Annotated in this window: 51 protein-coding genes, 3 tRNA genes and 1 other RNA gene (1 of these 55 running past the window's edge); 31 read left to right on the top strand and 24 right to left on the bottom strand. The window is 62.8% G+C overall.

Going from position 1 to position 57,671, the window contains the following annotated elements; translation table 11 throughout:
- Positions 1 to 509: 509 nt before the first annotated feature.
- From IWX88_RS13860 to IWX88_RS07755, 7 genes are all read left to right on the top strand, one after another.
- On the top strand, positions 510 to 1,049 hold the full coding sequence (locus tag IWX88_RS13860; RefSeq protein ID WP_370568250.1) for an NAD(P)-dependent oxidoreductase: 540 nt from the start codon (positions 510 to 512) through the stop codon (positions 1,047 to 1,049).
- Positions 1,050 to 1,184: 135 nt separating this feature from the next.
- Positions 1,185 to 1,257 (top strand) — tRNA-Asn (locus IWX88_RS07730).
- A 46-nt stretch (positions 1,258 to 1,303) separates the two neighbouring features.
- A complete protein-coding gene (locus IWX88_RS14230; protein ID WP_196829012.1) occupies positions 1,304 to 2,722 on the top strand; it encodes a sensor histidine kinase in 1,419 nt (472 codons plus the stop codon).
- Positions 2,719 to 3,384 (top strand): response regulator transcription factor, encoded by a 666-nt coding sequence (locus tag IWX88_RS07740; protein ID WP_196829014.1) that lies wholly within the window; start codon positions 2,719 to 2,721, stop codon positions 3,382 to 3,384. Before IWX88_RS14230 ends, IWX88_RS07740 begins: the two co-directional genes overlap by 4 nt.
- An 85-nt stretch (positions 3,385 to 3,469) precedes the next feature.
- The gene (locus IWX88_RS07745) at positions 3,470 to 4,390 is read left to right on the top strand and encodes an ATP-binding protein (RefSeq protein ID WP_196829016.1); all 921 of its coding nucleotides are present in this window, start codon (positions 3,470 to 3,472) and stop codon (positions 4,388 to 4,390) included.
- A 59-nt stretch (positions 4,391 to 4,449) separates the two neighbouring features.
- A complete protein-coding gene (locus IWX88_RS07750; protein WP_196829018.1) occupies positions 4,450 to 5,175 on the top strand; it encodes an AzlC family ABC transporter permease in 726 nt (241 codons plus the stop codon).
- A gap of 67 nt (positions 5,176 to 5,242) precedes the next feature.
- Entirely contained in the window at positions 5,243 to 5,548 is a 306-nt protein-coding gene (locus IWX88_RS07755) for an AzlD domain-containing protein (RefSeq protein WP_196829020.1), read from the top strand.
- A gap of 80 nt (positions 5,549 to 5,628) precedes the next feature.
- On the opposite strand, the gene def is transcribed toward IWX88_RS07755, so the two are convergent.
- Complete coding sequence (gene def, locus IWX88_RS07760) at positions 5,629 to 6,195, bottom strand: peptide deformylase (RefSeq protein ID WP_196829022.1); 567 nt, start codon at positions 6,193 to 6,195, stop codon at positions 5,629 to 5,631.
- A 40-nt stretch (positions 6,196 to 6,235) separates the two neighbouring features.
- On the opposite strand from def, the gene IWX88_RS07765 reads away from it, so the two are divergent.
- The 9 genes from IWX88_RS07765 (at position 6,236) to IWX88_RS07805 (ending at position 15,743) form a co-directional block, all read left to right on the top strand.
- Positions 6,236 to 7,177 carry a DMT family transporter gene (locus tag IWX88_RS07765; RefSeq protein WP_196829024.1) on the top strand — a complete coding sequence of 314 codons (942 nt, stop codon included), beginning with the start codon at positions 6,236 to 6,238 and terminating at the stop codon, positions 7,175 to 7,177.
- A gap of 56 nt (positions 7,178 to 7,233) precedes the next feature.
- Positions 7,234 to 8,472: a glycosyltransferase gene (locus IWX88_RS07770; protein WP_231369060.1), complete on the top strand. Its 1,239-nt coding sequence runs from the start codon at positions 7,234 to 7,236 to the stop codon at positions 8,470 to 8,472.
- A gap of 71 nt (positions 8,473 to 8,543) precedes the next feature.
- Positions 8,544 to 8,620: transfer RNA gene (locus IWX88_RS07775), tRNA-Ile, on the top strand.
- Between the two features lie 349 nt (positions 8,621 to 8,969).
- The gene (locus IWX88_RS07780; RefSeq protein ID WP_147784641.1) at positions 8,970 to 9,173 is read left to right on the top strand and encodes a cold-shock protein; all 204 of its coding nucleotides are present in this window, start codon (positions 8,970 to 8,972) and stop codon (positions 9,171 to 9,173) included.
- Between the two features lie 346 nt (positions 9,174 to 9,519).
- On the top strand, positions 9,520 to 10,365 hold the full coding sequence (locus IWX88_RS07785; protein WP_196829026.1) for a DUF1684 domain-containing protein: 846 nt from the start codon (positions 9,520 to 9,522) through the stop codon (positions 10,363 to 10,365).
- 234 nt (positions 10,366 to 10,599) lie between these two features.
- Positions 10,600 to 11,868: a GAF domain-containing protein gene (locus tag IWX88_RS07790; protein WP_370568251.1), complete on the top strand. Its 1,269-nt coding sequence runs from the start codon at positions 10,600 to 10,602 to the stop codon at positions 11,866 to 11,868.
- Positions 11,869 to 11,916: 48 nt separating this feature from the next.
- Entirely contained in the window at positions 11,917 to 13,440 is a 1,524-nt protein-coding gene (locus tag IWX88_RS07795) for an aldehyde dehydrogenase family protein (RefSeq protein WP_196829030.1), read from the top strand.
- A 92-nt stretch (positions 13,441 to 13,532) separates the two neighbouring features.
- The gene (locus tag IWX88_RS07800; protein ID WP_196829032.1) at positions 13,533 to 13,964 is read left to right on the top strand and encodes a DUF779 domain-containing protein; all 432 of its coding nucleotides are present in this window, start codon (positions 13,533 to 13,535) and stop codon (positions 13,962 to 13,964) included.
- A gap of 69 nt (positions 13,965 to 14,033) precedes the next feature.
- A complete protein-coding gene (locus tag IWX88_RS07805) occupies positions 14,034 to 15,743 on the top strand; it encodes a bifunctional 3'-5' exonuclease/DNA polymerase (RefSeq protein ID WP_370568252.1) in 1,710 nt (569 codons plus the stop codon).
- Position 15,744: 1 nt separating this feature from the next.
- Here IWX88_RS07805 and IWX88_RS07810 read toward each other — a convergent pair whose 3' ends face one another.
- A complete protein-coding gene (locus IWX88_RS07810) occupies positions 15,745 to 16,302 on the bottom strand; it encodes a PadR family transcriptional regulator (protein ID WP_196829034.1) in 558 nt (185 codons plus the stop codon).
- Between the two features lie 221 nt (positions 16,303 to 16,523).
- On the opposite strand from IWX88_RS07810, the gene IWX88_RS07815 reads away from it, so the two are divergent.
- The 3 genes from IWX88_RS07815 (at position 16,524) to IWX88_RS07825 (ending at position 18,183) form a co-directional block, all read left to right on the top strand.
- The gene (locus IWX88_RS07815; protein ID WP_196829559.1) at positions 16,524 to 17,015 is read left to right on the top strand and encodes a DUF3145 domain-containing protein; all 492 of its coding nucleotides are present in this window, start codon (positions 16,524 to 16,526) and stop codon (positions 17,013 to 17,015) included.
- 148 nt (positions 17,016 to 17,163) lie between these two features.
- Positions 17,164 to 17,733, top strand: coding sequence for a cation transporter (locus IWX88_RS07820; protein ID WP_196829641.1), 570 nt, complete (start codon positions 17,164 to 17,166; stop codon positions 17,731 to 17,733).
- Positions 17,734 to 17,763: 30 nt separating this feature from the next.
- Positions 17,764 to 18,183 carry a DUF1232 domain-containing protein gene (locus IWX88_RS07825; protein ID WP_196829036.1) on the top strand — a complete coding sequence of 140 codons (420 nt, stop codon included), beginning with the start codon at positions 17,764 to 17,766 and terminating at the stop codon, positions 18,181 to 18,183.
- Between the two features lie 43 nt (positions 18,184 to 18,226).
- On the opposite strand, the gene IWX88_RS07830 is transcribed toward IWX88_RS07825, so the two are convergent.
- From IWX88_RS07830 to aceE, 7 genes are all read right to left on the bottom strand, one after another.
- Positions 18,227 to 19,435 (bottom strand): glycosyltransferase family 4 protein, encoded by a 1,209-nt coding sequence (locus tag IWX88_RS07830; protein ID WP_196829038.1) that lies wholly within the window; start codon positions 19,433 to 19,435, stop codon positions 18,227 to 18,229.
- Entirely contained in the window at positions 19,432 to 20,667 is a 1,236-nt protein-coding gene (locus IWX88_RS07835; RefSeq protein WP_196829040.1) for a beta-ketoacyl synthase, read from the bottom strand. The genes IWX88_RS07830 and IWX88_RS07835 overlap by 4 nt, the downstream gene beginning before the upstream one ends.
- 127 nt (positions 20,668 to 20,794) lie before the next feature.
- A complete protein-coding gene (locus IWX88_RS07840; protein ID WP_196829042.1) occupies positions 20,795 to 21,043 on the bottom strand; it encodes an acyl carrier protein in 249 nt (82 codons plus the stop codon).
- A gap of 41 nt (positions 21,044 to 21,084) precedes the next feature.
- Positions 21,085 to 22,089, bottom strand: a complete 1,005-nt coding sequence (locus IWX88_RS07845; RefSeq protein ID WP_196829044.1) for a beta-ketoacyl-ACP synthase III — start codon at positions 22,087 to 22,089, stop codon at positions 21,085 to 21,087.
- Positions 22,086 to 23,003: an ACP S-malonyltransferase gene (locus IWX88_RS07850; protein WP_196829046.1), complete on the bottom strand. Its 918-nt coding sequence runs from the start codon at positions 23,001 to 23,003 to the stop codon at positions 22,086 to 22,088. Before IWX88_RS07850 ends, IWX88_RS07845 begins: the two co-directional genes overlap by 4 nt.
- Before the next feature lie 93 nt (positions 23,004 to 23,096).
- A complete protein-coding gene (locus tag IWX88_RS07855; RefSeq protein WP_196829048.1) occupies positions 23,097 to 24,296 on the bottom strand; it encodes a CdaR family transcriptional regulator in 1,200 nt (399 codons plus the stop codon).
- 18 nt (positions 24,297 to 24,314) lie between these two features.
- Positions 24,315 to 27,041 carry a pyruvate dehydrogenase (acetyl-transferring), homodimeric type gene (gene aceE, locus IWX88_RS07860; RefSeq protein ID WP_196829050.1) on the bottom strand — a complete coding sequence of 909 codons (2,727 nt, stop codon included), beginning with the start codon at positions 27,039 to 27,041 and terminating at the stop codon, positions 24,315 to 24,317.
- Positions 27,042 to 27,354: 313 nt separating this feature from the next.
- Here aceE and IWX88_RS07865 point away from each other — a divergent pair, with 313 nt between their 5' ends.
- Positions 27,355 to 27,828: a peroxiredoxin gene (locus IWX88_RS07865; RefSeq protein WP_196829052.1), complete on the top strand. Its 474-nt coding sequence runs from the start codon at positions 27,355 to 27,357 to the stop codon at positions 27,826 to 27,828.
- A gap of 152 nt (positions 27,829 to 27,980) precedes the next feature.
- A tRNA-Val gene (locus tag IWX88_RS07870) sits at positions 27,981 to 28,056 on the top strand.
- Between the two features lie 250 nt (positions 28,057 to 28,306).
- Here the strand turns inward: IWX88_RS07870 and IWX88_RS07875 are convergent.
- A complete protein-coding gene (locus tag IWX88_RS07875) occupies positions 28,307 to 30,430 on the bottom strand; it encodes a DUF262 domain-containing protein (RefSeq protein WP_196829055.1) in 2,124 nt (707 codons plus the stop codon).
- Between the two features lie 123 nt (positions 30,431 to 30,553).
- On the opposite strand from IWX88_RS07875, the gene IWX88_RS07880 reads away from it, so the two are divergent.
- A complete protein-coding gene (locus IWX88_RS07880) occupies positions 30,554 to 31,327 on the top strand; it encodes a hypothetical protein (RefSeq protein WP_196829057.1) in 774 nt (257 codons plus the stop codon).
- 39 nt (positions 31,328 to 31,366) lie between these two features.
- Here IWX88_RS07880 and IWX88_RS07885 read toward each other — a convergent pair whose 3' ends face one another.
- Positions 31,367 to 31,972, bottom strand: coding sequence for a hypothetical protein (locus IWX88_RS07885; protein ID WP_196829059.1), 606 nt, complete (start codon positions 31,970 to 31,972; stop codon positions 31,367 to 31,369).
- Positions 31,973 to 32,290: 318 nt separating this feature from the next.
- Here IWX88_RS07885 and IWX88_RS07890 point away from each other — a divergent pair, with 318 nt between their 5' ends.
- The 4 genes from IWX88_RS07890 (at position 32,291) to rnpB (ending at position 36,858) form a co-directional block, all read left to right on the top strand.
- On the top strand, positions 32,291 to 34,726 hold the full coding sequence (locus tag IWX88_RS07890) for a cytosine permease (protein WP_196829061.1): 2,436 nt from the start codon (positions 32,291 to 32,293) through the stop codon (positions 34,724 to 34,726).
- A gap of 75 nt (positions 34,727 to 34,801) precedes the next feature.
- Positions 34,802 to 35,650 carry a Nif3-like dinuclear metal center hexameric protein gene (locus IWX88_RS07895; protein WP_196829063.1) on the top strand — a complete coding sequence of 283 codons (849 nt, stop codon included), beginning with the start codon at positions 34,802 to 34,804 and terminating at the stop codon, positions 35,648 to 35,650.
- 19 nt (positions 35,651 to 35,669) lie between these two features.
- Positions 35,670 to 36,410, top strand: coding sequence for a zinc ribbon domain-containing protein (locus IWX88_RS07900; protein WP_231369041.1), 741 nt, complete (start codon positions 35,670 to 35,672; stop codon positions 36,408 to 36,410).
- Positions 36,411 to 36,469: 59 nt separating this feature from the next.
- An RNA gene (gene rnpB / locus IWX88_RS07905) (RNase P RNA component class A) lies at positions 36,470 to 36,858 on the top strand.
- Positions 36,859 to 37,018: 160 nt separating this feature from the next.
- Here rnpB and IWX88_RS07910 read toward each other — a convergent pair.
- From IWX88_RS07910 to map, 5 genes are all read right to left on the bottom strand, one after another.
- Positions 37,019 to 37,654, bottom strand: a complete 636-nt coding sequence (locus tag IWX88_RS07910; protein ID WP_196829065.1) for a nucleoside/nucleotide kinase family protein — start codon at positions 37,652 to 37,654, stop codon at positions 37,019 to 37,021.
- A 170-nt stretch (positions 37,655 to 37,824) separates the two neighbouring features.
- Complete coding sequence (locus IWX88_RS07915; RefSeq protein WP_305038634.1) at positions 37,825 to 38,505, bottom strand: response regulator; 681 nt, start codon at positions 38,503 to 38,505, stop codon at positions 37,825 to 37,827.
- Positions 38,505 to 41,027 carry a DUF4118 domain-containing protein gene (locus IWX88_RS07920; protein ID WP_196829067.1) on the bottom strand — a complete coding sequence of 841 codons (2,523 nt, stop codon included), beginning with the start codon at positions 41,025 to 41,027 and terminating at the stop codon, positions 38,505 to 38,507. Before IWX88_RS07920 ends, IWX88_RS07915 begins: the two co-directional genes overlap by 1 nt.
- 60 nt (positions 41,028 to 41,087) lie before the next feature.
- Complete coding sequence (gene ppgK / locus IWX88_RS07925; RefSeq protein ID WP_196829070.1) at positions 41,088 to 41,837, bottom strand: polyphosphate--glucose phosphotransferase; 750 nt, start codon at positions 41,835 to 41,837, stop codon at positions 41,088 to 41,090.
- 95 nt (positions 41,838 to 41,932) lie between these two features.
- Positions 41,933 to 42,799, bottom strand: coding sequence for a type I methionyl aminopeptidase (gene map / locus IWX88_RS07930; RefSeq protein ID WP_196829072.1), 867 nt, complete (start codon positions 42,797 to 42,799; stop codon positions 41,933 to 41,935).
- A 34-nt stretch (positions 42,800 to 42,833) separates the two neighbouring features.
- On the opposite strand from map, the gene IWX88_RS07935 reads away from it, so the two are divergent.
- Complete coding sequence (locus IWX88_RS07935; RefSeq protein WP_196829074.1) at positions 42,834 to 43,004, top strand: methionine aminopeptidase; 171 nt, start codon at positions 42,834 to 42,836, stop codon at positions 43,002 to 43,004.
- A 78-nt stretch (positions 43,005 to 43,082) separates the two neighbouring features.
- On the opposite strand, the gene panB is transcribed toward IWX88_RS07935, so the two are convergent.
- Both panB and IWX88_RS07945 read right to left on the bottom strand, forming a co-directional pair.
- Positions 43,083 to 43,919: a 3-methyl-2-oxobutanoate hydroxymethyltransferase gene (gene panB / locus IWX88_RS07940; protein WP_196829076.1), complete on the bottom strand. Its 837-nt coding sequence runs from the start codon at positions 43,917 to 43,919 to the stop codon at positions 43,083 to 43,085.
- A 369-nt stretch (positions 43,920 to 44,288) separates the two neighbouring features.
- Positions 44,289 to 46,055 (bottom strand): NAD+ synthase, encoded by a 1,767-nt coding sequence (locus IWX88_RS07945; protein WP_196829078.1) that lies wholly within the window; start codon positions 46,053 to 46,055, stop codon positions 44,289 to 44,291.
- A 58-nt stretch (positions 46,056 to 46,113) separates the two neighbouring features.
- On the opposite strand from IWX88_RS07945, the gene IWX88_RS07950 reads away from it, so the two are divergent.
- On the top strand, positions 46,114 to 47,469 hold the full coding sequence (locus IWX88_RS07950) for a glutamine synthetase family protein (RefSeq protein WP_196829080.1): 1,356 nt from the start codon (positions 46,114 to 46,116) through the stop codon (positions 47,467 to 47,469).
- Between the two features lie 37 nt (positions 47,470 to 47,506).
- Positions 47,507 to 50,527, top strand: a complete 3,021-nt coding sequence (locus IWX88_RS07955) for a bifunctional [glutamine synthetase] adenylyltransferase/[glutamine synthetase]-adenylyl-L-tyrosine phosphorylase (protein ID WP_196829082.1) — start codon at positions 47,507 to 47,509, stop codon at positions 50,525 to 50,527.
- Between the two features lie 36 nt (positions 50,528 to 50,563).
- On the opposite strand, the gene IWX88_RS07960 is transcribed toward IWX88_RS07955, so the two are convergent.
- The 5 genes from IWX88_RS07960 to glnA form a co-directional block, all read right to left on the bottom strand.
- Positions 50,564 to 51,562, bottom strand: a complete 999-nt coding sequence (locus tag IWX88_RS07960) for an acetamidase/formamidase family protein (RefSeq protein ID WP_196829085.1) — start codon at positions 51,560 to 51,562, stop codon at positions 50,564 to 50,566.
- A 13-nt stretch (positions 51,563 to 51,575) separates the two neighbouring features.
- Complete coding sequence (locus tag IWX88_RS07965) at positions 51,576 to 52,337, bottom strand: SDR family NAD(P)-dependent oxidoreductase (protein ID WP_196829087.1); 762 nt, start codon at positions 52,335 to 52,337, stop codon at positions 51,576 to 51,578.
- Positions 52,338 to 52,440: 103 nt separating this feature from the next.
- Positions 52,441 to 52,581: a MetS family NSS transporter small subunit gene (locus IWX88_RS07970; RefSeq protein WP_196829089.1), complete on the bottom strand. Its 141-nt coding sequence runs from the start codon at positions 52,579 to 52,581 to the stop codon at positions 52,441 to 52,443.
- Positions 52,578 to 54,170, bottom strand: a complete 1,593-nt coding sequence (locus tag IWX88_RS07975) for a sodium-dependent transporter (RefSeq protein WP_370568280.1) — start codon at positions 54,168 to 54,170, stop codon at positions 52,578 to 52,580. Before IWX88_RS07975 ends, IWX88_RS07970 begins: the two co-directional genes overlap by 4 nt.
- 217 nt (positions 54,171 to 54,387) lie before the next feature.
- Positions 54,388 to 55,812, bottom strand: a complete 1,425-nt coding sequence (gene glnA / locus IWX88_RS07980; RefSeq protein WP_196829091.1) for a type I glutamate--ammonia ligase — start codon at positions 55,810 to 55,812, stop codon at positions 54,388 to 54,390.
- Positions 55,813 to 55,951: 139 nt separating this feature from the next.
- Here glnA and IWX88_RS07985 point away from each other — a divergent pair, with 139 nt between their 5' ends.
- Positions 55,952 to 56,362: an RDD family protein gene (locus IWX88_RS07985; protein ID WP_196829093.1), complete on the top strand. Its 411-nt coding sequence runs from the start codon at positions 55,952 to 55,954 to the stop codon at positions 56,360 to 56,362.
- 74 nt (positions 56,363 to 56,436) lie between these two features.
- Here the strand turns inward: IWX88_RS07985 and IWX88_RS07990 are convergent, their stop codons facing one another.
- Positions 56,437 to 57,153, bottom strand: a complete 717-nt coding sequence (locus tag IWX88_RS07990) for a DUF4191 domain-containing protein (protein WP_196829095.1) — start codon at positions 57,151 to 57,153, stop codon at positions 56,437 to 56,439.
- A gap of 122 nt (positions 57,154 to 57,275) precedes the next feature.
- On the opposite strand from IWX88_RS07990, the gene IWX88_RS07995 reads away from it, so the two are divergent.
- Positions 57,276 to 57,671, top strand: the start of a protein-coding gene (locus tag IWX88_RS07995) for a protein kinase (protein WP_196829097.1). The gene runs 1,164 nt beyond the window's last position; only the first 396 of its 1,560 coding nucleotides appear in the window; it begins with the start codon at positions 57,276 to 57,278; its stop codon lies off the right edge, out of view.

A 57,671-nucleotide genomic window follows, 5' to 3' on the forward strand; every position in this document is an offset into this window, starting at 1 on the left:
TTTGATCGAATGAGTGTCGTAACCCATATCGATACCGGAGGTCCTCACCTTTTCAACTCACGCCACGCACACAACCTCCGTGGGAAGAACACCTAGGCAAGAAATTGATCAGGGGGTGTCACTTCGCGTGACCGCGCGAACCGGCGTGGTCATTCCCCGCCCACATTCGGGTCCCATCACCATAGTGTCGGCCGAGCACGGCATCGCGGGAACACATGGCGGTGCCAATGTCGACCAGCGCTTCATCGATGCGGTTCGCTCCGCCGGAGGTGAGCTGGTCCCGCTCGGCCCGCAGACTCGGGGGCTCATCTGGTTGCCCTACGGCGGCTCCGATTTGCTCAGGGCCACGCTTGAGCATCATCCATTGATCGAGTGGGTGCAGCTGCCATTCGCGGGAGTCGATGTGTTTGAGCAACTCCTCGTGTCGTACTCCGAGCGCCCGTTGCCGCTCTGGACCAGCGCGAAGGGCGCCCTATGCGCAACCCGTCGCGGAGCACGCTCTCACTCTGGTGCTCGCGCTGCTGATCGTTGGCGCCGGTGGCGTCGCGATCGAGCTGCTCCGCCTCCTCGAGCCCTTTGGAGTTCGGATCACGATTGTGCGCCGCAGCCCACGGGGTGTGGCTGGAGCCGAACGGAGCGTCACCGCTGATCGCCTGCGGGAAGTGCTACCGGATGCTGATGTGGTGGTCATTGCCGCGGCAGCGACGGTTGCGACTCATCAGCTTTTCGGGCCGGCCGAATTCGCGGCGATGAAGAACAGCGCTGTGCTTGTCAACATCGCGCGTGGTGCTCTCGTCGACACGGGTGCCCTGGTCAATGCCTTGCACACGGGTGAGATCGCGGGTGCAGGCCTCGATGTCACGGACCCGGAGCCGCTTCCCGACGGTCATGCGCTCTGGACAGCCCCGAACATCCTGATCACTCCACACAGCGCGGACACTCCCGCGATGACCGGGCCGTTGCTTGCCGAACGCATCAGGCAAAATGTCGCGGCCTTTGTCGGCGATGGTCATTTCGTCGGTGTGGTTGATCCCGGACCAGGGTACTGACTGTCTCGTCGGCGTTCCCGCTGCCGCTACTGTAGGAAGGCTGATTCAGCACCACGCAGGAGCTGACCGAAGAAGTGCACCGCACGATTTGGTGCAGCGCGTTCCTTTGGTAAAGTGATGACGCAAATGTACCAATCCTCGATAGCTCAATTGGCAGAGCATCGCACTGTTAATGCGGCGGTTCTTGGTTCGAGTCCAAGTCGGGGAGCTCGATAGCCGCACGGGGCTCCACCCCCTGCGGCTTTCGTCGTCTGATGGCTACTCCCTCGGGAGTAGTCGTCAACCTTCGGCGAGTGCATGCCCAGGGTGAGCGCCGCAAGTACGATCGAATTATGCCCCTTCCCGGTCGCCTCACCAGCGTGCGCTGGGCCGAACGGCACAGCCAACACTGGCACGAGCCGTGGCAGGCATTCGAAGCTGGGTACGCCCAGCGTGAAAACTCTGCCGCCGCGCGACGAATGCGGGTGATCCTGCCGGTTGTGCTCTCGCTGCTCGTGCAGGTTCCAGCTGTGTTTTTTCGTTTTCGACCGGGCACCGGCGGCGTGAAAACCGTGGTCTGGAGCGACCCGCGGGCGCTCACGATAAGCATCGCCCTCGCGTTGCTCGGTCCGCTCGTTTTGCTGGCCGCCCGACGGTTCCCGGGCCCAGTGGTCGCGATAACCGCCGCTGCCGGCGGTGCCGACCTGCTGCTCTTCAACAACTCCGACCATCCGCCGTATCTAGCTCTCGCCTTCGCCATCGTTTCTGCCGTGATGCGGGGTGTCCGGATCTGGGCCTGGATCTCGGTGGGAGCCGCGTGGGTTTTGACACTCGTGATCTCGATGGTGGTGGGAATCGACGTATCACCGCCGCGAATTGCGGCAGTGACGCTCGGCATCCTCATCGTGCTCGGCGTTGGGGAGGGGATGCGTACCCGACGGGAGCAGTATGCCGAAATCTCGCGCCGCTTCGCCGAACGCAAGCAATCCGAGGTGCAGGCGGAGCGCGTACGAATCGCCCGCGAACTGCATGACGTGCTCGCCCACTCACTCAGCCAGATCAATGTGCAGGCCGGTGTGGGTCTGCACCTCATGGACAGGCAGCCGGAGAAGGCGAAGGCGGCCCTGGCGAGCATTAAGGAATCGAGCAAAACTGCACTGGACGAGGTGCGTTCTGTGCTGGGAATTCTGCGTGCCGAGGGGGGTGCAGACCCGAGTGCCCCGCTCGTGCCGGAACCTGACCTCTCCCGACTCGCCGGGCTGGCGGCGTCGATTGCCGCTGAGGGGCTTGCGGTCGATGTGCGCAATTCGATCACGAATGCACCGAGTGCTGCAGTACAACTCGCGCTCTATCGAATCGCACAGGAGTCGCTGACGAATGTGCTGCGACACGCGACGGCCACCGCGGTTACGGTCATCGCCCGCGAGGACCGGGGCAGCTACCTGCTCGAGATCACCGACAATGGCACCGGTAGCGCGCAGCGCCAGGACACCGGAGGTCGTGGCCTTCTCGGCATGCACGAGCGGGCCGAATTGCTCGGAGGCAGCCTCAGTGCGGGGCCGCTCGAAAAGGATGGGTTTCGCGTGACCGCCCGCATTCCGCAGGCTACTGCCGCATCTCATTTGGAAGCTCAGTTTTCCGCATCTCATTCTTCTGTCTCTGAAGTTGCCACGCTGCCGAAGGGCACCCTGTGATCCGCGTCGCCATTGCGGACGACCAGCAGCTGATCCGTGGCGGCTTCCGGTCGCTCCTTGAAGCGGAGCCGGATCTCGAGGTCGTGGGCGAGGCAGGCACCGGCACTGCGGCTGTCGCGCTCGTCACGCGGGAGAAACCCGATGTCGTGCTCATGGACATCCGCATGCCCGATGGAGACGGCCTCTGGGCCACCGAGCAAATCGTGGCTAATCCTGCTCTCGCGAACGCTCACATTGTAATCGTGACGACCTTCGAGCTCGACGAGTATGTCGCCCAGGCGATCCGCGCGGGAGCGAGCGGGTTTTTGGTCAAGGACACTGAGCCCGAGGAACTGATCCGTGCCGTGCGGGTGGTGGCGGGCGGTGATGCCCTCCTCTCACCCACCATCACCAAGAGGCTGCTCGAGCGGGTCGCCGGAACACTCAAAGAGGCACCGGATGCCTCTCAACTCGCTGTGCTGACCGAACGCGAACGGGAGGTGCTCGGCCTGGTCGGGCATGGCCTCACGAATGACGAGATCGGTCGGCGGCTCTTTCTCAGCCCGCTTACGGCCAAGACACACGTGTCGCGCATCATGTCCAAACTGCTGGCGCGGGATCGGGTGCAACTCGTTGTCGTTGCCTACGAGACCGGGCTCGTGCGGGCGGGCTACCAGGGCTAATTCGCCCTACCCGGCAGCGCATCGATCCCCGTTCGCGCTAACCTCAAACAGACAGCACGCCGTTGTCAGCCCGAGGGAGAACCAAGTGAACGCCTGGCTGCAACAGCACTCGATGCTGGTGGTGATTGTGTTGACTGCGGTATCCGCGGTCTTTCTCGTGCTCATGCTGCTGTTCCTCGTGCTCTGGATCCGGGCCGCCCGTGAGCGCCGCCTCCAATACTTCGCGCGGGTGGATGCTGAACGGGACAACCTCGACCTCGAGGCCTCCCTGCAGGAACAACTCGGCAAGCTGCGCATCGTGCGCGAGCTCCACGAGGTCGCGGTGTACTCCGTTTCCACGATCGTGAGCCAGGCAGATGGCGCCCAGTACGCTGCGACAGCGGATGCCGGGGCCGCCGTGCGCGCGTCCGCCACTATCGCTGAGGCGGCACGGTCCACCCTCGCTGACCTCCGCCGAGTGATGACAGTGGTGGGCTCACGCGCGGATGACGCTATTCTCGAGCCGCGGTCAGATATAGCTCGCGAGCTTCTGCAGGTGATGCGGGATGCTGGGCTGGAGATCACCCTCGTGGAAAACGGGGAGCCATTCGTCCTCGCCGAGGGTCCTCAGTTGGCGGTTTTCCGCATTGTGCAAGAATCTCTTGGTAACGCGTTGAAATACGGCGGTGTCGGCACTCAGGTGCGCATCAGCTCCACGTGGACCGAGGAGGGCCTGCAGGTGGTGATCGACGACGACGGCGTTCGAGCAGCAGCCCGCCGTGAGGGCCTCGATCCGGACAAGCTCGCGCAAAGCCGCACCTATACGTTCCAAGATGATCTGGATGCGCTAACGGAGGTCGTCGTCGGTCCCGGAATGAGCGAGATGCGGGAACGAGCTGCACTGTACCGAGGCATCCTCAATGCAAGTATGCTGCCCGGTGTTGGATTCACTGTGTCGGCGGTATTTCCGGCTATTCGTTACGACAATGGTGTGCACGGAGTGAACCTGCGCGATGGCCGGGACTGAGCTAAGTCGCTCACACGACGTTCCACGCACGATGAGCGGTGCACGATGAGTGGTGCACGATGAGGCGCACTCCCTGGTCCGTCGACGACCGTGCCGTCGCCCGCCAGGGGATCGCGGTCGGTCTCGCCGCGGCTGCCTACGGTATTTCTTACGGTGCTCTTGCGGTGGCAGCCGGGCTCGATATCTGGCAAACCTGCGTGATGAGCTTGCTCATGTTCACCGGTGGCTCACAGTTCGCCCTCGTGGGAGTCATCGCAACCGGGGGAGTAGCGGCGGGCCCCGCCGCTATCGCGAGTGCCGCAATTCTTGGCATCCGCAATGGCGTCTACGGAATTCGCGTCGCTCCGATTGTCGGCGCAGGTCGTTGGCGCCGATTCGCGGCGGCCTGGATAACGATTGACGAGTCCTCGGCCGTTGCCACGACGCAGCTCACTCTTCGTACTCAGCGCGTCGGCTTCTGGGTCACCGGTCTCTCGGTGTTCGTCGGGTGGAACCTCACCTCGCTCATCGGTGGGCTCATAGGAAATGCTCTCGGGGATGTGCGCGTCTACGGACTGGATGCTGCCGCTGCCGCTGCATTTCTCGGCCTGCTCTGGCCGCGGCTGCGCCAACTGCAGACCGTGGCCGTTGCCACCGCAGCCGCTGTTATTGCCGCGGTGACCACGCCGCTGCTGATCCCCGGATTGCCCGTGCTCGTCGCGGGCGTCGTCGCGGTAGTCGTCGGTGCATTCAACTGGTTCGGTGGCCGGGGTCCGCAGCCCGAGCCCCCTGGTATCCCCACATGACCGGCACCCGCGCGCTGACTGACACCGGCGGCCTGACCGGCACCCGCTCCCTGATGGGGGTGCGGTTATGACGCTCTGGTTAATCGTGATTATTGCGTCACTCGCATGCCTCTCCCTGAAAATTGCAGGCTATCTGGTGCCGGCTTCCTTCCTGGAGAAGCCTGCTCCGGCGAGAATCGCCAACCTGCTCACCGTTGCACTGCTCGCCGCCCTGATCGCGGTACAGACCCTCGGATCTGGCGCACGCATCGTCGTTGACGCGCGCCTCCCCGCGCTTGCCGTGGCGGCCGTCCTCCTTGCTGTGCGGGCGCCATTCATCGTCGTCGTGATCGCCGCTGCAGCATCGGCCGCCCTCATCCGGGCGCTGCTTTAGAGGGGCGCTGCTTCAGAAGAGCGCTGCTTCAGAAGAGCGCTGCTTTAGAGCAGCGAACCCGTCTTCAGGAGGTCACTCAGCTAGCCTTCCAGGTCGTCAACCCCGGGCATCCAGCTCAACCCGGGCTCGCCCCAGCCATTTTTCTTCAGTGTTTTGGCTGCCGACTTGCCCACCGCGTGTTCCAGACGGTCCACGTAGAGCACGCCGTCGAGGTGATCGTATTCGTGCTGGAAGATGCGGGCGAGCCATCCCTCTGCCCTAATCTCGAATGACTTCTGGTCGAGATCGACCGCTGATAACATAACGCTCTCAGACCGCCGGAGGGCGAAGCGTTCTCCCGGCACGGAGAGACAGCCTTCGGACTCCGCTTCGTCGTCAGCCGGTCCAATCGGCATCGGGCTCACCCACACGGTGGGGTTAATTGCGACGCCGCGCCAGAGCGTGTCGTCGTCATCCGTCCAATTGAAAACAAAGAGGCGGAGGGGCACATTCACCTGCGGGGCTGCGAGTCCGACACCCGGTGCTGCTTCCATCGTCTCGAACATATTGGCAACCAGCGTGGTGAGGTCCTCCCCAAAATCAGTGACATCGGATGCGCGGGCGTGGAGCACGGGATTGCCCATGATTTGAATCGGGAGAACGGCCATTCGCCAAGAATATCGGAGCGCTAGCGAGTAGGGTCATGCCGTGACGCCAGACCTCAGTGCCATTACGGACCAGATCTCCCTCACCCCTAATCAGGCCTTGGGTATCCCGATCGCTCTCATTGGCGCGGTTTTTCTCGCGCTGGGCGCTCAATTTCAACATCGCGGTGTCAACAAAGTCGATCACCTCACCGAGGAACCCTCAATCGGCGGACTTAATTTTGGCCAGTTGCTTTTGCTTCTTCGCCGACCGTCGTGGGTGATCGGCACGCTCATGCTCGGTCTCGCGATCGTATTCCAGCTGACCGCGTTGATTTTTGCCCCCCTGATCGTGGTTCAGCCGCTCGGTGCGATCGCCCTGATCATCACCGCCATCGTGAACTCCCGGGTGTCCGGTGTCAGGCTGAGGCAGGATGCCATCCGGCCCATCATCTTCTGCGTCGGAGGGGTGGCGCTATTCGTTACCTTTGCCACGATTTTCGCCCAATCAAAGGGAATCTCCCCGGGTGAACTGGTGACTGTGCTGATTATCCTCGGGGTCGTGACGATCGCGTTCGCAGTGCTGTTCGCCTTCCTGCGTAAAAAAATCGGCGCGCTCATTTACATCGTCGCCGCCGGTGTGCTCTACGGCTTTGTCGCCACTCTCGCCAAAGTCGTCATCGACCGTGTGCACACGATCATCATCGATGGCGCCCAAGGATTCGAATGGCTGACCATTGCGTGTGTGGTCGCGCTCCTCGCCGCGACGATCCTCGGTGGATACTTTGTGCAGACCGCCTACTCGTCTGGGCCACCCGATCTGGTGATCGCTGGCCTCACGGTGATCGACCCGCTCGTCGCGGTCTCGATCGGAATCATCGTGCTCCAAGAAGCATCTGGAGCCCCGTGGTACGCCATCCTCGCCTTCGTCGTGGCCGGAGCCCTCTCGGTGTACGGCGTCGTGCAGCTGTCTAAGCGGGAGCCCGGCGCCGTCGCCAGGCTGTGACTGTCCGACGCTAGGCTGTGTCCGATGGTTTCAACTGCAAGGGATGCGTGAAGACTTTGTCCGACACCCCGCACAACTCCCGACAGGATACGAGGGCACCCCTTCGTATCCTGATCGGCGCCGACACCTTTCCTCCCAACGTCAACGGCGCCGCAAACTTCGGCTCTCGGCTCGCCGCTGGGCTGACCGAGCGCGGTCATGCCGTGCAGGTGGAGGCTCCGGCCTTTAGCTCCAAACACGGCGCCTTCGTCGAGAAACACGACGGTGCGCAATTCATCGTGCACCGCGTCTACTCCTGGCGCTGGTATCCGCACGACTGGCTTCGGTTCGTGCTGCCTTGGCGCAGCCAGGCGCATGCCGCACGCATCCTCGATGAGGTCAAGCCGGATGTCGTGCACATCCAGTCGCACATCGTCGTGGGGCGCGGTCTCGCCAGGCAGGCCGCGAAGCGGGGTATCCGCGTGATCGGCACCAACCATTTCATGCCCGAAAACATCATCGAACACACGCGCCTACCGCATTTTGCGCGCAAGTGGGCCATCCGCGCCGCGTGGAAGGATGCCGCCTCCACTTTCGCCTTTTGCGAGGCGGTGACGTCGCCCAGCCGCAAGGCGGCCGACTTTCTCGAGACCGAGACGCACCTCGAGCACGTACACGCGATTTCCTGTGGAATCGATGCGGCTCTGTACACGCCCAATTTCGAGCCGCGGAGCCACAACCGCGTAATCTTCGTCGGTCGCGTCTCCGGTGAGAAGCACCTCGAGGTGCTCATGAAGGCGATCGCGTTGATCGATCCAGCCCTCGACGTCCAGCTCGAGATCGTGGGCGGTGGTGACCAGATGAACCAGCTCAAGCAGCTCACACGCGAGCTTGGAATTGACACGCGAGTCACCTTCACCGGCTATGTGGCGGATGCGCAGCTTCGCGCCGCTCTCACCCGCTCCACCGTTTTTGCGATGCCGTCAATCGCGGAGCTGCAAAGCATCGCAACAATGGAGGCGATGGCGTCTGGCCTCCCGGTCGTCGCTGCCAACGCGATGGCCCTGCCACATCTCGTTCACGATAACGAGAACGGCTTTCTTTTTGAACCGGGTAACGCAAAGGACCTGGCCGACAAGCTCAGCCGTGTGCTGCGTTTGCCCGATGCGGAGCTGCGTGCACTCAAGGAAGCGAGCCTGCGCTACATCGGGGCCCACGACATCCAGCGCACCCTCTCGATCTTTGAGCAGCTCTACCGCGGTGAGAAGGTCACCGATCCGGTGACGGATGCGTCGCTCGACGAGCAGGTAATTTAGCTCGACACACCTCACGACCGTACTGGCGCCAGCCTGTATCGTGGTGACGCACCGTCTGTACTTGGCGCTGCGGGGCGGTAGCTCAGCTGGTTAGAGCAGCGGACTCATAATCCGTCGGTCATGGGTTCAAGTCCCATCCGCCCCACCAATGTTTATCTGGCGATTGGCGCTCATCGGCCGGGAGGCTCGGGGTGCGGCAGCAGGTACCCACGCCTGCCGAATGCCACACCCATGCCTGCCGAACGCCCCAGCCGAGTGAACAACTTGAGGCCAATGTGTTCCGTTCTCGTTAAGGAGGTGCCCAAAACGCACTGTGTGCACTACAGTTGGTCATGCAGTTGCAGTACCTCGCACATCTTGAATGCTTGGAACTTGCCGCTCCGGCTAGAAATAACCGCAGCGATGAGTGCCATGTCTCTTTCGGGAGCGGACGATGAACACCGCGACGAGCGGGCCCGAAAGTCGGGTTCGCGCGAAGACTCCTGAAGGAGAAAATAATGGCACTAGGAACAGTGAAGTGGTTCAACGCTGAAAAGGGCTTTGGATTCATCGCCCCGGACGACGGAAGCCCAGACGTATTCGCACACTACTCGGCGATCGCCTCGAGCGGCTACAAGTCGCTTGACGAGAACCAGAAGGTCGAATTTGACCTCGCCCAGGGCCCCAAGGGACCCCAGGCCGAGAACATTCGCCCCCTGTAACTAGCAACCGCTGGTTGGCCGTAGTGGCCGAACTGGATGCAGCTTCGTGCGTCGAATAGGCGCTGTGGGTGTCCTTCCTCACGGATAAGGACTCGCACATGCTGTGGGCAGAGCCCATCGCAGCTGATACTCCGAATCGACCGGTCCCGCACTTGTGCGGGGCCGGTTTTTCCATTCCCGGAATTGGCCGACGACTGTCCGGGTGTGTGCCGTTTGGACCCGCGCGAAGACGAGGACACCTGCGGGAAGAGATCAGTCTGCTACCGGCTCGTGATGCGAATAGCGAGCGGGAATGCTCGAGTATCTACGATCGTTGCCCCTAATGACTCGAGCTAAGGATGGAACTATGACCGACACCACGACTTCGCCCACTTCTTCCCCGAGTGCGGAAGAGGCCTACCTGACCTACCACAGGCGGCGTGAGGTCTCCGTCATGCAGCCGACAGGGAGTCTCGCGCTGGTGAACACCCAGTGGGTCGACTCGTCCCAGACGATCTGGGGCGTTCCGGGCACCTGGGCCCCGCTGCCGAAGGGTGAATCCGGGCTGAAACTCACTGCTCAAGATTCAGACAACATCGTCGTTGATGGTGTGCTCGTACACGGCGGGGCTACTGTTCGAGGCAAGGATGCGGAGACACCGAGTGCAATCGTCTTCAGCGATTCTCTCGTCGGCTTTGTGATCGCGAGTGAACAGGGCACCTACGCTCTCCGCGTCTGGGATGCTAACTCTGAGGCAATTCAGGAGTTCGGATCCATCTCGGCCTTCGACTACGACCCAGCGTGGGTGGTCACCGGCACGTTTAGGGAGCTGCCGGATGGCACGACAGTGGGTTTCGAGCACCTCAAGGACGACGGCAAGACCCGCGAACTTCCCGTGCCGGGGGAGATCAAGTTCGCCAAGGACGGGATCGACTACAACCTGGCGGCTTTTAGAGCGGGTCGGGCTCTGCAACTCGTCTTCGCGGACTCCACGAGCGGTGACAGCACCTATAGCGTGGGGCGTTTTCTCTTCGTTGCCCCCAACGCGGACGGCACAATCACCCTCGATTTCAACCGGGCAGTGCTCCCGCCGTGTGCTTTCAGCTACGCGTTCAACTGCCCGATGCCGCCGAAGCAGAATCGATTCAGCGTGCCAATCGAGGCTGGCGAGAAGCAAGTGCTCAAGAAAGACGGCTCTCTGCTGCACGAGTAGTGCAGGCCGAACTGGGCCCGATTGGCGACGCGGACCGGGTGCGGAGCGGCTGGACAGAATGCGTGGGGGAGACTTCGCATTTCTGCCGGTAGAAGGCAGGATTACGTCAGCAACGACAACTAGGATAGCGCCACTCGACCAAAGTTGATCGGAGGTGCCGTGGTTAGCAAGTGGACTGTTGCGTGCCCAACCGATAGTTCAGAGCGACAGCGGCTCGCATCGGCGCACGACTCCGTGATCGCCGCCCGTACCGCGGTCAGCGGGGTGCGTAGGCTTGTACAGGAGTCATGGCAGCGGTCACTTCTGCTCGAACTGGATCCCGATCGTCTCGGTGCCACTGTGGATTTCGACGAGGATGACCTGAACGAATACCGCAGCGCGCATCCGATGGCGCTCGCGCTCCCGACCATCCACAGCCTGCTGATCCGTCACACCTTCGACGCCGGGCTGATCATTGCGATCGGAGACGAAGCGGGTCGCCTGCTGTGGATTGACGGGGATCGAGCACTGCGTCGCAAGGCGGAGGGCATGCTCTTCGTCGAGGGGGCGGACTGGTCGGAACGCGCGGTGGGCACGAGCGCTCCCGGAACGGCCCTCGCGCTGAACCACGGCATCCAGATTCGTGGTGCCGAACACTTCAACCGTATTGTGCACCCCTGGAGTTGCACGGCGGTTCCCGTGCATGACCCACTGTCCGGCCGCATTCTCGGCGTGATCGATATCACCGGGGGAGAGGATGCCGTGGCCCCGGCCACACTTCCGCTGCTGGAGGCCGCCGTTGCTGCCGTCGAGTCTGAGATGCGCATCCGACGGCGAGAAGAACAGGGCTCCCGTCCGCATCGCTCCGCACCGGCACTGGCTGCTCCTCGGACTGTCGCGCCGCCCGTGCTCTCAGTTCTCGGCAGCGATCTCGGCCGGATCGCGGTGGGCGGCCGGGAAATCGAACTGAGCACACGGCACTCCGAGATCCTCACACTGCTCGCCTGGCACCCGGAGGGCCTCTCGGTCGACCGCCTCGCCGGCCTTGTCTATGAGAGGGAGGGATCGATCGTCACCCTGCGCGCAGAGATGGTGCGGTTGCGCAAAGTGCTCGAGCGCATTGATTCCTCGCTCGTGCCGCTCTCCCGGCCCTATCGACTGCCGGCACGACTCGGGCTCGACGCGCACCGGGTGTTGGCGTTCCTCGATCGGGGCGCTCATCGGGTGGCGCTCGGTGCGTATTCCGGTGCGCTGCTGCCCACATCCTCGGCGCCCGGTATCGTTGATATTCGTCGGGAACTGAGCGAACGCCTGCGGGATGCCCTGCTCACCGATGCTTCTGTTGAGACGCTGCTCGCTTATGCTCGCACCGACGAGGCGGCATACGACACGCAGGTGTGGCGCGCGTGCCTGCGGATGTTGCCACCCAAGTCTCCGAAACGCGCTGCGATCGTGGCCCGCCTCGAGCACATCGAGGCCGAGCTCGGTGTGCAACAAGTCGCAACCTCCACTCTCCTACCCTGATCCAAAGCCCATTGGGGCTAATTGACAGAGTCGTCGACAGGAGTAGCAATGACCGTTTACGCGGCCCCGGGAACCCCGGATGCGAAAATCACCTTCAAGCCCCGCTACGAGAACTGGATCGGCGGTGAGTGGGTTAAGCCGGTCAAGGGCCAGTATTTCGAAGATATTTCTCCGGTGAACGGCAAGCCCTTCGCCGAGGTTGCCCGGGGAACCGCCGAAGACATCGAGCTCGCCCTCGATGCTGCGCACAAGGCGGCACCGGCGTGGGGCAAGACCAGCGCCACTGCCCGAGCGGCGGTGCTCAACAAAATGGCTGATGTGATCGACGCGAACATCGAGTTGCTCGCTCTCGCCGAGACCTGGGACAACGGTAAGGCAGTGCGCGAGACGCTCAACGCTGACATCCCCCTCGCTGCTGACCACTTCCGCTACTTCGCCGCGGCGATCCGGGCGCAGGAGGGAAGCTTCGCGGAGATGGACGGCGACATGACCGCCTACCACTATCACGAGCCACTCGGCGTGGTCGGCCAGATCATTCCATGGAACTTCCCCATCCTCATGGCCGTGTGGAAGCTCGCGCCGGCCCTTGCTGCCGGCAACACGGTCGTGCTGAAGCCCGCAGAACAGACCCCCGTGTCGATCCTCGTTCTCATGGAGCTGATCGGTGACATCCTGCCACCCGGAGTCGTCAACATCGTCAATGGATTCGGCGTGGAGGCGGGAAAGCCGTTGGCGTCGAGCCCGCGCATCCGCAAGATCGCGTTCACCGGCGAGACCACGACCGGTCGACTCATCCTGCAGTACGCCAGTGCCAACATCATTCCGGCGACGCTCGAGCTCGGCGGCAAGAGCCCGAACGTGTTCTTCTCGGATGTTGCCGATCACGATGACGCCTTCTATGACAAGTGTCAGGAGGGCTTTGCCCTCTTCGCCTTCAACCAGGGTGAGGTGTGTACCGCCCCGAGCCGTGCACTCATCGAAAAGCCGATCTACGACAAGTTCCTCGGCGACGCAGTGAAGCGCACGGCATTGGCAGTGCAGGGCAATCCGCTGGATACCGACACAATGGTTGGCGCCCAGGCGTCGAATGACCAGCTGGAGAAGATCCTCAGCTACATCGACATCGGAAAGCAGGAGGGGGCGAAGCTCCTTCTCGGTGGTGAGCGCGTGGACCTCGGTGGCGACCTCACCGATGGCTATTACGTGCAGCCGACGATCTTCGAGGGCCATAACAAGATGCGCCTCTTCCAGGAGGAGATCTTCGGGCCGGTGCTCGCTGTCACCAGCTTCGACGGCTACGACGACGGTATCGCGATCGCGAATGACACGCTGTATGGCCTCGGGGCCGGAGTCTGGTCGCGTAACGGCAACGTTGCGTACCGGGCGGGGCGTGACATCCAAGCCGGCCGTGTCTGGATCAACAACTATCATGCCTACCCCGCGGGAGCGGCGTTCGGTGGGTACAAGAGCTCCGGAATCGGCCGAGAGAACAGCCGGCTGGCGCTCGACCACTACCAGCAGACGAAGAACCTGCTCGTGTCCTACTCCGAGGACAAGCTCGGTTTCTTCTAAACCCGCACCGTCGGTGGTCGAGCCTGTCGGACTCTCGACAGGCTCGACCACCGTCTTTTCCGCCCATAATTGCGTCACATGAAAGGACACCGATGTCTGTCATCGAAACCAATGGAATTGTCACCGCGTCGGTGACTGTTGCGGGCGAGACCATTCCCCGGGTCGAATTCCTGCCCGTCACCGTGGAGCTGCTTCGCAAACTCTGGGTCCAGTACGGCCCGCTCATGATCCATCAGTCCGGCGGATGCTGCGACGGCTCGAGCCCGATGTGCTTTCCGGCCGGCGACTTTCTGACCTCGGCCCAGGATGTTCTGCTTGGCAGGCTCGACATCGCTCCAGCGGGTGGCGGCCCGCAGGTGATCGACTTCTGGATGTCGGCGGAGCAGTTCGAGTACTGGAGTCACACATTTCTCACTGTGGACGTCGTGAAGGGCCGGGGGAGTGGCTTCTCGGTCGAGTCACCCGAGGGCGTGCGATTCATGATCCGTTCGCGCCTGATGGAGACCGCCACGCCCTTCGCGTGACATCATCGGCACGCAGTTGCAGACCGGTGACTGCACAGTGCGGTCGGTGGTAGGCGTCAGACTTAGCCCGTGTACGTTGCTATTTTTTCGCGCCAGCAGGGGATCGTTGCGGGTCAAGTCAACTCACCGGCGATAGTCCTCCAGCGGCTCACGGGCACCGGAGCACTCGATGGTGCCGAACAGGTGATCCCCGGGGGTGAGCTGGCTGCGGCAGTTGAGGCGCTCGAACGACAGCATCCGCGCTGGGTCTGGGACGATACCTCCCGCTGGTATCCAAGTCTGCTCGAGGCGCGAGTGCGTGTCGAGCGGTGCGTGGACCTGCGTCTGTCGCACGCGATTCTTCGAAACTCCGCCGTAACGGCACGCTCATCGCTCGCCACGGCTCCGGCATGCTCGTGGGACCGCGGTGCGACCGAACAGATCGGCACGCGTGTCCAAGCCACCCTCTTCGATTTCGACATCGCATCGGCGGATGATGTTGCGGAGGACACCATCGCCGAGTTTGCTTCGCAGCGGGCCGCGATCGCCGGTGCCGCCGAGCCTGCACGCATTGGGCTGTTGTTGGCGGCGGAGTCGGCTGGCGCACTCGTCGCGGCAGAGATGATGCACGCTGGACTACCATGGCGCCCAGACATCCACAACGAAATCCTCGAGAGCCAGCTCGGCCCGCGTCCGTCGCCCGGGCAGCGTCCGTCTCGTCTGAATGCCGCGTTGCAGCGGCTGCGCGAAGAGCTCGATGCACCCACTCTCAATCCCGATTCGCCATCCGATCTGCTGAGGGCGCTGAGTGCAGTGGGGCTCATGGTTACCTCGACTAGGTCCTGGGAGCTGAAGAAACTGACGCATCCGGCCATCCAACCGCTGCTTGAATACAAGAAGCTCTCCCGCCTGCTGACGGCGAACGGATGGCACTGGCTCGACACGAATGTGCGAGACGGTCGCTTCCATCCCGAGTACGTGCCAGGCGGGGTCGTAACCGGACGTTGGGCCAGCACGGGCGGGGGCGGTGCACTTCAGCTTCCCAGGCAGATCCGCCCAGCCGTAGTCGCTGACCCGGGCTGGAAGTTCGTGGTCGCCGACGCCTCCCAGCTCGAACCACGCATCCTCGCCGCGCTGTCGGGTGATCGAGGCATGGTGGAGGCGGGCAATGCTGGCGACCTGTACGCCGGTATCGTCGCCAGCGGGGCAGTGGAGACCCGCGAACAGGCCAAGGTCGCGATGCTTGGCGCAATGTACGGGGCAACTTCCGGCGAGGGTGGCCGCCTGATGCCCCAGCTGGAGAGGGCATATCCGAGGGCGATCGGTATGGTCGAGGCAGCAGCCCGTTCTGGCGAACGCGGTGAGGTCGTCACCACCCGGCTCGGGCGAAGTTCACCACTGCCCGGCGCAGCGTGGCGTGCCAGCCAGGCGGAGGCCTATGGCGAAAATGTCACCGGGACCGATGTGAGCCGCGCCCGTGGCCAGGCGCGAAGTTGGGGTCGATTCACCCGCAACTTCATCGTGCAGGGCACTGCTGCGGAGTGGGCACTCTGCTGGATGGCCGACCTGCGCCTGGGCCTGCAGAAGCAAGCCGCCGGATCGTGGATCACAGATTCGCCACATCTGGTCTTTTTCATGCATGACGAGGTGGTGGTCCACACCCCGGTTGACCGGGTGGGTGCGGTCGAAGCGGCGATTCGAACAGCCGCGGACGAAGCAGGGTATCTTCTGTTCGGTGCCCCGCCAGCGACCTTCCCCCTCACCGTCGCGACCGTAGATAACTATGGACAGGCTAAGTAGCTCAGGAATTCGATCGTCGTCCGCGCTTCGGCCGGGCGCCAGACAGCGCACGAAATGTGTCGTAGTCGGAGAATGCTGCGATAGCGGATCCGAGCCAGACGATCGCAGCAACCGCCTGTGCTTCCCTGGCGACAAGTGCGAGTCGAGCATCCGCAAGCATCGGTTCGGTCGTGGAGCGAGTGGCGGCGAGATCGCATTCCCACCAGCGGCGATAACGTTCGGCTACTGCCGTGGCTGCCGCCGGATCGATCGAGCTCGTCACAAGTACCTGGTCGAGCATCTCGGTCCATTCGGGCAGGCTGTCCAGTAACGGTTCGGTCATCCACGCGGCCGCGGCGTGCTGACCTGCGTCGGTGAGGCGGTAGAGCGGGAGCGAGTCGGCTGACATTCCCGCGGGTTCGACCAGTCCGGTGCGAGAGAGGCGTTCGAGAGTGCTGTAGATCTGGCCGACGTTCACCGCACGGCGATGCGGGGAGCGAGCCGCAAGCTCGGAATGGAGCTGAAGCCCGTAGCCTTCGCCAAGGGTGAGCACAGCAAGAAGCCCGTCCCGCACTGACATCGGCACCCTCTCCTGGACAATCAAACCTATGCTGAGTATATGTTAGATCGGGGATTGGGCAATTACACAGTTGTTATTTAGCGCCCTCTTCGGCAATAATTGGCGAGACAGCTTGCTGTCTAATTGAAAAGCGCAGCACGAAACATTCCGAGGTCGATGGGGAAGTCGCACCTCAACGGAATGGAGTTATCGTGGCTGCACCAACTAATACCAGTGTCGCAATGGCGCGGGGTGTGCTAATCGTGCACTCCTCACCACGCGCGCTGTGCCCTCACATCGAGTGGGCCGCGGGGGGAGCGATGGGCCGCGCCGTGAACTTCCAGTGGGACGAACAGCAGGTTCTCAAAGGCTCAATGCGCACCGAGTTCTATTGGGAGGGTGTCCAGGGCACCGGGGCCGCCATCGCTTCCGCACTGCGGGGCTGGGAGCACTTGCGCTTCGAGGTAACCGAGGATTCTTCTCCTGGTAGCGATGGCGGTCGGTGGATGCATACCCCCGACCTCGGTATCTTTTTCGCGCAGACCGACACCGCGGGCAATCTGGTGATCCCAGAAGACCGGGTGCGCTACGCGATGGAGATCGCCGGCTCTGATGCGTTCGAGTTGCACCGAGAGTTGCGCCTCGCCCTCGGGCAGGCCTGGGACGACGAACTCGAGGCATTCCGCCACTCCAGCGACACGAACCAGGTGGTCTGGCTGCACAAAGTCGGTTGAGGGCCGTTTGTGTACCGGGGGATGGGGACGGGGGGTTGGATACCGGGGGGTTGGATACCGGGGGGTTGAAGGCCGGGGGGTTGAAGGCCGGGGGGTTGAAGGCCGGGGGGTCGAAGGCCGGAGAGTCGAAGACCGGGGAGTCGGGGAGTTGCTTCGCCGAGGCAAGCGCCTCGAGTGGTTTACATTGGGCTGGAATGTGGTGGGCGTCGTCGTTCTAGCAGTGCTTGCGGTCACGTCGTCATCGGTCGCACTGGCCGGATTCGGATTGGACAGTTTTGTTGAAATCGGTGCTTCGACGGTGGTTCTGTGGGAGCTGGCGGGAACTGGGGCGGCCCGCCAACGACGCGCTCTGAGGCTGATCGGTGTCGCGTTTGTCCTATTGGCGGCCTATCTGCTTGTGCAGTCCACTCTCGCCCTGGTCACCGGACACCAGGCTTCGCCCAGCGTTGGCGGTGTCGCCTGGACAGCCGTGACTGCGCTCGTCATGTTCACCCTCGCCGCGCTGAAGGGACGCACCGGGCGGGCACTCGGGAATCTGGTGTTGGTTACAGGGGGCCGCGTTACCTTCATCGATGGCCTACTCGCGCTTTTCGTGCTGGTGGGCATCACTCTCGATCTCGTCTTAGGGTGGTGGTGGGCAGATCCGCTGGCTGGATTGGTAATCGTTTTCTATGCCGTCCGTGAAGCAATCCACATCTTCCGCACCGAACAGTCATAACCGAAGAGTCATTACCGGGGAGTCGCTGGAGTGTTGCACGTGTTGCAGGTTGCGCTCGGCGTGGTTGCGGGGCTGGTGCTTGTCTGGCTGGTGCTCGTTTGTGCACTGTGGATCGAGCAACGTAAGCACCGGGGTTCCACATCCCTGAAGGAGCTACTTCGGCTGGTTCCGGATGTTGCGCGTCTGCTGAGACGACTCGCCTCTGACCCTGCGGTGCCGGTCGGGGTGCGAATCTGGCTCGGAGTACTGCTGGTCTATCTCATCTCACCGATCGATCTCATCCCGGACTTTATCCCCGTGCTTGGTTACGCCGATGACGCCCTCGTGGTGGTGATCGCTCTTCGGTTTGCGACGCGCCGGGCTGGCTCGTCTGCAATCGAGCGACACTGGCCGGGAACTGCGGTCGGCCTCGCGGCAGTCCTACGCCTGGCAGGGTTGCCCAGATCTTGACCGTGCAGTGGCCATCGAAAATTCAGTGGAAACTCTGTACCGCCTACCTGCGGTAGACCTCGACGATGCGGTCCGCATAGTTTGTCGGTGAGAACAACTCACGATCAATGAGAGCGCCTCGAGAGAGGGTCACGAGCAGCGAGGGATCTTCGACGAGCGCCACTATCGCGTCGGCCAGTCCCGCATCATCCGCCGTCTGAGACCGATAGCCCGAGTGAAGAAGTCCCTCGGTGAGCTTTGGGTCGCAGTACAGCACTCCACGTTCACGACTGACCGCCTCTGCGATGGTCATCGGCTGGTTGTCGAATCCGAGCGAAGTGAGAGCGATCGCGGCTGAGGCATCCATTAGAGCGAGCACGTCATCATGGGGAAGGGCTCCGTGAACTGTGATCTCGGGGTGGTCGGTGGCGAGCTTCTTCAGGGCAGCGAAGTCTGATCCCTCACCGACAAAGTCCACGCTGAAACCGTTGTTAGTGCGTGCAAGCGCGATGATGACCGCTCGCGCGAAGTGCAGGGGCCGCTTGACCGGTTCGCAGCGTGCTACCCAAAGGAAGTTTGGGCGCCGCGCTTGCTCGATCGTGAGAGTGTTCGATTCGACATCCATCGTGGATATCGGGTTGGGTATCACCGAGATGTTTCCCGCGACTCCGGCGGCGGCGAGATCCTCGGCCTGGTGTTTTGATGGCGATACCACCTGCTTGGAACGCCGTGCCATTGCGATCACCAAGTTGCGAAGCACATTGTCGGTGGGGCGAGGGGTGAACAGGATATTCGGAATTCTCGTGCCAATTACCCGCCCGAGTGCCCAGCGAATAAACCAGGCAACGGAAGCCTGCGGCGTGCCCTCGCTTGCCCAGTACAGGCTGTGCACGGTGTGAATGAGCGGGATTCCGATACTGGCAGCCGCGCCAGTTGCCGTATGAGCCAGACCGAATTCGGTCTGAACGTGTACGATATCGACCCGCTCCGCCCGCAAGTATTCTTCGAGCACACCAACACTGCGGGCCGTGTTGGGCATCACCGCAAGATCGAGCGCCGGTAACCGAAATAGTGGCCTCACCTGCAGGCCGTCAGCAGTTCGCTGGTACCGTGCTCCCCCAATACCGCGAGCGGGAGAGATAATCAGCACGGTATGGCCGGCCCGTTCGAGCGCGAGCTTTTGTTGCCGCATGGAGGTCTGGGCACCTCCGACGTAGTCGAAGTAGTAGTCGCTGACGATCGCTATCTTCAGTGGGTTATCCGGCCCGGTCATACGCTCCGGAAAGCCAGAACGGCGTTGTGGCCGCCGAAGCCGAAGGAGTTGCTGATGGCGAGCAGTGGTCCGTCGCCGAGTGGACGGGCTGTGGTGACGACGTCGAGTGGGATATCAGGATCCTGCTCGGTCAGGTTGATCGTCGGGGGAGCGACGCGATCACGGATCGCCAGGATCGTGAAGATCGCCTCGAGTGCACCCGTGCCGCCGAGCAGGTGTCCGGTCGCACCTTTGGTGGCGGAGACCGGGATACTGTGGACGCGGTCTCCGAGCGCTGCTCTCAGCGCCGCATATTCGGCAATGTCGCCGATCGGCGTGCTTGTCGCGTGAGCGTTGATGTGACTGACCTCTTCAGGAACCGCGCCAGCCTGGGTGAGTGCGAGAGTGATCGCCCTGGATGCCCCACGACCCTCTGGATCGTTAGCCGTGATGTGGTAGGAGTCTGCGGTAATCCCACCGCCGGCAACCTCCGCGTAGATGTGGGCACCACGAGCGAGCGCGTGCTCCTCTGTCTCCATGACGATGCTTCCGGCACCCTCTCCCATGACGAAGCCGTCGCGGTCGATGTTGTAGGGGCGCGAAGCAGTCTCGGGGGAGTCATTGCGACGGGAGAGGGCTTGCATCGAGGAGAACGATGCGAGGGTGATCGGATGGATTGCGGACTCCGTGCCCCCCGCGATGATCACGTCGGCGAGGCCGAGCTGGAGGTTGGTATACGCGTTATAAATCGACTCTGTGCTCGATGCGCAGGCCGAAGCCACAGTGTGGGCGAAGGCTCGCGCGTGCAGCGCCATCGAGATCGCAGCGGATGCCGCATTCGGCATGAGCATCGGAACTGTCATCGGCAGCACCCTACGTGCACCCTTTTCGCGAAGGGTATCCCAGGCGTCGAGGAGGCTCCAGAGCCCGCCGATGCCGGTCGCGTAGTCCACACCGAAGCGCTCGGGGGCAACCTCCGGCTCACCGGCATCCGCCCACGCCTCGCGTGCCGAGATGAGGGCGAACTGCGAGGACGGATCAAGCCGCTTGGTCTCCTGGCGGGTCAACACATCTTCCGGTCGCACCTTGGCCTCGGCGGCGAAGGTAACAGGAAGCTCGTACTGTGCAACCCACTCGTGGGTCAGCGTATGCACTCCAGACTCACCGGCGAGGAGGGCAGCCCAAGATTCGGGGGCGGTGCCGCCAAGCGGCGAACTCGCACCGATTCCGGTGACAACGATTTTCTTGGTCATGGCGGCAACTCTCTGGTGAATAGACGCGGATGGCGTGGCCCAACGGGCACGGCCAGTCCTGAACGGGTCTGGCCTGGCCGGCCGCGTTGATGAGCCCAGCGGGCCCGTGTTCTTGAACCCGGTGGTACTAGGCCTGGGCGGCGACGATGAAGCTCACGGCGTCACCGACGGACTTGAGGTTCTTTACCTCTTCGTCCGGGATCTTCACGTCGAACTTCTCTTCGGCATTGACGACGATGGTCATCATTGAGATCGAGTCGATGTCGAGGTCGTCGGTGAACGACTTGCCCAGTTCCACCGAATCGGTGGCGATACCGGTTTCGTCATTGATGAGCTCGGCGAGACCTGCCAGTACTTCTTCGGTGGACAATGCCATTGTGTTATCTCCTTGGGGGTGTCGTTTGACCGTTGATTATCTTACGGGAGCACAACGACCTGAGCTCCGAAGACCAGCCCGGCGCCGAATCCGATCTGCAGGGCGAGACCGCCGCTGAGTTCCGGATGTTCGGCGAGCAGCCGGTGAGTTGCGAGGGGTATCGATGCAGCTGAGGTGTTGCCGGTCGTGGCGACATCACGCGCGATCATCACGGACTCTGGCAGCTTGAGCTGCTTGGCGAATTCATCGATGATGCGCATATTGGCCTGGTGGGGGATGAACGCGGCGAGGTCCGCCGCAGTGATCCCCGCGGCATCCAGTGCCTGCTTGGCGACTTTGGCCATGTCCCAGACAGCCCACCGGAAGACGGTTTGGCCCTCCTGACGCAGTGTCGGCCACTCGGTGTTTCCGTCGCGGAAGTTGGTGAGCGTTGAGTTCATGCCGACGGCATCCGCCTTAGAGCCGTCCGATCCCCAGACCGCTGGAGCGATACCGGGGGTGTCGCTCGGTCCGATGACCACGGCCCCTGCCCCGTCGCCGAGCAGGAATGAAATGGAGCGATCGGTGGGGTCGACAACGTCAGAAAGCTTTTCGGCGCCGATCACCAGCGCGTAGTGTGCGGCACCGGAGCGGATGAGCGCATCGGCCTGGGTAACCGCATAACTGAATCCGGCGCAGGCGGCATTGGTGTCGTAGGCCGCTGCCGGGTTGGATCCGACTCGATCCGCCACTACTGCGGCCATCGATGGACTCTGTTGCACGTTACTGATGGTTGCGATGATCACCAGATCGATCAGATCGGCGGTGACACCGGATTTTTCGATGGCTTCGCGGGCAGCATCCGTGGCGAGGTCCACTGCGAGGATTCCGGCTGAGGCACGCGTGCGGGTGATGATTCCCGTGCGCTGCTGAATCCACTCGTCACTGGAATCGATCGGGCCGATCAGTTCGTCGTTGGGCACAATCAAGTCGCCGCGCGCCGCCCCGTAGCTATAGATGCGGGTGAATTGCGCACCGTGGGTTTGGTTCAGGATGGGGTGGCTCATGATTTCCCGTCAATCAGGTCGAATGCCGCAGCGAGATCGTCGGGCGTCTTGACGGCCACCGCAGGCACTCCCTTGAGGCCGCGCTTCGCCAGGCCCACCAGGGCGCCTGCCGGTGCGATCTCTATCAGACCGGTTACTCCAGCTGATGCGAACGCGTCCATTGTCTTATCCCACCGTACAGGGGACGAAACCTGCCCGACGAGGAGGTCTATGAATGTGGCCCCATTCGATACGACAGTACCGTCTCGGTTACTCCAGATTGTCAGTGCCGGATCGCAGGTGCGGATGCCCGAAGCAACGTTAGCCAGATGAGCGACGGCCGGCGACATATACCGGGTGTGGAATGCTCCCGCGACCTGGAGCGGGATGACCCGTGCCCCGGCCGGCGGAGTGTCCTTGAGTGCCATCAGCCCGTCGAGGGCGCCGGCAACCACGATTTGCCCGCCGCCGTTGAAGTTCGCTGGCTCGAGTCCAAGCTCGGTGAGTTGTGCCAGCAGCTCCTCTTCCGCACCTCCGATGACCGCGCTCATCCCGGTCGGTGTCAGGGCTGCGGCGTGTGCCATGGCCGATCCTCGTTCGCGTACCAGGGTCATCGCATCCGTCTCACTGAGGATTCCAGCGGCTGTAGCAGCAGTGATCTCGCCAACCGAATGTCCGGCAACGCCGCCAATCTGCCCACGGCGCCCCTCGAGTAGGGCTGCGAGAGTGAGGATTCCCGCAGCGACGATAAGGGGCTGGGCGACGGCCGTGTTGCGAATCGTTTCGGCGTCAGAGGTTGTGCCATGCAGTGCGAGATCGATGCCCGCGGCCTCTGACAGCACGGACAGGTGGTCCGCGAAGCGGGGTTCAGAAAGCCAAGGGGAGAGGAAGCCCGGGGTTTGAGAACCCTGCCCGGGACACACAACGACAATCACCAGCCCAGTCTGCCGTGAGCACAGTGGCCACCGCTTGTAGTGATCCACCAAGAATTACGTCGCTTCTTAGTGAGTTCCACTGGACCGCACCCCTCAACGACGGCGCCCCGGACTGTCTGGCTCGGCTATTGACCCGATGATGAGAGCTGCCTGCAGAATAAGAGACTCGCGGGCGCCCGTGGCATCCCATCCGATCACCTCGGAAACGCGCTTGAGTCGGTACCGTACGGTGTTCGGGTGCACGAACAGTTCGCGGGCGGTGGCTTCGAGTGAGCGACCATTGTCGAGATAGCACCACAGCGTTGTGAGAAGTTCCGTGGAGTGTGCCTGCAGCGGTTTGTAAATGCGGTTGATGAGTGTCGCCCGCGCAAGGGCGTCACCCGCAAGCGCCCGCTCGGGGAGGAGGTCATCAGCGAGGGTCGGTCGCGGGGCGTTTCGCCAGGAGCGGGCTACCGCAAAACCGGCGAGTGCGGCTTTGGCGCTGCGGGATGCCTCAACCAGGGAGGGCACCTGGTGACCGAGAACGAGGTGTCCGTCACCGAATCCCGGCTCGAGCGCCGACGCAATCTCGAGGAACGGCATGAGCCTGGTATTGGTGGGTTCACCCTCCTGGGGAGTGGGATGCGCGCGCCCGATTACCAGGACGAGCCGGTTGCCCTGAACTCCGATCAGAACATCGGCGTCGAGGTGCCGAGCGGTACGTCGCAACATGTCGACATCGAGCATCTTCGGTGCCGTGCCGACGAGAACGGATACCTCGCCGTGCCCGTGCCACCCAAGCGCCGCGATACGCGATGGCAGCTCGTCATCGTATTCACCGCTGAGAATCGAGTCGACGACGAGAGCTTCGAGTCGGGCATCCCACAGTCCACGGGCCTCGGCCGCGCGGGCGTAGACATCTGCTGCGGCAAAAGCGATCTCCCGTGAGTAGAGCAGTATCGCCTCGCGCACCGTCTCATCGGAGCCCTTGACGCGGTCTTCGACCACTTCCACCGTCACCCGGATGAGTTGAAGGGTCTGCGTGAGGCTCACGGAGCGCAGCAGTTCGCGGGGAGCCGCGCCGAAAACATCCGCCGCAATCCAGGGTGTCGAGGTGGGGTCATCGAACCAGTGGATGAAAGAGGTGATGCCGGCCTGCGCGACCAATCCGACCGCCGACCGCCGGCCCGGCGGCATTTCGCCGTACCAGGAGAGCGTGTCGTCGAGCCGTTTGAGGGTCGCGGTGGCGAGCTCACCCGAGATCGCCCGAAGCCAGGCGAGCGTCTGTTCCTTGGTCTTGACCGCGGGTGCCATGTCGTCGCCAGCGCTGTGCTAGCTCTCGCCGCCCGCCGTGCCCGTCGTTCCGGCCGTCACATCATGAAGGCGATACCGCTCGATCGCCTGCTGCGGGATGCCAGGGTGAATTTTCCCCTGGGCCACCAGCAATTCGAGTGTGCGCACCACGAGCGATGGGCCATCGATCTTGAAGAAACGGCGGGCCGCGGCACGCGTGTCAGAGAAGCCGAAGTCGTCGGCCCCGAGGGTTGCAAAGTCTCCCGGAATATAGGCGCGAATCTGGTCGGGCACCGCATGCATGAAGTCGGTGACCGCAACGAATGGACCCTCGGCACCGGCGAGCTTCTGCGTGACATACGGCACGCGCTTTTCGGCGTTGGGGTTGAGGAAGTTCTGTTCCACGGCAGCGAGACCGTCACGGCGCAGTTCGGTCCAGGAGGTCACGGACCAGACATCCGCTGACACTCCCCAGTCCTCGGCGAGTAGCTGTTGAGCCTCGAGAGCCCATGGCACTGCGACACCGGAGGCGAGCAACTGTGCCTTCGGTCCCTGCACCGCGCTGCTGTTCAACCGGTAAATGCCCTGAAGCAGCCCCTCAATGTCGAGGTCTTCCGGCTCTGCCGGCTGCACCATCGGCTCGTTGTACACCGTGAGGTAATACATGACGTTCGGGTTCGGGTGCGAGCCGCCGTACATGCGATCGAGCCCATCCTTGACGATGTGTCCGAGCTCGTAGCCGTACGCGGCGTCATAGGAGATGACGGCCTGGTTGGTGGAGGCGAGGAGGATCGAGTGACCGTCGGCGTGCTGCAGTCCCTCACCCGTGAGCGTGGTGCGTCCCGCAGTGGCACCGACGATGAAGCCGCGTGCCATCTGGTCGCCGGCGGCCCACATCGCATCGCCCGTGCGTTGGAATCCGAACATCGAGTAAAAGACGTAGACCGGGATCAGCGGCTCACCGTGTGTCGCGTAAGACGTACCAGCCGCAGTGAATGCTGCGAAGCCGCCCGCTTCGTTGATGCCAACGTGCAGAATCTGACCCTGCGGGCTTTCCTTGTAAGCCAACAGCTGTTCGCGGTCGACCGAGGTGTACTGCTGCCCGCTCGGGTTGTAGATCTTCGCGGTGGGGAAGTAGGCGTCCATGCCGAAGGTACGGGCCTCATCCGGGATGATCGGAACAATCCGGTGACCGAAGTCCTTGGATCTGAGAAGGTCCTTGAGCAGGCGGGCGAAGGCCATTGTGGTGGCGATCTCCTGCTTGCCGGAACCCTTCTTTGCTACCGCATAGGCAGACTCGTCCGGCAGGCTGATGGGCACGTGTCGGGTGCGCCTCTCGGGCAGGTAGCCACCGAGGGCGGCACGACGCTCTCGGATGTACTGGATCGCCTCGTCATCCTCACCCGGGTGGTAGTAGGGGGGAAGGTACGGATTTTCCTCGAGCACGGCATCCGTGATCGGGATGCGCATCGCATCCCGAAACTGCTTCAGGTTGTCGAGCGTGAGTTTCTTCATCTGGTGGGTCGCGTTGCGTCCCTCGAATGACGGGCCGAGGCCGTACCCCTTCACCGTCTTGGTGAGGATCACCGTGGGCTGGCCCTTGTGCTCGGATGCCGCCTTGAAGGCCGCGTACACCTTGCGATAGTCATGACCACCGCGCTTGAGCCCCCAGACCTGGTCGTCTGTGTAGTCTTTGACCATCTCGAGTGTGCGAGGGTCACGTCCGAAGAAGTTCTCGCGCACATAGGCGCCACTCTCGGCCTTGTAGGTCTGGTAATCGCCGTCGGGGGTTCGATTCATGAGGTCGCGAAGCGCACCCTCCGAATCGCGTGCGAGCAGGTCATCCCACTCGCGTCCCCAGATCACCTTGATGACGTTCCAGCCGGCACCGCGGAAGAAGCTTTCCAGCTCCTGGATTATCTTTCCGTTGCCGCGCACGGGTCCGTCAAGGCGCTGCAGGTTGCAGTTGATCACGAAATTCAGATTGTCGAGACCGTCGTTCGCCGCAAGCTGGAGTGCTCCGCGGCTCTCCACTTCATCCATTTCACCGTCGCCGAGGAAAGCCCAGACCTGGCTGTCTGAGGCATCTGTGATGCCGCGGTTGGTGAGGTACTTGTTCGACTGGGCCTGGTAGACCGCGTTGATCGGCCCGAGTCCCATCGATACGGTGGGGAACTGCCAGAAGTCCGGCATGAGACGGGGATGAGGATAGGACGACAGCCCGCCACCGCGGTGGGACTTCTCCTGTCGGAATCCGTCCAGCTGGTCGGTCGAGAGCCGGCCCTCCAGGAAGGCGCGGGCGTACATACCGGGGGAGGCGTGACCCTGGTAGAAGATCTGGTCGCCGCCACCCACGTGATCGTGGCCGCGGAAGAAATGGTTGTTGCCGACCTCGTAGAGGGTGGCAGATCCGGCATAGGTGGAGATGTGCCCACCGACAGAGATGCCGGGTCGTTGAGCGCGGTGCACCATGATGGCGGCGTTCCAACGCAACCATGCGCGGTACCTGCGCTCGAGATCTTCATCGCCCGGGAATTCGGGCTCGTTCTCCGGGGCGATCGTATTGAGGTAGTCGGTGGTCGGAACCATCGGCACCCCGAGATGAAGTTCTTTCGACCGCTTGAGCAAGCTGAGCATTATCTCTCGCCCGCGTTCGTGGCCTTGCGCTGCTACCAGCGCATCAAGGGATTCCTGCCATTCGGCGGTTTCCTCAGGGTCCTGGTCGGTGTGATTCACCGAGTAGGGGTCCTGGTCGTTTACTGACAACGTCGACCTCGCATCTTTTCCGTGGGCAATACGTGGCTCTCTGGGTGACGATCGGGTTGCGACCATCGCCGGGATTAAGGGCCTTGGCAAGTCTAGTTCTCGGAGCTGCCAGCTCCCGCGCACGGTTGCTGATCGTCGTGACTGTGTCCAACCAAATGTCGACTGTCGGCCGCCAAGCAGATAGCTGCACCTCGTGTTCGCCGTCAGTGGAGCAAACGGAAGGTCGCATCCGTGCAGGAACGCCGCTCTCGGGCGTATGCTTACAGATCGTGTTTACCGCACGTTTACGTCTTCCGGAGGATAGGAACTGCACATGGCTCTGGAAAATGACACCCAGGCGCCCGACTTTGAACTCCCGAATCAATTCGGGGAGCACATCAGACTGAGCGACTTCCGCCACAGGAAGCCCGTTGCTCTCGTGTTCTTCCCCCTCGCCTTTTCGAGTACTTGCACGAGCGAACTGTGCGAGCTGCGCGACAACCTCTCGCTCTTCAGGGACAAGAGCATCGAGTTGTTGGGCGTGTCAGTTGATTCCAAAGCCACCCTCCGGGCCTTCGCCGAAGCGGACGGCTACGACTTCAACCTTCTTGCGGACTTTTGGCCCCATGGGGCGGTCGCCAAGGAGTATGGGGTCTTCCTTCCCGAGAAGGGCTTCGCGAACCGCGCGAGTTTTCTCATCGACACAAATGGAATCATCCGAGCCAGTTTTGTCACGGCTCCCGGTGAGGCGCGCTCGATTGCTGCCTATCGCGAGGCGCTCGCCGAACTTGCGCCCATCACCGTCTAAAGCCGGTCTGATCTGCCCGCGGGTGGGTCTGTCCCGTGGCGACAGTGCGGGCCACCCGCGCGGTGGGAGCGCAAGCCTGCCGCGACGTGCGGGCGGCGCAGATGCCTGTACGATATGGGTTCGCCGCAAATGTCCTGACGGGTGCGCGCTGCGGGCCTTTAGCTCAGTTGGTAGAGCGCCACGTTTACACCGTGGATGTCATCGGTTCGAGCCCGGTAGGGCCCACCATAATCGCGTGGCCGAGAAATCCAGCGAGCCTCCACAGAACTCAGACACGTTGTGAAGCTCAGGGTGTCGGTGCGTGGATTCGTTGAGTCGGGTCCTGTCGCACCGTGGCACACGACCACCGGTGTGCGCATGCCCAGCACATTGATAATCGGGCTAACGCCCGAGGATGACCATGTCGCGATGGTTCCCAATCACCCGGCTGTGATTTTTGCGCCCTTTGCCACCATCCTCTATGCGCGTCATGCTTCTGCTACATCAACGCCCCGCTGTACGAGTACTTCACGAATACCTCGGCCGCGATGCCCGATTCAGCGAGCGCGCCCTGCACGGCGGTCAACATGTACTTCGAGTCCCAGCCCAAGTAGAGGAAGTGTGATTCGTCCAGCGCGCACCACTGGCCGTTCCACGCCTGCGCGTCGAAGATCGGACCGCCGCGGCGGGCGCTGAATGCGACTACATCGGCGCGAGCATCCGCCCAGAGGCGCGTGAAAATGCGGGTGAACAGGGACTTGACGTCGTAAACCTCCCAGTGCTCGCCGCGGTACTCGACATACTCGAACTCCCGCTGCCAGCCACGTGGCCATCCGCGTCGCCGTTGCGCGTCAAGGATCGGCGTGAGCCCGTCGTCGTCGATACCCACCGCCACCGGGCGGGCCCAGAGAGCAAGAAAATCGACAGTGAGCTCCGTGGTTCGCTCGGCGATCGCCGCTGTTCCCCAGACCGGGACGTCGGTGAGCGCGCGGGTCCCCGGAATTGCGCTCATCGCATACAAGGTCCGTTTCGCGGAGAAAGAAGCACCGAGTGCTCTCTCGGCGGATGACGCCTCCACGAGGGCGAGATTGCCCAGCGTAGCTGCGAGGGCGCGGTGGCTGTTCTGTTCGTCGTCGGAATAGTCCGCCCAGGCGCGGATCCCATCACCGCTCCAGGTATCGGCTGGTGCCAGCGGGAAGATGTTGTCGACATCAAGCTCCGGGCCGCCGTCTAATTTGAGGGTGCCGTCCGCCCCAGCGAGTCGGCCGAGAACATAGCGGGCATGTGGAAGATCTCCGTATTTGAGGGCCACTCTGATGCGTGCGTCGGAGGGGGTGATCCGGGCGATCGCCGCGGTGAGGGCATCCGCTCCGGCCTCGCCTGCCCGGCACAGGCGCCCGACCAGTCGGTCGTTGTCCAGCCCGACGATCGTGCGTCGCAGCAGCAGCGACTGCACGAGTTTCAGAGTGTCGATCAGGGTGCTCGCCTTCGCGTCACCCGCATATTCGCGGTACGCGCGCATGACGAGCGGATACATTCCCCGGCCGAACGTGTTGGTGAACGCGAGCTGGCGGCTCACTTCCGCGTCATCAGCGAGCTCCGGGTGCAGCAGAATCCGGTAGATCTCGGAATACCCCCTCCACTCGGCGGCATGCCGGCGCAGGCTCTCGAGGTCGAGTCGAGGAAAGCGCTGCCGAAAGGCGTCATAGACACCTCGCCCGTCCGTAGCGTCTACCTCGCGCCCGGTCGTCAACACCAGGTAGTGACGCCAGAACCCGGCGATGGCATCGTCGGTATTCTGCTCGATCGGCACCCAGTAGGTATCTTCGATCTCACTTTGCTCGGCATGTGACATCCCCATTAGCACGTAGTTGTGAATCAACTCGTGATCGCGCAATGGTTCGCCAGTGGAGTTGAGGCTCTCGAAGATCTGCTGGGCATTCGCATCGGCGCCGAGGGTGATCGCGACATGTTCGAGGCGCTGCAGCCCGGTCCAGATGCGCACCACCTCTGACGCCGGAACCTGGCTGCGAAAGAAGGCGTAGTTATCGTCGAAGCGGGAGTCGTGAGAGTCGGCATCCGGGAGGCGCCCCCCGAGTACGACACTCTCGAAGATTTCGGCCCAGGCGCGATGCGGCCGAAGCTTGGTGCGCGCGCGGTCAGCCTGACTGACCAATACTTTTTCAAGATTGGCGGACAGCGCAGGGTCGGCGGCGAGCGCCGAATCAGTGAGCACGCTGTGGTGGAGTGCTGCGATCAAGAGCATGAGCGTCGTGATGCGCTGTTGGCCGTCGATGAGCACAAGCTCGGAGGCGCCCCGCTCGGTGCCGGGGGAGGGCTCAGTGCTCGCAGAGGACAGGATCGACCCGATGAAGTGCATGTGAGGTCGACCCGTGTCGGCGCCCGTGTCGATGCCCGTGTCAGTGCCCGTGTCGATGCCCGTGTCGGCTCCCGTGTGAGTGGCATCGGCAACGGCCCGGATGTCGGCCAGCAGTTGCTCGCACGCTCCGATGTCCCAGCGATACTGGCGCTGGTAGACCGGCACCACGATCGTCGTGTCTGCGGCCGAGAGCCAGGCGATTGTATTGACAGCGGTCGCTTCGATATTCGTGGCAGTTCCCATGATTGGCCCAAGTTTATTCGCACTCGAGTGCGATTTGAGCCTCCAAAATATCAAATGTTAGGCTTACCTAAGTTGGGTCTGTGAAAACGTGCTGGCCCCTTACGAAAGGTCATGATCCGCATCATGGGTTACATCAAATCCGCTGCTCTCGACGAGACCGGCTATGTCGTACTCGACCGCTATAACCAAGAGCTCGATCCCCAGGAATGGCGTGAGATCGAGTATGTCGACTGGAAGTCGTCCGGTGAAACCCAATTCGCACCGCTTGCGAGTGCGCAGGGTGAGATCGAAGTCAATGGCTTCTGGAACCACACGCCGCCACGCACCGACAAGGACGGCGTCTGGATCCCGTCCCAAGTCGAGAAGGCGCCAAATCTCGTACGCCGTGCCATGGAGCCGGGTGCGAATGTGGGACGATGCCGCGTTATCGAACTCCAGCCCAACGAGTATTCGGACACCCTGTACAACCTGCATCAGGATGACAACAACCGTCTCAATCCGGATGGTACCGGCTGGGTGGTTCGCGGATTTTTCAACCTCACGGATGACGCCGACAGCTTCTTTGTATTGCGCGAGAACCGCACCGATCCGAGCGTCGAATACCGCATCGCCCTCCCCGCTGGTGCCCAGCTGATCATCGACACCCAGCGCCTGTGGCACGCCGCAACACACACCGGTGCCGACGCCCGCTACTGCCTCATCACGTCATGGGAGTCCGGACCTGAGCTCGACGCCTACATGGAAAAGCACAATGGCGTCAGCCGCGTTCCCAATGTTGAGGTCCCGCAGGATGTCCTGGATGCCGGACAGGCTGAGCAGGCCCGTCGCATCGCCGCACGGGCAGCCTTCTATGCGGCCAAGGGTCAGGCCGAGAAGACGGCAATGAGCGAGGCCTGATCCGCGGCACGCTGGTACACGTTCGAGCTCACCACGCGCTCACCACGCGCTCACCGGTGCCGTAATCTCCGGTACCGGTGACGTGTGCCAGCGTGACCCGTTGCCGTAGTGGCTTGAGGCCCAAGGGGACGCCCAGATGGCCTGCTCGGTGATGTTCGTGGGTGCCGACGCTGCGAAGGCACTCACGATCGTCGAAAATGATGGATTACGCTGCAGGTTCTCGGCGGCTTTCTGGGCTGCGGTCACGAGGGAGTCGTAGCTTCCCAGTCCACCGCCACCGCCAGAGCCGTAGCCGTTGTTCATGGGATTATTGCGGTTCCACCAGTCATCGGTGCCGTTTTCCTGCCGCATCCAGCGCACCATCACGGTGATATTTGCTTCGGACTGTGGCCACCCACCGGAGAGCATCACCAGTTTTGCCCAGGCGTAATTCGTGCCGGTTGCCGCGAGGGATTCGACCCCCGCTGTCGCAGAGTAGCCGTCACGGGTTCCGTCTTGGAGCGATACACGCTCCGAGACGCTGAGTGTCTGCGGATGAGCGGCGATGTAGAGCGCGAGCTGCCCGGCGGCGTCCGGCGTTGCTGGCGGAGCGATGGCGAAGGTGGCAATGAGCGCGAAGGCTCCAATGGATGCCGCAATAGCCAAGGGTGAGCGGCGCGATGTTTGTGCCGTCCCACCTGGCTGCGCTGCGCGAATCGTGCGACGGGGCAGCTCTCTAGCGCGGCGGGAGGATGAGGGCTGGCGCGAAGGGATCATAGGAGAGTGACGTGCTGGCGACTGATGGTGAAGCTACCGGCGAATCAGCGCCGACGTTACCAGAGTGCCCTGCGCGGCAGTCGCAGCTGCGACGGTGGGGAGCGCCCGGCGACTGTTGCCCCACCCCCGCGCTGCATTTAGGCAGTCGCGCGGCCAGCTGCGGCCCGTCACCCCGATAAATGACACCGAACCCGTATCGTATGGGGCATGGAAGCTGGGCATGGGCACGGCGCTGACACCGGCGCTGACACCGCCGCTGACACTGCCGCTGACACTGCCGCTGACACTGCCGCTGACACTGCCGCTGACACTGCCGCCGACACTGCCGCCGACACTGCCGCTGACACTGCCGCTGACACTGCCGCCGACACTGCCGCCGACACTGCCGCTGACACTGCCGCTGCCGCACCGGCCGGCGCACCGGCGCAGTCAACCAGGTCGAACAGGGTGACCAACTCGACCGAGGAGTTCGAGCATTACGACGATGATGCGCTCGCCACGGCAATGGCGGATGAGGCCGAGCGGCTTGGGCTGACTGGCGCGATCGCGATCATCTCCCCCTTCAGCATCCCGTCGGTGGTGAGGGTTGCTCCCAGCCTCGCTGCAGTTGCGCCGGACCCCGCCCTCGATTCGGCGGATCTGCCGCTGATCTCCGGTCAGCCGGGAGTGTTGACCCGGAAGGCGACCACACCGATCGGCGAATTGCCGCTGCCGACCCGCCGGACGATTCGCGATGCGGAGCAGGCGCGTGCTCGCGCGGAGGCCGGGCAGGTAGAGACCGCCCGCCGATCGGGATGGCTCTCTGCTGTCCAGGCGGGGGTTCAGTCCGTGAAGGCGGAGACACCCCGCGAAGATCAGGATGCGCCTCCCCCAATAATCGACGATCTGATTGCATCGGCTCCCCTCTCACCCGAGCCATCCAATCCGGTCGCTGCGCACTCCCCGGTATTTGAGCTCGTCGAGCCGCAGCCCTACTCTGCTGCGCTTAATGTTGTGCCGCCTCCGTTGCTTCCATCCAGTGGTGTTCCGCCCACTGTTGGTCCACCGGCTGTCGATGCGCCCACTGCCAACCCACCGGTCGCGCCCACGTCGTTGCGGGCCGATCTGTCTGAGGGCGACGGGCTGCGTGCGCCTGGCACGATGAATCCGTGGCTCCAATCCGCCGCGATCGAGCTCGCCGAGGTGCGTTCTGCTCGCCAATGGGTGTTTGCTGTGGAGCTCAGCGGCTCGCGGCCGACCCCACTCGACCAGCGCGTTGGGCGCGCATCGCGCCTCTTCTGGCTCTGGTTCGCCGCAAATTCATCTGTGCTGAGCATCGCTTTCGGTGCAGCGATATTTTCCCTCGGAATGAGTCTGCGACAGGCAGTGGTCGCCGTCTTCATTGGTGTGGCGATCTCGTTCCTGCCGCTCGGCCTCGGCACCCTAGCGGGCAAGTGGAGCGGTCAGCCGGTGATGATCGTCTCGCGCGCTACCTTCGGTCATTTCGGCAACATTCTTCCGGCCACGATCGCGCTGATCTCGCGCCTATTTTGGGGTGCGGTACTGCTCTGGATGATCGCGGCGGCAACTGCACGCATTCTGGTTCGTGCCGGGCTCGCCGGACCCCTGACCGAATTGCAGTTGATGGTGATCGTCATGGCCGTGAGTTTTCTCCTCGCGTTGAGCGTTGCATTCTTCGGTTATGCGCTGTTTGCGCGAATCCAGTTGGTGCTCGCCATTCTCTCTGCCGTGCTCATCGTCGCCCTCGGTGTCGTCACGTGGCCAGCGGTAGATATCTCGACCGCTCTGACCGTGGCAGACGGTCCTGTGGTCCTTGTGGTGACCGGGGTTGTGCTCGTGTTCAGCTTTGTCGGGCTGGTCTGGGCGAACAGCAGTGGAGATCTCGCCCGATACCAGCGTCCGAGCTCGTCGGGTGGGGTATCGATGCTGTGGGCCTCATTCGGGATGACGGTTCCCGCGTTCCTCCTTATCGGTTACGGCACCCTACTCGCCGCGTCGAGCACCGCAACCGCCGCGGGCCTCGGTAGCAGTCCGATCGACACTATCGCGGCGATGCTCCCCGGTTGGTACCCGGTGCCTCTGATCGCGGCCACGGTACTCAGTCTCCTGTCCGGGGTGATTCTGAGCATCTATTCGGGTGGGTTCGCCCTCGAGGCCACCGGTGTGAAGGTGACGAGAAGTGTTGCGGCCGTCATCGTCGGACTACTTGTTTTTGCCGTCGCAATCGCTCTTGGCTTCACCGTCAACAACGTCGTCATGGTGTTTCGCGACCTTGCCACCACTCTCGCGGTTCCGGTCGCTGCCTGGGCGGGGATCTTCTCTGCCGAGATGATCCTGCGCCGTCGGCGTTTTGACTCCGGGTCACTGCTCGCGCGCGGTGGAATCTATCCCGACGTCCACTGGCGGAACTTCTCGATGCTGTGTGTGGCATCCGTCATCGGATGGGGATTCACGTCTGCTTCGCTGCCGGGACTCACCTGGGAGGGCTACCTGTTCACGGCGGTCGGGGTGCCGCTGTCGAGTCCGCTCGGAGCAACAGACCTCGGAGTTTTGGTGAGCCTCGTTCTCGGACTGCTCACCCCGTTCGTCGTTGGAATCTCGACGATCCGCAGCCAGGAACGTCGGCAGGCGTCGCGCACCTGATCGCCATTGCCAGCAGATAACCAGCCGGCGAGGTTCGTTACCGACGGCCAGCCGCTCCGAAACTACAATGGGCGGATGTCCATTTCTGCTTCCGTCGCTTCGAGCGCGGGATCTACCGTCGCGGATGTCTGCGCCATCATTGAACGGATCTGGCCGGTTGCCGGTGCAGCGAGCTGGGATGCACCTGGCTTGCTCAGCGGCGATCCCGGTGCCCCCGTGATCTCAATTCACCTCGCAGTCGACGCGGTACCGGATGTGGCCGATGAAGCGGTCGCCGCGGGTGCCGACCTCCTGTTCGTGCACCATCCACTGCTGCTGCGGGGCGTGACCACTGTTGCCGAGGATCGCTACAAGGGCGCTGTGCTCGCCCGACTGATCCGCGGCGGATGCGCCCTGGTTGCCGCCCACACCAATGCGGATGTCGTCGAGACCGGCACCTCGGCCGTCCTTGCCGCGCACCTCGGCCTGATTGATCCGCGTCCGATCACCGTCGGCGAAGCGCCGTCCCGCGGTATCGGGCGAGTCGGTCGCCTCCCGGAGCCGACCACGCTCGGCAGACTGGCCCGCCAGCTCGCTGAGATTCTGCCGGCGACGGCATCGGGCATCCGCGTTGCCGGAGATTACGATCGCGTAATCACAACGGTCGCCCTGTGCGCAGGAGCGGGCGATTCACTTCTCGGGGAGGCTGCGGTCCACGCATCCGATGTCTACATCACCTCCGACCTGCGGCATCATCCGGCGTCGGAGTCGAGGGAGAACGCCAAGGTCGCTGGGGGTCCGGCTCTCATCGATGTGTCGCACTGGGCGAGCGAATGGCTGTGGCTCGATGTGGCGGCTGACGAGTTGCGCTTAGCACTTCCCGGCGTCATCGTCACGGTGAGCGATCTGCGAACCGACCCCTGGGATTTCACGATCGTCCAATGACCAACCGAATGAGGCACCCATGGCACTGAAGGCCAGTCCGAACGACCAAGCCAAGCTGCTTGAGTTGCAAGCTCTCGACACGCGAATTCAGCAACTCGATCACCGGGCGAAAATGCTCCCGCAACTGGCCAAGATAGCCGGTCTGGAGAGCGAATCGACAGCGCTGCGGGTGGAGACGATCAGTGCGACCGGCGTTCTGGAGGACACCAAGACGGAGCTCGGACGCATCGAGTCCGATGTTGCCGTGGTCGAGGCCCGCATCACCCGCGATACCGATCGACTGCAGGTATCGACCTCGGTCAAGGATGTTGCGGGGCTGGAGAGCGAGCTTGCCGGTTTGACCCGTCGTCGGATGGAACTCGAGGATCTCGAGCTCGGGGTGATGGAGCGGGTGGAGGCGCTTGAAACTGCTTCACGCGAGTTGCGGACGAAACACGACGGGGTGCAGGAGATGATCGCCGGCGTCGTGGCTGAGAAGAATGAGGCACTCGGAGTGATCACGAGCGAGCGCACCGATTCGGCGGCGGATCGTTCGATGATCGCGAGCAGACTCCCCGAGGATCTCCTCGCGCTCTACGAGCGCCAGCGTGCCCGCTACGGCCAGGGAGCATCCATGCTGAGGGGAGGAGTCTCGGAGGCGAGCGGGCTCAAGTTCAACGAGTTTGACATGGCGGCGATTCGCTCTGCTGCCCCTGACGACGTTGTGATCTGCCCGGAGAGCAGCGCGATCCTTGTGCGCACGGGGGAATCCGGGCTCTAGCGCGTCGCTACCGCACGCTCCTTCCGTACAACGCCTCTCGGCTAAGCTGTGACGTTGAATGGGTCGGCAAGACGGTCGCGTTATCCCCTCGGGGGTACCGAGGAACGTCCGGGCTCCACAGAGCAGGGCGGTGGGTAATTCCCACCCGGGGTAACCCGCGAGAAAGTGCAACAGAAAGCAGACCGCCACCGGTTGGGCCGATTTATCGGCTGGACTGGGGGTAAGGGTGAAACGGTGGTGTAAGAGACCACCAGCGGCCCGCGTGATCGGGTCGGCTGGGTAAACCTCGCCCGGAGCAAGGTCGAACAGAAAACGTTACGGGCGGCTCGTCCAGTTTTCGGGTAGACCGCTAGAGGTGTGCGGCAACGTACATCGTAGATAGATGGCCGTCGATGATGCATCTTCGGATGGGTCGGGACAGAACCCGGCGTAACAGCCGGCCCATTCACCCCTCGAGGCTTTTCCCGGCGCGGACTTTGGGCTGTCCCGGCGCGGCCTCTGCGCTGTCTTGCACGGCAATCCGGGCGAGTTCGGCCTTCTCGGGTCGGCACGCTGGCCCATTCTGTCCGAACTGGCCCGCTTTCGGCCGTGCTGGCCCGCTTTGGCTCTCAGCCGCCTGAGATTTGGCGATCCGCACGCTGTCGGGTTGACTCGGCAACCCGAGCGTTCGCCTCATCTGGACCGGTGGCCCAAGCGATAGCGGCATCCCGGCTCATACCGAAGGCGACATGCCGTTCAACCAGACGCGGGATGCGCAGCTCACTGGCAGTGTCAAGAAACCAGATTTCATCCACCAGGCAGCGGATGCTGCGCCAGGAAGGCTCCAGTGAGAGCAGATAGTTACCCTCGGTGATGACGAAGTCGATCTCCCGGGCCACTGCAATCGATGCAGCAATTGGTTCTTCGAGGCCGCGCCGGTAACACGGCGCGAAGACAACAGGCTCGTCGCGGTCGCGCAGCCTGCGAAGAAGCGACAGGTACCCGCCGATGTCGAAGGTGTCAATCGCCCCCTTCCGATCTCGAAGTAGAGTGCCCTCGATAATCTCGTTCGCCAGGTGGAAGCCGTCCATTGGCACTATCGCACTGCTCTGGCGCCCGAGCGCCTCCGCGAGGCCGAGAGCGAAAGTGGACTTGCCAGTGCCCGGTGCTCCGGCAATGCCGACAATCTGGCGAGAGCCGGTGGAGTGAAGTCGAGCGCGGAGATGGTCAGCCAGATTAGTGAGATCGACAGGAGTAGCTCCCATGGGGCGTTGCTCGATTCGGTGCGGTAATGCGCTTCTCGTGGGAAACCGAGCATACCCACCCGATCAGAGGTGCCGTGATGACTCTGTTGTTCCACTCCAGGACTTGTTCCCCGGTGGCGGGGGTTAGGACCGGTCGTGGCGTGATATCTCCACTCCGGTAGCCCGGGCAATCACACCCCGGGCGCGAAACGGTAGCCCATCCCCGGCTCCGTCAGCAGAAAACGGGGTCGGGATGGCTCGGGCTCGAGTTTTTTGCGGAGCTGGCCCACATAGAGCCGAAGATACCCATCCTCCTTCTCATATGCCGCACCCCAGACCGTCGTGAGCAGCAGGTGTTTGGTCACCAAACGATCCGGGTTGCGCACGAGCACTTCGAGGATGTGCCATTCGGTCGGCGTGAGCTTGACGATCCCCGATGGTGCCTTCGACACGGTGTGAGCGGAGAGGTCGACGGTCACATCGCCGAAGGTCACCACGGGCTTGTCCGGTTCGGCGGTCGAACGCCGACTGAGGGCACGGATGCGGGCGAGCAACTCGTCAATCGCAAACGGCTTCGTCACATAGTCATCCGCTCCCGCATCGAGCGCGTCGACCTTGTCTCCCGAATCTGTCCGGCCACTCACGACGAGAATCGGCACCTCGGTCCAGCCGCGAAGGCCCTCGATCACGCGGATGCCGCTGAAGCCGGGGAGTCCGAGGTCGAGCACCACCAGTTCGGGTGTGATGCGCACCGCGACATCCAGCGCCTCTGGTCCTGACTGGGCGAGAAACACCTCGTAGCCCCGGGCCACGAGATTAATCCGCAGTGCTTTGAGGATCTGCGCATCATCATCCACCACGAGGATGCGCATCAGGACCCCGTCCCGCTCTCAGATTCCGGCAATTCTGCCGCGACGGTTTTGTTCGTCGGCAGAGAGACCATCATCGTGAGCCCACCGCCGGGAGTGTCTTCGGCTTCGAGGCTGCCGCCCATCGCCTCCATGAAGCCGTTGGAGAGGGCGAGGCCGAGGCCGACCCCTGTGGTGTTATCGGTGTCGCCCAGCCGCTGGAACGGCTGGAAGGCTTCAGCGAGTTTTGCCGGGGGGATGCCGGGACCGCGGTCAATCACCCGCAGCTCCAGGCGCGCACCGAAGCTGCTCCCGGTGATGATGAGCGGGGCGTCAACGGGGGAGTAGCGCAGCGCGTTCGCGACAAGGTTGACAATTCCGCGCTGCAGCAGCACGGCATCGCAGAAGGCCTCGGGCAGATCGGGCGAAACATCCACACGCACCCGCTCCAGCGGTACGTCAAGTTCGTCGAGGGCGAGAGGAACGATCTCGTCCAGGCCGACCCGGGAGAGGGAGATCGGCAGCGCGCCGGCCTGCAGCCGACTGGCATCGAGCAGGTCGTTCACAAGGTCTGCTAGCCGGTGCAGCGACTCCTCGGCTGTTTGGAGCAGATCCTCGCGGTCACGGTCGCTCCACGAGACATCGGTGCTTCGCAGACTCGACACCGCGGCTGTTGCCGATGAGAGGGGGGTGCGCAGATCGTGGCCGACGGCGGCGAGGAGCGCAGTACGCAGGCGATCCGCCTCTTCGAGTGGACGGATGCCCTGCGCGGCCGTACGCAACTCGCGCTGTTCGAGTGCGGCCTCGATCTGGACGACGAAAACATTGAGAATGCGACGATCAGAGGGGTGCAGCCCACGACCGGTCAACACAACACTGCCATTGTCACCGAACTCGACGACGGTTCGACTATTCGCGCTGCTGATTATCACCGCCCCGGACTCGAACAGCTGCGAGCCACCGGACGCCACGGTGACACTGGTCATCCCGAAGACCTCGCGCATCCGATTTGCGAGCGCCTCCACCGCATTCTCACCGCGGATGATGCTGCCGGCCACCGTTGCGAGTGTCTCCGCCTCGGCCGCCGAACGCTTTGCCGAACGGCTGCGGCGTGCCGCCTGGTCGACGACCAGGCTCACCAGTACCGCAATCACCAGGAACAGCACGAGGGCAAGAAAATGCAGTGGGTCGGCGATGGTGATGGTGTAAATCGGGTTGACCAAGAAGAAGTCGAGCAGCAAACCGGCGATCGCCGCTGCTGTGACGGCGGGCCAGATACCGCCGATGAGTGCCACGACCACGACCAGCAATTGGAAGGCCAGGACGTCACTCGGAAGCGATTCGTTGCTCCGGATTGAGCTGAGCACCCACGTGAGCAGCGGAAGGCCCACCAGAGCAAGGACGAAGCCGGCGAGTCGCCGGCGAAGGGTGAGTGCGCCGCCGGTCCTCGGCAGCTGCAGCATTCCAACCGACGCATGCGAGACGACATGTACGTCGATGTCTCCCGAGGCCCGGATCACGGTCTGGCCAATACCGGCTCCGGTGAGGAACGTGGTGAGCCGACTGCGCCGACTCGCACCGATCACCAGCTGGGTCGCATTCACCCCTCGGGCAAACTCGACGAGTGCGGTCGGAGTGTTGTCACCAACGACCTGGTGATAGCTGCCACCAAGGCTCTCGACCAGCGAGCGCTGGGTGACGAGTGCCCCCGGATCTGGCTCCGCGAGCCCGTCAGAGCTCGACACGTGAACAGCGAGCAGCTGACCGCCACTGGTTCTGGCCGCAATCCGGGCACCGCGGCGGAGGAGGGTATCGCCCTCGGCCCCACCCGGCAGGGCCACGACGACTCGTTCCCGTGCCGCCCACTTGCCACGGATACCGTGCTCGCTGCGATAGGCCTGCAGCGCGACATCCACTTCGTCGGCGAGCCAGAGCAGTGCGAGTTCGCGTAGAGCAGTGGGGTTGCCGAGCCGGAAGTAGTTACTCAGCGCGGCGTCGATGGTACCGGCAGGGTAGATGTGGCCGCTGGCCAGGCGCGCGCGAAGAGCTTCCGGTGTGAGGTCGACCACTTCGATCTGGTCGGCTGAGCGCAGTACCGAGTCGGGGATCGTCTCGCGCTGGACGACTCCGGTGATCGTCTGCACCACGTCGTTCAAAGATGCGATGTGCTGGATGTTCACCGTTGAGATCACGTTGATACCTGCGTCGAGCAGATCCTGCACATCCTGCCAGCGCTTCTCGTGGGTGCTTCCCTGCGAGTTCGTGTGGGCAAGCTCATCAACAAGAGCCCATTGCGGATGGCGGGCGATGAGACCGTCGAGGTCGAGCTCCTCGACGGTCACCCCGCGAAGATTGACGCTGCGTCGGGGCACCAGTTCGAGTCCCTCGGTTCGTCGTGCGGTCTCCGCACGGCTATGTGTTTCGACCAGACCGATGACGACATCCAGATTCGCCTGGAGAAGTCGTTGCCCCTCATCCAGCATTGCGAGGGTCTTGCCGACTCCGGGTGCCGCACCGAGATAGACCTGCAGGATGCCGCGAGTCATCGGGACGAAGCCATGCTCAGTCGAGCCTCTCGGAGGTATCCCGTGACGGCTCGCACCGGTTTACTTACCGGAGGCGAGGGCTGCAGCGCCGAGGATGCCGGCATTGTTGCGCAACACTGCTGGCACGATCGGGGTGTCGAGTGTCAACAGGGAGAGGAAATGCTTGTGTTCCTTTGACACCCCGCCACCCACAATGAAGAGGTCCGGGTGGAAGAGAGCAACGAGCTGGTCATAATATTTCTGCAGGCGCCCCGCCCACTCCTCCCAGCTCAGATTCTCGCGTTCCTTCGCCGAATAGGCCGCACGGGTCTCCCAGTCGACCCCCTCGATTTGCAGGTGGCCGAGCTCGGCATTGGGGATCAGAACGCCTTTGTAAATGAGCGCGGTGCCGATTCCGGTGCCGAGTGTGGTCAAGATCACGAGGCCCTTGTTTTTTTCCGCCGCACCGTAGAGCGCTTCGGCATAGCCAGCGGCATCTGCATCGTTCACGAAGGTGATGTCGCGGTCGAGGCCCTGTTCGAAAAGTGCTTCGGCTTCGAGGCCAATCCACTTCTTCGAGACGTTGGCGGCCGACAGGGTGCGTCCTTTGACGACGACGGCCGGAAAACACAGGCCGATCGGCAGCTTCTTATCGGGCGAACCTAGCTTCTTCACAACCTCCTGAACGGTCAGCACGATGGCGTCTGGCTCACCGCCGTCCGGGGTGGGGAGTTTCACCCGGTCGCTGAGCAGCTTGCCCGTCGAAACATCGACGATTGCTCCCTTGATGCCGGTGCCGCCGATATCGATGCCTACCGCTTTGTCAGCCATCTGGCCAATCTTTTCGAGTGTGGGGTGGAACGGATGAGACTTGGGTGGTTCTGTAAGTTTGAACGGTTCGGTGAATTTGGACGGTTCGCGCTCGATTAGGAGAGGGTGAGTACTTCTGCACCACGCTCTGTGACAACCATGGTGTGCTCGAACTGGGCGGTGATGCTGCGGTCCTTCGTCACCACAGTCCAGTCATCCGCCCACATTTCCCATTCGATACCACCGAGAGTGAGCATCGGTTCGATCGTGAAAACCATACCGACTTCGATCTCGGTCGAATAGGCCGGCGCGGCGTCGTAATGGGGGATGATCAAGCCGGAGTGGAATGCTTCGCCGACACCATGTCCGGTGAAGTCCCGCACGACGCCGTAGTCGAAGCGACGCGCATAGGACTCGATCGCCCGACCAATCACGTTGACCTCGCGGCCCGGCGCCACCGCTTTGATCCCGCGATTGAGCGACTCGCGGGTGCGCTCTACCAGCTCCGTCACCTCCACGGATGCCTGCCCGACGATGAAGGTCTGGTTGCTGTCACCATGCACCCCGTTTTTGAAGGCAGTGATATCGATGTTCACGATATCTCCATCCTCGAGCACCGTGTTGTCGGGGATGCCGTGGCAGATCACCTCGTTCACCGAGCTGCAGAGCGACTTGGGGAAACCGCGGTAGCCGAGAGTCGAGGGGTAGGAGTCGTGAGTGACCATATAGTCGTGGCCGATTACGTCCAGTTCATCCGTGGTGACACCGGCCCGTACGTGTGCACCGACGAGAGCGATGGCATCCGCTGCAATCCGCCCCGATTCCCGGATACGCCCGACTGCCTCCGCGTCATAGATGTCTGATCCGGTAAACCGGGAGGGAGCGGGCCGTCCCACGTATTCCGGCCGCACGATGTGCTTCGGCACCAAACGCGTGGGGGTGATGTGCCCCGCAACCAGGTGACCATTCGAATCCTTGGGCATAGGAGTAATTTTAGTGGCGAGCGAGGAGCCTTTCATGACGCAGTGGTATTACAACATCCGCACCCACGAGGTGGAGGAGGGGAAGCAGTCACTCGCCTCCGAACTGGACGGGCCATTTGACAGCAGAGAGGATGCAGTGCGCGCGCCGGAGATTATCGCCGAGCGAGCACGCAAATGGGCCGCCGACGACGCGAAGAACGACTGACGCCCGATCGGTGGCAGCGGTGCCGCACCGCTGCACGTGGTCGCAGTTGCACAGGGTCGCAGTTGCACCGGCGCGGAATCAGTCCGTGTATTCGTGCTCTTCAGCCGGATAATCGCCGCCGGCGACATCCGCCATGTATTGCTTGGCCGCACCGGTGAGCACACCGTTGAGATCTGCGTAGCGCTTGACGAATTTGGGAATGCGTCCCGTGGTGAGTCCAGCCCAGTCGGTCCAGACCATCAGCTGGCCGTCGACGTGCGGACCGGCTCCAACGCCGATCGTCGGAATGCTCAATTCCTCAGTGACCCGCTTCGCAACGAGCGATGGCACCATCTCGAGTACCACGGCGAAGGCTCCCGCATCCTCCACGGCGTGGGCATCGGCAAGCAGCTGTTCTGCTCCGTCTCCGCGGCCCTGGATGATGTGGCCGCCGAGTCCGTGTTCACTCTGCGGAGTGAATCCGATGTGGCCCATCACCGGGATCCCGGCGGAGACGATCCGAGAAATCTGCTCGGCACTGCGCACGCCGCCCTCGAGCTTTACTGCGTGCGCGTGCGTCTCTTTCATGAATCGAAACGCCGTGTGCAAGGCCTCGTCTGGCCCGGTCTCGTAAGAGCCGAATGGCATGTCGGCCACGACCAAAGCGCGAGTGACAGCCCCGGCTACCGCGCGGGTGAGTGGGATGAGGTCGTCGATAGTCACCGGAAGCGTGGTCTCGTAGCCCAGCACATTGTTGCCAGCGGAGTCACCGACGAGTAGGAAGTCGATTCCCGCTGCGTCGAAGATGGATGCCGTGAGCTGGTCATAACTGGTGAGCCCGGTGATCTTTACACCGTTCTGTTTGGCGCTCAAGAAGTGCCGTGTTCGCACTTTTTTGAGGTTCGCCTTGGTCGCCGCTGCAGTGGGGTCGGTCATGCGCGCAATACTAGCCTGGGGGTTGATAGCCGGCTGTGTCGCTCACTGTGCTGCTTGCGAGGACTGGTTGTGCTCACGGGACTGTGGCGATCGACGGGGTGGCTGCGGCCCGGTCCTGTACCAGCTCACCTGCGTAGCGCGACTGCGGCACCGCGAATGATGGTTCTGAGGGCGGATATTTGCAAGACCCGGCGGCGTGTCACCCCCGATGAACGGCGAGCCGCCGGAGGTATCCGCTGTCGGGCGCGCGGCACGAGTTGACCCGAAGCGCCATCGAAGCCGCAGCCATCGAAGCCGCAGCCATCGAAGCCGCAGCCATCGAAGCCGCAGCCATCAGCCGAGGGCCACCAACTGGATAACCCCCGGGCTCTACCTGCTCGGCCGGTAGGTGATCGGTAGTCGACGGTCGCGACCGAATGCCATTCCGCTGATCTTCGGACCGATTGCACCCTGCCTGCGCTTCCATTCGGAGTGGTCGACCAGGTTGGTCACGAAATCGACGGTTTCCGTGTCGAAACCGAGAGCGATCACATCCTCGCGGCCAAGGGCCCTGGTGATGTAGGCGTCGAGGATCGCGTCGAGAATCTCGTAGGGCGGGAGGGAATCCTGGTCGGTCTGGTCGGGCCGCAACTCGGCACTCGGCGGCTTCTCGATCGAATTCGCGGGGATGGGTGGCACCTCGCCGCGGGCGATCGCGGCCTCATTGCGCCAACGCGCCAACTCCCAGGTGAGCATCTTCGGCACGTCTTTGATCGGAGCGAACCCACCGACGGAGTCACCGTAGATGGTCGAGTACCCCACCGAAAGTTCACTCTTGTTGCCGGTGGTGAGCACCAGATGCCCGTCAAGATTGGAGAGCCCCATCAAAATGACGCCGCGGATGCGCGCCTGTACGTTCTCGGCGGCGGTCCCGGTGAGCTTCAGCTGGGTCTCGATCGGCAGCACCAGGTCGGCGATCGCCTCCGTCGAGTAGTGCAGTCCGATGTTGTCGGCGAGGTCGTCAGCGTCGGAGCGGGAGTGGTCCGAGCTGTAGCGACTCGGCATGCTCACCCCCCAGACCCGGTCGGCGCCCAGGGCGTCGGCGGCGATCGAGGCGCAGACGGCAGAATCGATGCCCCCGGACAGGCCGAGAATCACCGACCGGAAGCCGTTTTTCCGCACATAATCACCCAGACCGAGCACGAGGGCATTCCACACCTGTTCGCGATCATCCGGAAGGGTGGCCAGATCGGCCTGCAGCGGCGGCTTCTCCTCCGGTCCGTCGACCAGAGTGACCCGCGTGATGTTTCTCGGCAGCGTCGCAACCGTCGCGCCCGTCACAATCGTCGCGTCGGACAGATCTTTCACTGCGGCGACCTCGAGATCCACAACGAGCAGATGCTCCACAAACTGGGGTGCCCGCGCGAGAATCGTGCCCGTGCCGTCCACCACAACGCTGTCGCCGTCAAAGACCAGGTCATCCTGGCCACCGATGATGTTGACATAGGCGACCGTCGTGTTGGTCTCGACCGCGCGACGGGTCACCAGGGGAAGCCGCACCTCGTCCTTATCACGCTCGAACGGTGAGGCATTGATCACCACGAGAAGCCCGGCATCGGCCTCGAGTACGCGAGCGACCGGTCCGCCGTCGCGCCAGAGATCTTCGCAGACGATCACCGCGACATCCACACCCCTGATTCGCAGCACGAGAAGCTCGTCGCCCGGAATGAAGATGCGGTACTCGTCGAACACCGAATAGTTCGGCAGGTGGTGCTTGGCGTACCGCGCGACGATGTGGCCGTGCTGCAGAACACTGGCGCAATTCTGGGCGATGGCGGTTGGCGCGCTGCTGGTTCCGAGCAGCCGGGGTTCGAATGGTCCATCCGGATGCCCGACGATGACGGCCAGATCGCCGTGCCCGGCATCCTGCAGTTGCTTAGCGAGTGCGACGACGGCGTCGTGGCACTGGACGAGAAAGCTGGGCCGTGACGCGAGGTCTTCGATCGGGTATCCGCTGATGGCCATTTCCCCGACCGCAAGCAGGTCGGCTCCCTGGGCGGATGCGCGGTGGGCTGCGGCAAAAATCTGTGCGGAATTGCCGGCCAGATCGCCGACGACGGGGTTGGTTTGGCCGAGCGCCAAGCGGATTCGGGGCATAGCCACTAGCCTAATAGTCGGGGCTGAATTGCTCCGGAGTGAGCACTAAAGGGAGCCCATGGACAAGCAGCGCGACTTCGTTCTCCGTACCATCGAAGAACGCGGCGTCAAGTTCATCCGCCTCTGGTTTACGGATGTTGTCGGCACTCTCAAATCCGTCGCAATCGCACCGGCAGAGGTCGAGGGAGCGTTCGCCGAGGGCCTCGGATTCGACGGCTCGGCGATCGAGGGTCTCACTCGGTCGTATGAGGCTGACGTGCTCGCGCATCCGGATCCGGCGACCTTTCAGATCCTGCCCTGGCGCGGGGAAGTCGATCCCACCGCGCGCATGTTCTGCGATATCACGACACCCGATGGCCAGCCAGCCGTCGCAGATCCGCGCAATGTGCTCAAGCGCACCCTCGCGGGAGCAGCCGAGCGCGGATTCACTTTTTATACCCATCCGGAGATCGAGTTCTACCTGCTCAAGAGCTCGCAGTTCGGCGCGGAGGGCCCGCAGCCGGTTGACCGCGCCGGCTACTTCGACAACGTTCCCGGGGGCACTGCCCATGACTTTCGACGCAGGTCGGTGCGTATGCTGGAAGACCTGGGTATCTCGGTGGAGTTCAGCCACCACGAGGCCGGCCCCGGTCAGAACGAGATCGACCTCCGCTATGCGGATGCGCTAACCACGGCTGACAACATCATGACATTCAGAACCGTGATCAAAGAAGTTGCGATCGAGCAGGGTGTATACGCGACGTTTATGCCCAAACCCCTCTCGGGAGAACCCGGGTCGGGGATGCACACCCACATGTCTCTTTTCGAGGGCGACACGAACGCGTTCTACGACGGGGCCGGCCAATATCAGCTCTCCAAGATCGGTCGCCACTTCATCGCCGGTCTTCTGCGGCATGCGCCGGAGATCACCGCGGTCACGAACCAGTTCGTCAACTCCTACAAGCGGCTCTGGGGCGGATCCTCACAGAACAAGCTCGGCGAGGCGCCGAGCTTTGTCACCTGGGGTCACAACAACCGGTCCGCGCTGGTGCGCGTTCCGCTCTATAAGCCGAACAAGGGCCAGAGTGCCCGGGTGGAGTATCGCGCTATCGACTCTGCGGCGAACCCGTACCTGGCATTCTCGCTACTGCTAGCCGCTGGACTCAAGGGCATCGAGGAAGGCTACGAACTTCCCGCCGAGGCCGAAGACAACGTCTGGGAACTTTCGGATGCGGAGCGCCGCGCGCTGGGCTACAACCAGCTTCCGGCGAGCCTCGACCATGCGGTCTCGCTCATGGAGGAATCAGAGCTGGTGGCGCAGACCCTTGGGGAGCAGGTCTTCAACTTCGTGCTGCTGAACAAGCGCCAGGAATGGCGCGAGTACCGGGCACAGGTCACCCCGTATGAGCTCAAAAGCAACCTGGAGATGCTGTAACGGCACTCCCTGACCTGCAGTTGAGGACTCGACGGCAATGGCGCGCGAACAATCCATCCTGACCGACCTCGCGAGAATCGGGTTTACCGAGCTCGACCAGGCCGTGACTCTGAGCGCGGAACTGGATGACCTGCTGGCTGGCGCCAAAGGCCGCGCCAAGAGCCCCGCCAGGAGCGGAGTCAGCGGTGACATCCCCAGTTCTGCGCAACTCCTGCCCCTCTTCGCGCATGCGGCTGACGCAGACGCAGCGCTTCGGTTCCTTGTGGCGCTGGCGCGGCGGTCCCCTAGCCAGACCGTCGCACTGCTCGGGGATGCCCTGGCGGCCGATCGACTGATTCGCGTACTCGGAGCATCCGCCGGGCTCGCGGACTTTCTGTTGCGTCATCCGGAGGAGCTATCGGTGTTGGCTCTGCCATTCAGCCAGCCCCCGGCTGCTGAGCTGTACCACCGCGAACTCGCAGACTCGGTCGCCTCAATTGATAATGACAACGAGGAGGCGTCCTGGGATGCTTTGCGGGTGCGTTACCGTCGCCACCTCACCCAACTCGCCGCGTGGGACCTCGGCCAGGCACATCCGCTCGATGGCCTCGACACCGTGGCCGCGGCCCTTTCTGACCTTGCGGCCGCTGCGCTCGATGCCGCCATGCTGGTGGCTCGCGCAACCGTGAGATTTCCCAGCGCTGAGGTCGCGGCGACCCGGCTGTCGATTATCGGCATGGGAAAGGCCGGTGCCAGAGAGCTGAATTACGTGAGTGACGTGGATGTGATCTTCGTCGCGGAGGGATCCGGGGAGGTCTCGGACGCGCGGGCGGTAGAGATCGCAACCCGACTGGCGATGGCCACGATGAGGGGTATCCACGACTTCTCAAGAGAACCTGCTCTGTGGGAAGTGGATGCGAACCTGCGCCCAGAGGGCAAGGACGGTGCGCTGGTGCGCACCCTCGATTCCCACATCGCGTACTACGACCGCTGGGCGAAGAGTTGGGAGTTCCAGGCGCTGCTGAAGGCACGACCGCTGGCCGGTGACGCCGAGTTGGGGCAGCGATATGTGGCGGCGGTCGCCCCCAAGGTCTGGTCGAGCGCCTCGCGGGAGAACTTTGTCGAGGGGGTGCAGCGCATGAGGGAGCGGGTCACCGATAACATTCCGAGCGCCGAACTCGACTACCAGCTCAAGCTTGGTCCTGGTGGCCTTCGCGATGTGGAGTTCACGATTCAGCTTCTTCAGCTTGTGCATGGCCAGAGCGACGCCCTCGTGCGCCAGCGGGCCACCCTTCCCGCCCTCGTTGCACTGGCGGAGCAGGGTTATATCGGGCGAGTGGAAGCGGCTGAATTCTCCCGCGACTATCGGTTTCTTCGGCTGCTCGAGCACCGCCTGCAGCTGGCGCAGCTGCGTCGCACCCACCTCATGCCGGGCGATCACGATGCGGTGCGGGTGCTCGCCCGGGCAAGTGGCATAGCCACCGGGGCGAACGACCTGGTCGAGCAGTGGAACCGCACCAAGCTTGCGGTGCGCAGCCTGCACGAGCGGCTGTTCTATCGTCCGCTGCTCTCGGCTGTCGCCGCGCTTCCCGATGACGGTCTCGCCCTGACCAGCGAGCAGGCTGTTGCGCGTCTAGCAGCGATCGGATTCCGCGATCCGAAGAGTGCCCTCGCGCACATCGGTGCGCTCACCGGCGGGGTGTCGCGGCGCGCGACGATCCAACGTCATCTGGTTCCCGTGATGTTGCAGTGGTTCGCCGACGGGGCGGACCCGGACTATGGTCTGCTCGCCTTCCGAAGGCTCAGCGACGAACTGGGGGAGTCCTACTGGTTTTTGCGAATGTTGCGGGACTCATCCGGGGCGGCTAAGCGTCTCACCAGTGTGCTGTCGTCCTCCCGGTTCGTCGGCGTGCTTCTCGAGCGAATCCCGGAGGCGGCGGCATGGTTCGACCGGGAGGAGGAATTTGCTCCCCGACCGATTGCCGCGCTGCTCGACGAGGTCACATCCACCCTCGCAAGGCACGACAATGTGGAAACCGCGTCTCTCGCGCTGCGCACGCTTCGGCGCCGGGAGGTTCTGCGCCTGGCCATCGGAGCCATTCTCGGTGTGGTGCGCGTGGAGGAGCTCGGTCGGGCTCTCTCCGATGTGACCACCGCTTTTCTCACCGGGATGCTCAGGGCTCTGCGACCCGATGACGACGGTATCGAGTTCGGTATCGTTGCCATGGGGCGCTACGGCGGTCAGGAACTCGGGTTCGGATCTGATGCCGATGTGCTGTTCGTCTACCGTGCCACCAGTGCCTCGAGCGAAGAGTCTGCCACGCGAGCCAAATACCTGGTGGGAGAGCTCAACCGACTCACGGAAGACCTGCGGCTGCCCTTCGATCTGGATATCAACCTCCGTCCAGAGGGCAAGAACGGAGCGGTGGTGCGCTCCCTCGATTCCTATCGCGCCTACTACGCCCGATGGTCGCTCACCTGGGAGGCGCAGGCGCTGCTGCGCGCTCGGGGAGCGGTGGGGGATTCCGCGCTGCTTGCCGACTTCGAAACACTCGCTGACGAGGTGCGGTTTCCCGCCTCGATTGCAGAGAACGACGTTCGCGAGGTGAAACGCATCAAGGCGCGAGTCGAGTCGGAGCGTCTGCCTCAGGCAGCGGATCCCGCCCGGCACCTCAAACTCGGTCGCGGCTCGCTCAGCGACGTGGAGTGGTTTGTACAGCTCATCCAGCTGCAGAACGGCGCCACGGTTTCGGGCCTTCGCACCACGTCGACGCTTTCCGCCCTCGAGGTCGCACGCACGAAAGGCCTCGTTACCACTGCAGACGCGGCACGGTTGCGGGATGCCTGGATTTTTGCCTCACGTGTGCGGTCGGCACTGGTGCTCTGGATGACGCGGACTACCGATGTGCTCCCCACCGAGCGCCAGCAGCTCGACGGTATCGCTCGGCTGCTCGAGTATCCGCCCGGCTCCGCAAGCGCTCTCGAAGAGGATTACCTCCGGGTGACGCGATTGGCTCGTGCGGTCTTTGAGAAGCGGTTTTATGGGATCGAGAAGGCCCCGGGACCGACCACTGGCTGAGCAGCTTTACCTGCTCGCGGTTCGCTGATGCCTGACTCAGATTCGGCTCGCACGGTCTCGGAGTTCGCGGTGCATTCCATCGAAAGCTTTGCCCCGGGTGAAGTACTTTTTCGGTACCTTCACCACCACGCTGTAGTTGGTGTCGACTACGTTCGCGATCGGTGTTTCCGTGATCTGACTGAGCAGCTGGTAGGCGTCCATTTCATGAAGGTCGAACATCTCCGACATCCATCGCGTCATCTCCAGCTGAGCGATGCGCCAGGAGTCCTCCATCGGACGCGATGAGCCGACGACCATCCAGTAGTCGTCGTTTTCGAGGCGTGGCCAGAGCGGACCGCCGCCCGTGATCAGCTCGACGATAATCACCGAGTTCATGGCGCCCTCAACGGCGGTGCCGCACGCCTCGCCCTCGCCCTGCCGGTAGTGCCCGTCGCCGATCGAGAGCAGTGCGCCGTCCACATTGACTCCGAAGTAGGCGGTGGTGCCCGCCTTCATCTCGGGGGTGTCCATATTGCCGCCGAACCGCTCCGGCACGAGAGAGGACCGCACCTCGCTGCCGGCGGGAGCGACACCGACCGTTCCGAGCATTGGGGCGAGAGGGAGCGCCACCTGAAAGTCACCGAAACGCGACTGGAAACCGACAGTTCCGGCATCCGTGTCGACCTCGTAGATCCAAGTGGCCTCGGGAAGCGCGGGGTGCAGCAGTGCCGTGCGGTCAGTGCTCGTCAGGCCACCGAAGAACGGGATGGTGGCGGATGCGCCCCAGCTGCGTGCCGGGGTGAGGCTCACGATGTGCACGGCGAGGGTGTCACCGGCCTTGGCGCCCACGATGTAAAACGGACCGGTCTGCGGGTTGAGGTAGGCCACATCGAGGTGGGCGCTCGCAAGATCATCGACGGAGCGGAGGGTGTGGTTGAAGGCGTCCTCCGACCAGAGACCGAGGGCAGTTCCTGGCTTCACCCGCATCACGGGCTCAGCACCGCCAAAGGTGTAGACGTACTGCGACCGGTTCGGGGTGAACTCGATGAAGTCCATCAGAATGTGTCCATCAGAACTGGATGCCGCGGGTCAATGCCCCGTCGACGAGCAGGTTGGCGCCGCTCGTTCGGCTTGATCGAGGGCTGGAGATGAAGACCACGCTGTCGGCTATCTCCTGCGGGGTGCCCATGCGGCCGGTCGGGTTGAGGCCCATCGCCATCGAAAAGAGCTCAGGGTTTCCGGTCTCGATGCTCGCCCACACTCCGCCACGCTCGTAGGTATTGCCGGGGGAGACCACGTTGGCGCGGATTCCTTTGTCGGCCAGTTGGAGAGCGAGCCCGGAAATGTAGCCGATGATTGCGGATTTGGCTGCGCCGTAGGGGCCGGATGCGAAATCTGCTTCCCTCCCGGAGACGCTCGAGATCGCGACGATGGATGGTGCGGCGCTGTTCTCCAGGTAGGGCAGTGCTGCCTTGACCAGATTGACGGTGCCCATCAGGTCTACTTCGAACGACTCCACCCAGTTCTCCGCTGTATCGGGAATTGCCAGGGCACTCACGTTCGCCACGATCATATCGATACCGCCAAGACGGATGGCGGTCTCATCGACCCAGGCGGTGACTGCTGCGGCATCACGCACGTTCAGCACCGATCCGAGCACTGTCGGTAGAGCATCGACGTAGGTCGCGGCCGTAGCTGCGACCTCGTTAGCGTCGCGCGCGCAAAACGCGACATTGGCGCCCTCAGCGACGAAGGCCTCGACGATTGCTCGGCCGATCCCCTTGGTTCCACCGGTAACGAGTGCAGTCTTCCCAGCAAGCTTTAGATCCATGAGGAGATCCTGCCAGCTTTGTCGGGCGGGGGGAGTCGCGCCGCGTACTATTCACGTGCGGGCCAGCCGATCCGACGCGCATGTGCTGAGGTGGGAGTAAGCCCTATTCGTCGTCGCCAAGCTCGGCGGTTGCCGGGTAGGTAGCGAGCTGAGGCTGGCGCGCCAAAAACACGATACTCGCGATGAGTCCACCCCACACGAGCACGGCAGCAACGATAAAGAATGTCAGGGCGATGCCACTCATTTTGTGAGATCCTTCAATGCTGTGGCGCTCGGCCACGGGGTGAAATCGTCGGGATCATGCTTCCAGCGCATCGCGGTCATCACAATCGAACCGGTGAGGATCAGCGCGATCGTGCCCCAACCAGCGACCGCAAGGAACCACAGCGGGTAGCCCTCGTAGCCGTCCGTGACAAGAACGATGATCCGCTGGATGAGCATGAAGAAAAGCGCGATCGGTGTGAGGATGCCGATGAGCAATTGCCAGACGCGGCCCACCTTGAAGGTGGATACGGCGTTGAGGTGCGCGGCCAGTTCGGGGCCTTTACGGAACACCCAAACCACCACAATGGTGGCAGCAATCGCCGCGGCCACGATTCCGATGTTATTCGCCCACTGGTCGACGGTATCGAGAGTGAATAGGCCAGTGGTGGTCGAGAACAGCAGCACCGAGACGACGGCGAGCACTGATCCGACACGCACCGCGGCCTGTCGCGCGCTGATTCCGAATTTGTCCTGGAACGCGGATGACACGACCTGCAGGATTGACAGTAGAGAAGTGAATCCGGCCAGGACAAGTGAGCCGAAAAACAGCGCACCGAACAGTGGTCCACCGGGCATTTGTGAAACGATCGCCGGGAAGGTGATGAACGAGAGCCCCACGCCGGTAAGCCCCTCGAGTTCGTTGATCCCCACACCCTGTTGGAACGCGAAGTAACCGAGGGTCGCAAACACGCCAATGCCGGCGATGATTTCAAACGACGAGTTCGCGAAGGCGACAACCAGTGCCGGCGCGGTGACGTTGGCACGACGGCTGCGGTACGACGAATAGGTGATCATGATGCCGAATGCGATCGACAGGGAGAAGAAGATCTGACTGTACGCGGCAATCCAGACGTTGGGGTTGCCGAGTGCGGCCCAGTCCGGAGTGAATAGAGCATCCAGCCCGGCCATGGCCCCATCCAAGAACAGCGCACGCACGACGAGGATGAGAAACGCCACGACCAGCAGCGGCAAAAAAACTACATTTGCTCGCTGAATACCCTTGGCGATGCCGCCGCCGAGTACGACAAGGACAACGACCCAGACGAGCACCAGCGGGATGAGTACGGCCGGCACGAACTGTGCGCTGAAGCCGGGAGCTGTCGCCTGCAGGAATTCGCCGGTGAAGAATCCAGCGGTGTCATCTCCCCAGCGCAGGTCGAAGCTGAACATGAAATAACTCGCAGCCCAGGCGACGACGGCGGCGTAATAGATGGCGATGAAGACACAGATCCACACCTGAAACCAGCCGAGCGACTCGAGCCACTTGCCAGCTGTGCCACCGAGCCGACGGAATGCCGTGGGTGCTGAACCGCGAAAGCGGTGACCGATCGCATAGTCGAGGAACAGAATGGGGATGCCGGCGGTGACCAGTGCAATCAGGTAGGGGATGAGGAATGCGCCACCACCATTCTCGTAGGCGACTCCGGGGAATCGCCAAATGTTGCCGAGGCCCACTGCCGAGCCGATCGCCGACAGGATGAAACCCCACTGGCCCGTCCATTGTTCGCGCGGTCGCGAGGCGACCGACCCACTCTGCACCGACCGGTGTTGCACCGACTCTTCTTGCACTGGCACAGTTGCTCCTCTGCGTTAAGGCCATACCGAATTCGCGGCGCTATGTGACTCTTTTGGGGGTGATTTCACGTTAACACTCGTGTGTGCCGAGATGCAACCGGCGCAGCCGATGTGCTCAGTCTGCGCTCACCATCATCAGCCGCTGGCGCGGCAAGCTACGCAAAAGGCCGCACTCCCGCGCGGGAGTGCGGCCTTTGGCGCGATCAGCGGATCAGACGCTGAAGTACAGTTCGTACTCAAACGGGGTCGGACGTTGTGCTGCCGGGATGATTTCCGCGGAACGCTTGTACGAGATCCAGGTCTGGATCAGGTCGGGTGTGAACACATTGCCGGCGGTAAGGAACTCGTTATCGGCTTCGAGCGCACGCAGGGCCTCTTCGAGCGATGCTGGCACCTGCGGGATATTCTTCGCCTCCTCTGGAGGAAGCTCGTACAGGTCCTTGTCGATCGGCTCGTGCGGCTCGATGCGGTTCTTGATTCCATCGAGCCCGGCCATGAGCTGCGCGGCGAATGCGAGGTACGGGTTGCCAGAGGCATCCGGTGCACGGAACTCGATGCGCTTCGCCTTCGGGTTGGTACCCGTGATCGGGATGCGGATCGAGGCGGACCGGTTGCCGGCGGAGTAGACCAGGTTGACCGGGGCTTCGAAGCCGGGGATCAGTCGACGGTAGGAGTTGAGCGTCGGGTTTGTGAACGCGAGCACTGCCGGAGCATGCTTGAGCAGTCCGCCGATGTACCAGCGGGCGATGTCGCTGAGTCCGCCATAGCCCTTTTCGTCGTAGAACAGCGGCACGCCGTCGTTCCAGAGCGACTGGTGCGTGTGCATTCCCGATCCGTTGTCGCCGAACAGCGGCTTCGGCATGAAGGTCGCGACCTTGTTCCACTCCAGCGCGGTGTTCTTCACGATGTACTTGAATTTGAGGATGTCATCGGCCGCATGCACCATCGTGTCGAAGCGGTAGTTGATCTCCGCCTGCCCTCCGGTGCCGACCTCGTGGTGGGAGCGCTCGAGGATGAGCCCCGCATCGATCAGCTTGAGGCAGATGTCGTCGCGCAGGTCGGCCTGCTTGTCGACCGGGCTCACCGGGAAGTAGCCGCCCTTATACGGTGTCTTGTTGGCGAGGTTGCCGCCCTCTTCGACGCGTCCCGAGTTCCAGGCGCCCTCTTCAGAGTCGACGAAGTAAGAGCTGGAATTCTGGCGTACGTCGTAGCGCACGTCGTCGAAGATGTAGAACTCGGCCTCCGGGGCGAAGAACGCAGTGTCGGCGATGCCGGTCGAGGCGAGGTATTTCTCAGCCTTCTTGGCAACCTGGCGCGGGTCGCGAGCGTAAATTTCCCCATTGCGCGGGTTGTAAATGTCAAAGATCATGATGAGCGTCTTCTCGACGCGGAATGGGTCGAGGTAGGCGGTGGTCACGTCGGGGATGAGCTGCATGTCCGATTCGTGAATCGACGCGAAGCCGCGGATCGACGAGCCGTCGAAGAGCTGTCCGACCGAGAAAAACTCTTCGTCGACGGTCGAGGCAGGAATATTGAAGTGCTGCTGCACACCGGGAAGATCGGTGAAGCGAATATCAAGGAACTTGACGTTCTCGGCCTTGATGAACTTGAGCACCTCTGAAGAATCACTGAACATGTGACTTGACTCCAATGGGGTTTGGAACTGAGTGCGGCGGCGATCGCAGCCAACTGCACGTTAGACGAAGGGAGTTTCGTCACGGTGTCGCTATTGTTTCACGCATGTTACGTCGAGGCGGCGAACGTAGAATCTTGCTATGGCCAAGCCCCGATCATCCGCCCCGCCGAGCGAATGGCCCGGCCGTCACTTTGGCCTACCCGCCAGCGGTCCGAGATCGATCGTCCGGTTCGGACGTCGGCTCGCGGCCTTCGTTATCGATATCGGAGTCGGTGCGCTCATTTCCTACGCCTTCTTCGACTATGACCGCTGGGCAAGCCTGGCCGTCTTTGCGGCGCTGCAGATCATCTTCCTCGTGTTGGTCAGTGGCAGCGTCGGTCACCTGCTGCTCGGGATGCGAGTGGTGCCACTCACCTCCGGATGGATCGGGATCTGGCGACCGGTCGTTCGCACGCTGCTGCTATCGCTACTCGTTCCCGCGCTTATCACCGATCGCGACCGACGAGGGCTTCACGACCGGATCGCTGGCACTGTGCTTGTTCGACGATAGGCCTGCCACCGGTGATGAAGTGGCAGCGCCATACATCGTTTCGAACGCGATGACCTGTGGCTGATCGGGTTCGGTCAGCGGGCGCGCGGGGCGCGGGCACGCATCGGATCGACACCCTTGGGAATGGGAAGCTGGTTCTTGCCGAGGGATGCGAGGCGGTTGCTCACGGCATAGATCTCGGACCTGTTTAGAGAGCGCTTGAATCGCGCCATGCGGCCAGCGAGTTTGTGCAGCGGCACCGCGTCATCATCCGGTCCCACGTGCAGGAAGTGCACGCTCACATTCGGAAGAATCCGCGTGACCCGACGGCGCTCCTCCTCCAGCATCTTTAAGGTACGACTCTTCGGCCCCTCACCGATGAGAACGACGCCACCATTGCCGACGGCACGGTATACGGCGTCCTGGGTCTTGGGGCTCACCGCTATCGGCATTTCGCTCGCCGTCCAGCCGCGCCGCAGCGAGCTCTTGAGTACGGCACCGACAGCACCGGCCTGACCCTGAATCTGCGCATAGGCGGCGCGCTCGGCAAGACGGCCAAGCACGATGAGGAAGATCAGCATGCCACCGAGCACGCCAGCGATGACCCACAGCACAAAACCGAAGACATTCCCGACGCCGGAGATCAGGAAGCCGGCGACTACGCCTGCTGCGACCGGTGCGATGAAGGCGAGGAGAAACCACCAGATCGCGTTTGGGTCGTAGCGACGGGTCATCTTGAAGACCCGATACATCTGCTTGAGCCGGCCGGGTTCTTTCGCAGGTTTCGGTGTCGAATTCTTGGTGCGTGCCATGTGACAAGGATACGGCCTGGCCGTCTTGCTTCTGCTCCCTCCCCGAGGGGTGGTGTGGCCAGGTCTGCACAGCTTCAGATCGATGCGGGAAGCGGATGCTCCGGGTGTTGCAAACTCGCAGCATGGAGACCGTCGGCGGCTATCGACTCGTACGAACACTCGGTATTGGGGCGCGATCGCATATTTACCTTGGACATGCGGGATCACGAGAAACGCCTGCCGGTGATCGCATCGCGGCGATCAAGGTGTATCGACCGGCGACCGATGACGCGAGCATCGATCGAGAAATCGAAGCGCTCGCACGGGCGTCGTCGCAACACCTGCTCGAGTTGATTGACTTGGCGACCGGTCCGGATGGGAGGCCGTGTCTCATCCTTCCCCGGCTTGGATCAGGAACTCTCGCCCGTCTGCTTGCCGTGCGCGGCACCGTGGCACCGGGAGAGGCAGTGAGCATACTGGTGCCGGTTGTTCAGGCAGTGCAGGAGCTACATCGGGTCGGAGTCGCGCATGGGGCAGTG

The sequence above is a fragment of the Frigoribacterium sp. CG_9.8 genome (assembly GCF_015751965.1).
Lineage (GTDB): Bacteria > Actinomycetota > Actinomycetes > Actinomycetales > Microbacteriaceae > Lacisediminihabitans.

Coding starts and splice junctions, on each gene's coding strand:
- IWX88_RS07960 (WP_196829085.1), bottom strand. CDS start 51,562: ATGGACTTCATCGAGTTCACCCCGAACCGGTCGCAGTACGTCTACACC.
- IWX88_RS07915 (WP_305038634.1), bottom strand. CDS start 38,505: ATGCGCATCCTCGTGGTGGATGATGATGCGCAGATCCTCAAAGCACTG.
- IWX88_RS07880 (WP_196829057.1), top strand. CDS start 30,554: ATGGGTTACATCAAATCCGCTGCTCTCGACGAGACCGGCTATGTCGTA.
- IWX88_RS07970 (WP_196829089.1), bottom strand. CDS start 52,581: ATGAGTGGCATCGCCCTGACATTCTTTATCGTTGCTGCCGTGCTCGTG.
- IWX88_RS07835 (WP_196829040.1), bottom strand. CDS start 20,667: ATGACCAAGAAAATCGTTGTCACCGGAATCGGTGCGAGTTCGCCGCTT.
- IWX88_RS07865 (WP_196829052.1), top strand. CDS start 27,355: ATGGCTCTGGAAAATGACACCCAGGCGCCCGACTTTGAACTCCCGAAT.
- IWX88_RS07920 (WP_196829067.1), bottom strand. CDS start 41,027: ATGACTCGCGGCATCCTGCAGGTCTATCTCGGTGCGGCACCCGGAGTC.
- IWX88_RS07910 (WP_196829065.1), bottom strand. CDS start 37,654: ATGGGAGCTACTCCTGTCGATCTCACTAATCTGGCTGACCATCTCCGC.
- IWX88_RS07840 (WP_196829042.1), bottom strand. CDS start 21,043: ATGGCATTGTCCACCGAAGAAGTACTGGCAGGTCTCGCCGAGCTCATC.
- IWX88_RS07830 (WP_196829038.1), bottom strand. CDS start 19,435: ATGACCGGGCCGGATAACCCACTGAAGATAGCGATCGTCAGCGACTAC.
- IWX88_RS07895 (WP_196829063.1), top strand. CDS start 34,802: ATGTCCATTTCTGCTTCCGTCGCTTCGAGCGCGGGATCTACCGTCGCG.
- IWX88_RS07965 (WP_196829087.1), bottom strand. CDS start 52,337: ATGGATCTAAAGCTTGCTGGGAAGACTGCACTCGTTACCGGTGGAACC.
- def (WP_196829022.1), bottom strand. CDS start 6,195: ATGGCCGTTCTCCCGATTCAAATCATGGGCAATCCCGTGCTCCACGCC.
- IWX88_RS07810 (WP_196829034.1), bottom strand. CDS start 16,302: ATGTCAGTGCGGGACGGGCTTCTTGCTGTGCTCACCCTTGGCGAAGGC.
- IWX88_RS07800 (WP_196829032.1), top strand. CDS start 13,533: ATGTCTGTCATCGAAACCAATGGAATTGTCACCGCGTCGGTGACTGTT.
- IWX88_RS07780 (WP_147784641.1), top strand. CDS start 8,970: ATGGCACTAGGAACAGTGAAGTGGTTCAACGCTGAAAAGGGCTTTGGA.
- panB (WP_196829076.1), bottom strand. CDS start 43,919: ATGACCGACCCCACTGCAGCGGCGACCAAGGCGAACCTCAAAAAAGTG.
- IWX88_RS07755 (WP_196829020.1), top strand. CDS start 5,243: ATGACGCTCTGGTTAATCGTGATTATTGCGTCACTCGCATGCCTCTCC.
- ppgK (WP_196829070.1), bottom strand. CDS start 41,837: ATGGCTGACAAAGCGGTAGGCATCGATATCGGCGGCACCGGCATCAAG.
- IWX88_RS07935 (WP_196829074.1), top strand. CDS start 42,834: ATGACGCAGTGGTATTACAACATCCGCACCCACGAGGTGGAGGAGGGG.
- IWX88_RS07955 (WP_196829082.1), top strand. CDS start 47,507: ATGGCGCGCGAACAATCCATCCTGACCGACCTCGCGAGAATCGGGTTT.
- IWX88_RS07990 (WP_196829095.1), bottom strand. CDS start 57,153: ATGGCACGCACCAAGAATTCGACACCGAAACCTGCGAAAGAACCCGGC.
- IWX88_RS07815 (WP_196829559.1), top strand. CDS start 16,524: ATGGCGCGGGGTGTGCTAATCGTGCACTCCTCACCACGCGCGCTGTGC.
- glnA (WP_196829091.1), bottom strand. CDS start 55,812: ATGTTCAGTGATTCTTCAGAGGTGCTCAAGTTCATCAAGGCCGAGAAC.
- map (WP_196829072.1), bottom strand. CDS start 42,799: ATGCCCAAGGATTCGAATGGTCACCTGGTTGCGGGGCACATCACCCCC.
- IWX88_RS07750 (WP_196829018.1), top strand. CDS start 4,450: ATGAGGCGCACTCCCTGGTCCGTCGACGACCGTGCCGTCGCCCGCCAG.
- IWX88_RS07890 (WP_196829061.1), top strand. CDS start 32,291: ATGGAAGCTGGGCATGGGCACGGCGCTGACACCGGCGCTGACACCGCC.
- IWX88_RS07900 (WP_231369041.1), top strand. CDS start 35,670: ATGGCACTGAAGGCCAGTCCGAACGACCAAGCCAAGCTGCTTGAGTTG.
- IWX88_RS07845 (WP_196829044.1), bottom strand. CDS start 22,089: ATGAGCCACCCCATCCTGAACCAAACCCACGGTGCGCAATTCACCCGC.
- IWX88_RS07855 (WP_196829048.1), bottom strand. CDS start 24,296: ATGGCACCCGCGGTCAAGACCAAGGAACAGACGCTCGCCTGGCTTCGG.
- IWX88_RS07785 (WP_196829026.1), top strand. CDS start 9,520: ATGACCGACACCACGACTTCGCCCACTTCTTCCCCGAGTGCGGAAGAG.
- IWX88_RS07985 (WP_196829093.1), top strand. CDS start 55,952: ATGGCCAAGCCCCGATCATCCGCCCCGCCGAGCGAATGGCCCGGCCGT.
- IWX88_RS07945 (WP_196829078.1), bottom strand. CDS start 46,055: ATGCCCCGAATCCGCTTGGCGCTCGGCCAAACCAACCCCGTCGTCGGC.
- IWX88_RS07950 (WP_196829080.1), top strand. CDS start 46,114: ATGGACAAGCAGCGCGACTTCGTTCTCCGTACCATCGAAGAACGCGGC.
- IWX88_RS07875 (WP_196829055.1), bottom strand. CDS start 30,430: ATGGGAACTGCCACGAATATCGAAGCGACCGCTGTCAATACAATCGCC.
- IWX88_RS14230 (WP_196829012.1), top strand. CDS start 1,304: ATGGCTACTCCCTCGGGAGTAGTCGTCAACCTTCGGCGAGTGCATGCC.
- IWX88_RS07795 (WP_196829030.1), top strand. CDS start 11,917: ATGACCGTTTACGCGGCCCCGGGAACCCCGGATGCGAAAATCACCTTC.